The sequence below is a fragment of the Ruegeria sp. YTSA219 genome, assembly GCF_059609985.1.
Map to the genome: position 1 here is coordinate 1 of NZ_JBXWMT010000013.1, position 57092 is coordinate 57092.

A 57092-nucleotide genomic window follows, 5' to 3' on the forward strand; every position below is an offset into this window, starting at 1 on the left:
CAAAGGTATTCCTCTCGGCCATCGCTCTCGCTGCTACAGTCCTATTCTGGCTGTAAATCAATGAGTCTGGAGCCTAGTCGTACGTTCCCAACCAAGTTTTCTTTTGGCTCGACCACATTTACTTGCTTCGGAACTTAGTCGGTGTCATTCCGGTTTGACCTCGGAAAAAGCGAGTGAAATGGGACTTGTCGGAATAGCCGAGCATCAGACCAATCTCCGCAATTGTCATCTGGTCTTCTTTGAGGTGCTCTTTGGCGACATCGACACGCAGCCGTTTGATTTCACGGGGTAGCGTTGTGCCTTGTCGCTGAAGCGCTTTCAGAAACCGTTCCGGTTGTATTCCCAGCATTCCAGCCACCATCTCAGGTCCCAAATCGGTTTCATCTAGTTTGTCGCGTAAGACAGAGCGCAAAGCTGCCACCACGGTTACTTCTTCCTCTTGTTGAGGTGAAGCTATGGGCTTGGCAGAGCCCTCAGAGACATGGTGCAAAAACAACCATCCCACAGGAAAACTAATTTGCATTCCGGGATCAGTCCCAAGGCCAACCTCGATCCCTTTGTAGTCGATAGGCAGCCCATTGATGTATCTGCTTTCCCATCGCACACGCGAAGAATCCCAAGAATCTCCGACGACGGTCTGCAATAGGCGTACATAGATTGCGGCACCAAAACCGGTCACCTGAATGGGTGGGACAGTTGGTTCCTGTTGCCTCTCGATACGATAAGTCGCCTTGTCTGCTTCAATCACAAGGCTGTGCCGCACAGAATTGGACTCCTGCGGTACGAGCCCAACAAAGCGGGTAAAAAACTCGAATAACGTTTTCGTAGATTGCAAGGCTTGAGCGAAGGGCGGCCATCCTTGTAGGTCAAACACCTCACCTACATTCAGTCCTAGGTATCGATCCTCTGATACTTCTGAGAAGGCATTCACCAAACCGTAGACCAGCTCTGAGTGAACGAACACAGATGGGTCAGACAACAGTTCAGCTTTCAAGCCGACCTGATCCAATGCTGGTTGCGGATTGATTTTACGTTCGGTGAGATATTGCAGAAACGGAGCTGCTAAGGAGAGGCGAATAAAGCCCTCGCTATGCTCTTGAGAGGTGGAGTTGAAAGGCAAGCTCGTCACCCTTGTGATGATTAGTAGTTTTGACTGGTGGCCATTTTTACGATCACATTCGAACATGCCAATTCAAAAGTGGCAACCGAGGCAAATTTTTCCGGACTACAGTTGGCAAAACATGAATATGAAGGGAGTACTTATGTCCGGTCTACGAATGTCGCTTTGCTCGACGGTAATTGTCGCTGCAGGACTTGCTTTTTCAGCGTCCGCGCAGGCTCAGGATCAAGAAGAACCCCAAACGTTGTTTACCAACGTGCACATCTTCGATGGAGTGAGTGAACAGCGCATCGAGAATGCCAGCGTATTGGTCGAGGGCAATCTGATTAAGGCCGTATCAACCGACGCAATCGATGCCCCCGACGCTACGGTCATTGACGGAGAGGGGAGGACACTGACCCCCGGCTTCATCGAAAATCACGCACACCTGATGCTGCCAGGACCCACCTTGCCCGCAATGGAAGCCAACAGCACTTGGGAAGACCTCGCGATTCACGGCACTCAAATGGCTGAGATGTACTTAATGCAAGGCTTTACCACCGTAAGAGATGCAGGTGGCGCTAATGGAGGTCTTCGCCGCGCAATCGACACCGGGACCATTGCCGGGCCGCGTTTCTACCCTGCGGCTGCTTTTCTAAGTACGCGTGGTGGCCATGCTGATTTCGCCAACTTTACGGCGCCTGTTGGCCAGTCTTCGAACTTCAGCCGTCTGAATATGGCCCAAGAAGTCGACAGCGTCTCTGACATGTACAAGTTTGCTCGTAACAACTTCCGGATGGGAGCAACACAACTGAAGTACATGCAATCAGGCGGTGTAGTTTCAGTGTTTGACCCGTGGCAGTTATTGGCAGGATCGACGGCAGAGTTAGAAGCGGCCGTGCAGGTTGCCAACGAATACGAAAGCTACGTCATGGCCCATTCCTACCGCAAGGAAACGATCATGGCGGCACTGAATGCTGGTGTGCGATCAATTGAACACGGGTTCATGTTTGATTGTGAAATATCAGCGCTGATGGAAGAGAAAGGAGCCTACATCACGACCAATCTCACCGCATTTGATCCAAATCTCTTCGATATTCCTGCCATTCGAGATGTCCCAGCCAGCTTACGAAAGGCACAGTCAGCTACGCAGGCTTTTGGCGACTACATAAAAAACATGAATGAGTGCCCAGCTAAAAGAGGGTTTCACACGGATTGCGTAGGTTCTGTAGCCGCCTGCAATATTCAAATTGCCTATGAAAAACATCTCAATAATGAGTTCTTTGGCTCTCACGCCTCGTTGGTCGCAATGACATCTACTGGCGGTGAAATCGCCGCTTTGTCCGGACCATTCATGAACCCCTATCCCGAGGGCAATCTGGGTGTGATTGAGGAAGGAGCCTATGCGGACATCCTGCTGATCGATGGTAACCCCCTCGAAGACTTCTCGGTCGTTGGCACGGGTGATCAGTGGTTTGGTGCCGATCCGAGGCCGGAAAGCCCTGAAACGATCCGGCTTATCATGAAGGACGGTGTGATATACAAAAATACACTGAATTGACCCCAAAACTCGACTGGAGAGTATTCATGTTCCTTTGGTTTCGTTCCGTCTTGCTCGCGGGTTTGGTCTGTTACGGTCATTCCGCCATGGCAACGCCAGGAGCAGCGCTGGATTGGGCAGACCTCCCGGACCCATCTGTGCAGGTCTTTGAGGATCCCTATCGGGAGCTCAGCCCCGAACAGTTCGACGACGTCCTATTCGTTGTGCGGATGCGTGGCAGGCTGCAGCAAGACACTGGCAGCGCGGAAGAAAGACTGAATTGGCAGGAGCTTCTGACCGAGACCGAGGATGCCTTGGCGGGAGTTGGCGTTGATGTCGATTGGCTGCTCGATCAAAGAGAGCTTGTGAAAGAACGGCGAAGAAAGGCAGGAACAAACGGAAATCCGCAATTCGACGGTCAAACAATAACAATCGCGGGCTTTGCCATCCCGGGCCCGAGCGATCCAGACGGGCGATCTGTGGCGTATCTAGTGCCAGAACGAGGAATGTGTAGCCACATGCCCCCGCCCCAACCCAATCAAATGATTCGCGTGCGGTTGAATGGCGACTGGACGCCCAGCTATTTCCACGAACCCGTTCGGCTGACGGGCACGCTGACTATCGATCCCACTGTTCAGAATATGATGGTTGTGGACGGCCTCATGCCTATGAGTGCGACATTCCAGTTGGAGACGGAACGTGTCGAAACTCTGGAAACCGAAGCAGACAGGCTGGAATGGAAGCAGCGTGCCGCTGATCGTATCCGAGCGGCGGGCAATCGCAAGACCGGCGGGGCAAAAGCGTCTGAATGATAAGACTTCTCGTTGTCGTACTGAGTATTGTCTTTGCCGGCGCGGCGTCGGCTCAAGGTCTGTCCGGGCCCTCTTCGGTCGAAGCTGATCTTGAGCCCGGAGATGGACTGACCGATCCACAATATCGTTCCGATTTTCCGCGCAATACCGCACCGGGTTGGTTTCAGTGGAAAGACCGACTGGCGGAGAATGGGTTTCGGTTCAACATTGATTACTTGGCATTGGGCCAAACCACGAACGCGGATCTGGGGGAGGGCGAAGCTGCCAGCGGAATTGCGCGGTTCTATGGCAGTTGGCAGGCGACTGAACAGGGGTCTTTGACATTCAAGATCGAAGACCGGCACAACTATACCGATGTTGCCCCACAGTTTCTTGGTCTGGATGGTGGAGCCCTTTCGATCACGGGAACAGCCTTCAACGATAATGGTTTGCTATTGACCAACCTGTTCTGGACCCAAAGGGCCGAGAACGGTTCGTGGACGCTGCAAGTCGGCCAGATTGATGTAACGGACTTTGTGGACATTTATGGGTTGGTAAGCCCATACAGTGGTTTCCAAAACCTGTCTTTCAATACCAACCCGACAATCAACGCACCCAACCAAGGCCTTGGCATTGCGGGCGGGATAAAGCTGAGCAAGAACCTCTACGCTGTCGCGAGCGTCTCAGACGCAAACGCCGACCCGTCTGATCCAAACTTTGATGTGTTTAGCGACGGCAATCTCTTCAAATCACTCGAACTTGGTTACACCTCTGGCTTTGATCGCATTTACTTCGACAATATCCATCTGACCCTCTGGCATGCGGATGCGGCTGACGATGGTAGCCGTCCAGAAGATTACGGTGCCGCGTTCTCAGCAGCATGGTTTATTGACAATAAGTGGATGCCGTTCTTCCGGGCAGGGGCCTCAAAAGGGGCAGCAGCACTCTATGATCGGTCCGTTTCTGCGGGTATTGGCTACTACGGTCGCAATACCGATTTGGCCGGGTTGGGCCTGAACTGGGCCGAGGCAAGAGGCATAGATGGCGATCAGTTCACACTCGAAGCATTCTACCGTTTTTCAATCGCACCCGGACTGCAGATCACGCCATCGGTACAATTCATTTCCGACCCGCTTCTAAATCCCGATCAGGACCGGATTACCCTGTTCGGTCTAAGAACCCGGATCGTTTTCTAATGCGGGGTGAATGCAATAGGTAAGTGGCAGTGCCAAAGGGCGACTAAGTGAGATCAACAGGACTTAGCAAAGCCCGCTTTCTGCGCGTTGCCACCGTTAGCGCGGACTGCAGCACCCGGTAGCTTTGGGCTCTCCTGGCACCTTCGCCGCGAGATCCATGAACGACCGTTTCGCGATGGAGCGCCTTTCGCGGCGCGGCGCACGAACTGGCAAGACGCGGGACAAATCTGCCATTCGGCCTCGCGGTCTGAACGGCAGGTTTTTTCCAAGCAAGTTTGATTAGCTCATAGCGTTATGCATAGTCAGGCGCGTCCAACGTTTCACCGTTCATGTTCCCTTCGACGGCAGCGACGTAGGCCTTTGCAGTGTCTGCCGCCGATAAGCCCGTGCTTGAATCCATGCCCATCATCTCCATCGTTTCCTTGACGAAGACCGGGCTGACGGTGTTCACCCGTAGTTCGCGATCAAGTTCGAGTGCTGCTGCCTTGGCAAAGGATTCCAGCGCCCCATTGGCGATGCTGATCACCACCGAGCCCTGCATCGGTTCTCGTGACAGTATGCCGGCAGTGAGCGTGAACGATCCAGCATCGCTGATATGTCTCTGTCCAACGCGGACAAGGTTGATCTGGCCCATCAGCTTGTGGGGTCGATTCAGGCTGAGTGCAAAATAGGGCGGTAAGGAGATTTCTGAAAAGGTTGGTACGTAGCCGACCCTTCACCGCGCCAAGCCCGAACTGGAAAGACGCGGACAAAACGGACATCCGACGCACAAGGCCGAATGTCCGCTTAATCCAATCAATCTCAGTTGATATCCTGAACATCCATGACCAGGTTTTCCCAGTTCCGCTGGTTTTCCATGTCGTGCTCTAGGCCCTGCTCGTCTGCGATCGTGAAGCGTTTAACGGCTGATGTTTTGCTCGTTGCCTGGTAGAGCCAATAGGCCTCGGCCTTCAGGGCCTCATCGATAGGCTTGTCGATCGACTCGTAGACCATCTGCTTGCAGGCATTGATGGACTCTGCCGGGAACTTGGAAATCCGCTGCGCCAAGGTGTTTACGTAGTCGTCGATCTCATCAGCATCCAACGCTTTATTGATCGTGCCCATTGCCTCGGCTTCATCGGCGTCAAAGTCTCGGGCACTCAGGATGATTTCCAGCGCGCGGCCCAGACCGGTCTGACGGGCCATGCGGGACGCACCGCCGCCGCAGGGCAGGATACCCATGCCGACTTCCATCTGCATGAACTTGAATTTGCCACGCGCCGCAAAGCGCATGTCCAGCGCCAGGGCCAACTCGTGGCCACCACCGCGTGCGAAGCCTTCCAGCTTCGCGATCGTGGCCTGAGGCACCTTGCTGATGCGTTCGCAGACCGCTTGCAAATCGAGCAGCTGGGCTTCATCGCGGGAGACAGCTTCGGTCGACATGTCCTTGAGCAGCTCGGTGTCGTAGTGGCAGACCCAAACCTCGGGGTTCGCGGATTGGAAGATGACCACCTTGGTATCGCGGTCCCGCTCCAGCCGCATGGCAAGGCTGTTGAGGTCGGCCAGCATTTCCTGGCCTTGCACATTCACTGTTCCAAAATCGAATGCCACCGTTGCGATGGCGTCTTGGACCTTCACGTCAAAGGTTTGAAAATTCTCGTATTTCATCAGTCAGTCCTTTCTTGGGTCCGGACAACGCATGTCGCCGGAGGGTTGCAGCTTCAGGTGGTGTAAAAGACGCCCGACGTCAGACGGGCGTCAGTGGGATCAGCTGAGAGATTTCAAAGCATCTTCGATGCCTTGCATCACCTGCGCCGAATGAGTTGCGTCCAGTGCAGCCGCATGTGGCTGCGCGAACTGGCCGCTGTCATTGTCAAAATACTTGCCCGAAACATCCGCGAACGACGACCCGAGCGCCGCTTCACGCAGGATGTTCGCGCCGATGGACAGATCGTTGCCCGCGACGCCGTAGCCTTCCTTGACCATCTTCGAAGCCAACAACGATCCGGGATTGACGGCGACGACGACGGGTCCGTCGGTCAACTCCTTCGCCAATTCGCGGGTCCAGATCGTGATGCCGAGCTTGCTTTGCGCGTAGGCGTCATTGTGGCCAAGCTGTTTTTCCCCGCGCATGGCAGCCAAATCAATCGGCGCTTGCGCGGCAGAGGATAGATTCACGATCCGCCCGTCTTTCGGAATGATCGGCAGAAGCGCGCGGGTCAGCGCATAGGGCGCCAAGGTGTTGACCATGAACCGCACATCATGGCCGGCCTCGGTCTGGGTCTCCGCGACTTTCAGCACGCCCGCGTTATTGATCAGCACATCAAGGCGGTCGTGTTTCTCGCGCACCTCTGCCGCGAAGGTTTGGATATCGGCCATACGCGACAGGTCAGCGGCATAGGTTTCGACGTCGCCGCCGACCTCGTTGACGGCGGCTTCCAGTTTGGCTGCACCGCGTCCATGAAGCAGAATTTTGTGCCCCTCTTTTGCGAGGGTCTGCGCCGTCAAAAGACCGATGCCGTCTGTTGATCCGGTGATAAGAATTGTCTTGGTCATGATTGTCTCTCTCCGTTTGCTCGTGTTTCGTGGGTCCGATGATGGGAACAGGCAAAACGCACTAGGGTGCGGCTCTCAATGCTTTTGCGGATGGTCATGACGTTTGGGTCTTCGACCATGTCCAACGCGGAGTGCCCGATGGAGGGCCGTCCCTGATTGTCGAAGATGTTGAAGTAGGCGACCTCATCCGGGGTCATCTTCGACATGTAGATCCACTGATGATTCGGGTTTGCCGCCAACCCCATGATCTGTCCTTTGCGGTCGGGATAGATCAGATCAAGCAGGATCCAGTCTTCCGGGGCGACGCTCGACGGCAGGATAAACCCGAGCGGGGCTGAGTTGATCGCCGCCTCGATCGGTCGCCAGATGTTAATGAAGGCGTAGTGCCCCGCGCTCCATTTTGCCGCTGTATCAGCACCAAGAATGTCGATCAGTCGCTGTTCTGCGCCGTCAGGGCTGTAGTCGCTGTGGACGTTTCGTGCGGGCTTGCGCGCGGCGTCAGGGTCATCCACCCGGATCGTGTGATCAAAGATGATCACCTCCTGCGCGTCCAGCTTGGTCGTCAGAAGCGACGTCAGCTCTGCGTCGTACTCCGCTTGCCAGGCATCATCGTTTTGCGCGAACGAGACCGCTGTGGGGGCGAAAGAAAACGCGACAGCGTCATCCTCGAATGATGGGTCTGTGGCTGACCTGCGCGCGTCGCGCACTTTCACTTCGGTTGGGGCGAGTTCTGGCGCGATCAGATTGCCAACGATGCCACCGGCATCAAGCTCGAACGCCTGACGCTCCGGTTTGTGGACGTGATAGTTCACTGTCGCTGTCTGAGTCATTCCGCTCTCCGCTCTGTCTTGAGCTTTGACCTATACCGCTGCGCAGATATATAAACGGTAGATAATCGAATTCAGTTTTCTGGAAAAATATACAATATGGATACGCAAAGCCTCCGCCTCTTCGTCCTTGCTACTGAAACGCTGAACATCAGCGCGGCGGGCCGAACGCTAGGGATGGCACCGGCGGTGGCCAGCGCGCGGCTCGCAAAGCTTGAAAAACTGCTGGGCGCCGAATTGTTGCATCGATCCACTCGGAAAGTCTCGGTGTCCCTAGAGGGGCAGGACTTCTTGCCGTACGCCCGAGAGATGATCGAACAGGAAGAAGCGGCCCTCGCCGCATTCGGCAAAGGCAAGGCCGAGGTGAACGGGACATTGCGCTTTGCCGCTCCAAGCACCTTTGCCCAGCTCTATATCGCGCCCCTGTTGCCCGCTTTTATGGATGCCTATCCAGACCTGACGCTCGATTTGCATTTATCAGATACCCAGTTCAACCTGATTGAGGGCAGCTATGATCTGGCCCTCCGCAATTCTATTCTGGAGGACAGCAGTCTGACGGCGCGCAAACTGGCAAACGACACACGTATTCTTTGTGCAGCACCAGACTATCTTGAAACACATGGGGTGCCCGGCACACCGGATGACCTCGCGGCGCATCGTCTGGTCGCCTTCAAGGATCTGGAGCCGCGCGCCTTGGTGCCAGATGACGGAGCCAAAGCAACATTCGACCTCCACAAAGCCTCCCACAGGCTGATCGTGAACGACGGGCTGACACAAGTGCGTGTCACGCTCAAGGGTGCCGGCATTTCGATTAACTCCCTCTGGGCGGTCCACAGCGAGCTGAATGATGGGTCCCTTGTGCAGGTGCTGCCCGGGTACACACTGGCGGACAATCCGGCGCTTTGGCTGATCTACCCCAAAAGCAACGTAGTCTCCGCAAAGGTCCGCGTCTTTATGGACTATCTGATCCAACAGATCGGACGGTCAGCGGCTTGGGCCGGGTCCTAGGCGCCACACCTCTATTATGTAGAGAAAACGAATTCTGTTATCAAAAATATGTCCATTTATACGCAATCTAAGGGTAATATCTAATGTCTCGGAAGCAACAGGCTTGACCATCAGAAAGTTGAGACAGGACATGACACAATCTGCATTAGAGCGCGCACGCGCCGTGGAACGCCCCACACGCGAAGCAATGCTGCAACGCGCCCCGCAAGTCGCGCAATTTTGGAATGACAACCAGGAGCTGTTCAAACACGCATGGAAGGAATGGGAGCAGGCCAATCAAACCGCCTTGGATGCATCTGTTCATGACGACCGTCTCCGCGCAGCGGTCGAGGGGGCTTGGAAAGACCCGGCAACCGAAGGCGAAGTGAAAAAACTATGGGAAGAGGTCTTCCCCGGTGTCTACAAAACCCAGTTCTTTGACCCCGAACGGCTGTTCGTTTTGCGCAGCTATCTGGACAGTGCCGCCGATGCAGGCATTCCGCTGCGCCCGCCCTATGGCATTTCCCTCAACCGGGGCGGTGCAATGCTTGACCCGCGCTCGGAAGGGCATCTTGGGGCCTCAGCCTTCCAGACGTTCTACCGCGACCTGATGAACACCTATATGCGGCCCATCTCACGGCTCTTGTTCCCGGATGTGATGGGATACGACACGCAGACCTTCGGGTTTTCCATCCAGTGGCAAGCAGATAACGACACGTCGCTCCGGCCTCACTCAGACGCATCATCGGTCACGCTGAATATCAATCTAAATCTACCGGACGAGGCCTATTCTGGCTCCGCTGTCAGCTTCATTGATCCCGCGTCGCGACGGGTCGAAAAACTGCACTTTGAGCCCGGCACGGCCTTGATCCACCACGGCAGCGTCCCCCATGCGTCTGAACCGATCACCGAAGGTCAACGCTCCAATTTCGTGCTGTGGCTCTACGGTCAAAACGGCCAGATCCCGCATCCTGGTGCGTTCGCGCCCACAATCGATCCGCGCGCGCGCTGGACGGTCCCGACCGATCCATCGGACAGGTTTGCGCCCTTCTGATCCGCGAACCTCGACAGGTTGGTTGGGTGATAGACGTCGCCCAGCCAACATAGCGGAGGCTCGTTGGCCGCTTTTTCAGATAATCTCGAAGCAGCCATTGGTGCAGGTTGCAGCATTCGTTGTTTTGGGCTCTTTCAAGACCTTGGGTGCAGCGCAGCATTTCGGTTCAAGAACCACTCGCCATCAATTTGAACGGCCCATAGCCGACATCCATCAGCCCTTTGAAATACTGCGTTAGCAGCCCGCATTTCAGACATTCGCTGCGATTGCGAAAGCTAGTCTAGGTGAATTCTCACTCCGCGGTCGACAGTGGAATCGCTACCTCAGACTTGTCTCATTCATTGCTAGATTTCTATGGCTACAACAAACTCCAGCCAGCTATCGATGCCGGGGGTCAAGATCTGGGGCCAGGCACGAAAACAAATCTGAGGGCACATGCGAATTTGATTCTCTAAACCTTTTTACAATTGAATCGCGCCAATCAAACGATGTTCGTAACATCACAACCTTGTCTCGGGTTCGCCAACAAAGAATTTTAGAACCGATAAGTCGCGCCTAGCACAGGCCCCGACTGATCAAATGTAAAATCGTTGCCGTTGATTTCATGATCGAATGAGATATAGCGATAGCCACCGCGGATCAGCCACCTGTCGTTGATTGCGTAATCTGCCGTCAGCAGAATCTGCCAGGTTTCACTGTCGCTGCGGAAGCCTCCGTAGTCGACAAAACCGGAGCCCGACCACTTATCCGAGAACTGTACCCGTGCTCTGGCGCCGATGACAGGGTCGGTCCAGCTATCATCTGCCGTTGTTGTGCGCCCCGGTGCCGCGCCGGGTAGAAGGGTAAATTCCGTTTCAGTGCTGAACCACCGGAAACCCCCGGCGACGTCAACGGTGATAGTTGGCGCTTCATACACTCTGTAGCCAACATAGCCACTTAGGTATTGTGTGGTAAATGATGTCTCCAGACCCGAGCCGACAGGTCCAGGAGCGCTGTTACTGAAAGATAAGTCTGTGTAGTTGTAATCTGCAAGTATCAGCCAACGTCCGTTGGTGGCCGAGAACGCACTCATAAAGGCAAAATCGAGGTTTTCCAACGCATCCGAAAAGCTGAGCGTACCGTCCAGAGTGCCCAAAGGTGTGTCCAATGTAGTCTCTGTTTCCGGCATGAACAGGTAGATTGTGGCCTCATATGACCAATCGGATTGTTGAGCCGAAGCCACTGTGGCCAAAGATGCAAAAAAAGCAACTCCGCAAGCGCAGCTTTTCACCCAAATTGACGAAGTCATTCTGTCCCTCCCGTCAAACAATCAAGTTTGAATAAATGGTCTTTGGTTTGTGGTTGTTTAGCCATGGGCCTCATTCTACAGTTCCTTCGGTTGCCATGGAACCGCTGCCGACACGATTAATATCAGTGTTCGGGAAGAACTCGGACCAGACATGCCAGAATGCGCCTGCGCGCAGGGTTTCGACACGTTTTAGCTGACCCTGATCTGAATGGCCCCAAAAATCGCAATGGCTCACAGGTTGACCAAAGTCGTTGTACCAAACGCCTAGGCTTTCATACTTTGGATCCAAGCTGACCACGACATCTCGTCCGCCGACATTGGAATTCACGATCCACTCGTTCTCGACGATGAAATCATCAGTCCAGCAAACCGCATCCTTACCGATCGTAATTCCCCAAACGTAGGTTTTATTTGGTAACCGATCGTCCGAACGATCCATGTTGTCCATCACGGGCGCGTCTTCCTGATGCTGGCGTCCGATGCCCCAGCCAAACGTGATCTCGGTCATCATATCCAGCAGGCGCAAAAATGGGTTCGGGGATGGCTTGTTCAGAAATACCTCACCGTCAGGATAGGCCTTCTGAAACCCGCGGAACGTCATTCGAAAGGTTGGCCAGGGCTCCATTTGCGCTTCGGGTCGAAGGGGGCAGGCAGGACCGTCGGAGTTAGGGTCGCGGTCCGCCTCGCGGAAACCATAGATGTGCTGGATCGGCTCGCCCATGTCGTTATCGCGCAGGATTAGGTTATTGCCATGCTGGGCCAAAACCTCGAGATTCAACCGTCGTCCTTCTATTCGCGGAATGTAACCCTGACCCAGATTGGCCATAGCGCAATAGGTCATGACCACGTCTTCGCCACCCAAGCCATCTACATTCCCGGCCAGATGAGGGCGCATAATCTGCGCATCCGGGTGCGCGCGGGCTTGGCCGTTGTTTTCGATGACTACGACGGGCGCAGTTGGTCCGACATATTTGCGGGCTTCTTCAATTGGAAAGTACTGTGCGTCATTGAGCTGGTTCCTTAGACCCAAATGCACCCAAACGTAGGGAAACCCATAAAGAAGAAGAGTAAGCACAGCCGCTATGAGCCAAAGCCAGAAAGGGCCAGCGCCCAAAAGGAAATGCGCAAGTGTTGCCGCTGCAAATCCGCCAAGTCCGATACCGATCAGGCGATATTCATTGCGGATAAAGCGCACCATATTCTCGCGCTTTACCTTCAGCAGCATTTGAGAGACGTCGCCAAGGTCTCTGAAATAGACAAAGCCGATCCCAAGGGATGTGATCAAACCCAGTGCAAAGAAAAGTAGTCCAATCATGTGATGATCCTAAAGGCTTTGGTGCGTCGCTGCCGTTATCGGTGTTATTGCTGCGGGGCTTGGCGTTTGATCAGGAACGCCTCAACCGCTTGTCGCGATTCTGGGCGCGTGTTTTCAATCCCTTCATAGGGCACGCCATAGGCCGGCGGACTATCTGGATATTTCTCTTTACGGGCCATGTGTCGGCCCAGAATTCGCACAAACTCCTGTCCACCCCAGGCGCCAACCTCGGTTGAGACTGAAAATTCTTCGCGAGTGTCGCGATATAGGTCAAAGAATTCGGCGGCGATGGGGTTTTTGCCAGGTGGCGGCAAGATGAGTTTGAGTTGATCTTTGACGACGGCTTCGGGTTTTTTGTCTGAATAGATGATCACGTGGTCGCGGCGCGATTTTGCTTCGTCGTCGAAAAGCAATGCAGCAGATTGATCCACGCCGTCAATCAAGCGATCGCGTGGGACAAACTGATCGGCACCGGCGAAGCGAGCCATCGTTGTATAGAGATCGGAGATGTGGATGATGCTGTTGAGAAGGCCATCTGCTGTGATCATGCCGGGCCACCGGATAAATGCATCAACCCGTACACCGCCCTCGGTGGTATCGGCTTTACCGCCACGAAAGATCATCGGAGTGAACCCTGATTGCGGTGAGTACTTGGTGAAATGACCGTTGTCGCCCATTACTATAACGATTGTATTCTCAGCTAAGCCGAGCTCGTCAATTCTGGTGAACAGATCACCAAGCCATTGATCCAGCAACTGCATCTTGTCGACATAAAGTCCGCCGTTAGCGCTTTTAGGACCCGTTCTGCCGGTTCGTGTGTTGTCCAGCGGGATCATGGGCCAGTATTGCAGGAAGAATGGTTCTTCATCGCCAGCCAAACGCTCCAATTCGTCCATGGTCTTGTCCTGGAAGGCTTGGTTCATCTCGTCATACTTTGCGGCGTTCCAGCGCTCGCCAGGTTCCATTCGGATTTCGCGGATCGGGCCGCCAGCTTCGCCTTCAATAACGGTCATCATGGCCGAGGCATCAGGACGGAACCACTGGTCGATGGTGTACTTATCATCGTAGTCCCGAATAGCCACCGAAACCTGTTCCTTGATCGCGTCGTCATGGAAGATCGTTAGTTGCCCCTGTTGGTGGATTGCATGCTGGGCATAATCGAACCCTTGATTCATCGCCCAGCTTTCTGAAATATCCCCCATGTGCCATTTGCCAACGTGGCTGGTAGAGTATCCAGCCTGTTTTAGTACTTCCGCCAGTGTAACCTCTTCTCCTGGAAGGCCTTCCCCGGCGATATCAACCTGCGTGTTGCCCATTCCCATACGGACGGGTAGCCGCCCGGTCATTTGGGCAACGCGGGTCGGGGTGCAGGACGGTTCGGTATACATCCGAACCATACGCATCGCTTCATCAGAGAAATCATTGATGTTGGGCGTCTCATAGCCCCGGACGGCATTCAACTCGGGTATTCCCATATCTCCGAAGCCAAGATCATCGATCAAGACACTGACTATGTTTGGGGGTTGCCCCTTGTTCCTATCTCGAAAAGCCGCCAGAGCCTCATCAACAGCGATGTCATCTTGCACCCATTTATCCGCGTGTTGTGCCTGCAAAACATAAAACTCAGCATCGTGTTGAATTGGGTCTTCCTGCGCCTGCAAAGGTGGTGCCGTAACGCATGCACAAAAAACCAGAAGCCATTGTAGTTTCATTCCGTCTCTCCCAGGTTTGAAGCCGAGCTTCGGTGTTTGATCTTAGATGCGTTAACCACTTGTAACATCGTTATATTCAAATATTTACTTAAATTTGCGACGTCACTGCCAGCTCATGAAAACATCACGGGTCAGTTCAGTTTCCGGACGCAGGTTTTCGATGCCCTCATAGGGGGTGCCTTTGCCGATCTCTGAATGTGGATATTTGGCGATCATCTTCTGGTGGCGCTTTATCATATCCTGAAAAGATGCACCGGCCCAAAGCGAGTAGCCAACCAACGGGTGTTCCTCACGAGGGTCCCGATAGATGTTATAGGTTGGAGCAGCCGCCCCGGGTTGACCAGGGGCAGGAAGGTGCATCTTGAATTCTTGTTTAACGACCGAGCGCAAGACAGGACCTTCGTAGACATAGACATAGTCGCGCCGACCGTTCCCCTCGCCGTTCAACAGTAACGCCGTCTGGTCAATGCCGTCTATCACTCGGTCCCTTGGGATAAAGGCGGTGGCTCCGGCAATTCGCGCCATTGTGGTGAAGATATCTGAAACATGAACGATGTCGCCAGCTGCAGTGTTGGGTTCGATCACACCGGGCCAGCGAATGAACGCATCGGTTCTTACTCCGCCTTCAAGATGCTGAGTTTTGCCTCCGCGATAGATTAGTTGGTTCAGGCCGGATGAGCCTTCATAATGATACATCAGACCATTATCTGCCATCAGAACAACAATTGTGTTGTCCGCCGTGCCGGTTTCTTCAAGCTTGGCCAAGAGATCTCCAATCCATCCATCAAGCAGTTGCAGCTTGTCAGCATGAAACCCGCCATTTCGTGAAATTGCCTGATCCGGGTAGACGAAGTTCAACGGGTACAGCGGCCAGTATTGCAAGAAGAACGGCGCATCCTCGGAGGCTACACGTTCGAGTTGCTCCAGCGCCTGCCGTTGATATCGTTCGTTCATCTCTTCATATTTGGCCTGCGTCCAAACCTCACCGGCTGACATGTCTACTTCCAGGGCGGGCCCACCGGCTTCGGCCTCGACACCGGTGACAAGACCATATGGCTTGAAGCGCTCATCCAGCAGGAACTGATTGTTCTGCCCCTCGGGCACGTAACCGAGCATGGCGTTGGACCTCATTGCCTCGGGGATCATGAGGCTCAGCTGCACTTGCTGGTGTAGTGGAAATGCGGCCCAATCGAATCCTTGATTGTGTGGGTACGATTGCTCAATGTCACCTTGGTGCCATTTGCCGATATGCGCCGTATTGTAGCCGACTTGTTTCAGTATCTCCGGCAGTGTCACTTCGCTGGTCGGAAGACCTTCTCCGACCAAAGCCACTTTGACCTCTTCGACACCGGCGCGTATCGGGTGGCGCCCTGTCAGCATGGCGGTACGTGTGGGAGTACAAGAGGGTTCGGTATACATGCGCATCAGCGACATGCCTTCGGTAGCCAACTGATTGATGCTGGGTGTCTCGATCCCCATGACGTAATTCATCTTGCGGTCACCCATCTGACCAAAGCTTACATCATCGATCAAGATGTAGAGGAAATTAGGAGGCTTGCCGCCATTGGCCGCACGAATTTCGGTCAGCTTTGCGTCGACTTCAACGTCTTGCGCATCCCATGCCTCACCAAACTGCGCGCGAAGGAATTCGAACTCGCCGTCATGAACAATCGGGGTTTCCTGAGCAAGCGCGGAGCCGGCACCAATCAACAACGCAGGCAAAATGTATCTAAGTCTCATGTCAAACCTCCAAATCTTTGTTCCGTACCGATTCCGAATCAAGGCGATGCGCCTGCAGCCGTCCGTCAATACTGCTGCGCAGGTCCGAAAGGCTTTCTGCCAGATCGGCGAGATAGCGCATCTGAAGAACAGACTGCGACCTTGGCGGCACCGCCAGTTCGGCGAAGACCTCTTTGTAGTCGCGGCAAATTCGATCAAACTCTTGGTCTTTTGCCCGCAGGTCCCGCAGCAGGCGACCCGCTTCGGGAAATTGGGATTCAAAGAACTCATCATCCGTCATTGGCAGCGCCCTTCAGGCATTCGTTTGCCAAGCATGCACCCAACAGAAAATGTATTGAACGTATAAAGCCGCATGCTACCGTAGCACCATGGCGACAAACCCTTATTGCGAAAGGATAGTTCTTTGACCGTCAGCATGGACGATCAGGAACAGAATGACATTCAACAGTTCTCGGCCGAGCAGGTGCGCGATGCGTTGGATAGGGTTCAGAAGTCAGATGAATTCAAAGGGTCCGCCCGCATGCGGTCTTTTCTGTCTTATGTTGTGATGGAATCGCTCGAGGGTCGTTCCGAACAGATACGCGCCAAAACCATTGCGATGGATGTTTATGGATACGACGCGGATGAGCTATTGAAACGCGAAGGCGTCGTACGCGTGGATGCGGGACGTGTTCGGCGAAAACTCCAAGCTTATTATGAAAGTAAGGGGATTGCTGACGAATTGGTAATCTCATTGCCTGTCGGGAGTTACGCACCCGAGTTTTTGCCAGGCTCCAATCGACGCAGCCAACCATTACGCGGAAGGCGGCAGGCTTACGCAGCCGTTATCTCGCTTTCACTTCTAGTAGCCGGTATTCTAGTCGGTGTTCTGATCGGCCGCGGTTCGCAATCTGTTGCTCCAATAACTGGCAAAGCTGCGATCTACGACGTGTCGCCAGCCCGCGTCGAAGCAATGAACCTAAGCAACGCAGGCCGGGATCTGATTTTTCCGGTTACAGATTTGGCAGGCCTTCAACCAGCGTTGTTGATATTTCAAACAGCAACTGAACGAGATCCGTTTTATTACGGGGGGTATGCTGGCGCTTCTCAGGTCGAAACCATGTTCGCCATCATGAAATCTGGCGATCCCGGTTCTGATGAGTTTTTGCACGCGGCCGACAAGAATAGTGCTTATGCTTTGGAATTGGCTCCGGATGCAGCATGGCCGCTTTCAGCGCGAGCCTGGTTTGAATTTGGGGTGGGCAATTACGATAGCGCAGTTCGATTATCCCAACGGGCCGTAGGTTTGGCACCCGATGATTCACATGTTGCTGAATTCGATGCCTTGATTTCCCTTTATACATCTGATTTTGAACGAGTTTTGTCTCAATCAGCGCGATATAGAGTCCTGGCCTCACAAGGAGGGGGACTTGTATTTGACAATGCATTGGGTGCGGCTCAGTTCCATACGGGAGACTATGCTGCCGCAATCAGGACGTTTGATGAAACAATATCGCGTGGTGGGCCGTTCGGACCAATTTCCGCAGCTTACTTTATGGCAGCCCACTGGAGGAACGGAGAACAAGCAGAGGCACAGCGGCTTGCAAAAGTATTTTCGGACACTTGGCCAAGCTTCCCTCTCGAAGCACTGAAGGCTCGAGTGTTTGTAGACCCGCAGCCAGTTCAAGAGCTGATCAGTGCAATGAAGGCTGCGGGTTGGTCAGGAACCGTCAGGCCCTGATTCTACGCAGTAGGATGTGTCACAATCAATTTGCTTAGATTGGAATGACATAAAGACCAGCGTAAAAATGCCAGCGCCATGCCGCGAAGTAGAGTTTGTTTGCGCCGCCCTCGGACAGCGCAGGTGTATCGGTAATAGTCATTTAGTGGCCTCCAAGCACAATCGCGCCGCATCCAGCGGGATACGGGCATCTTTGATTTCAATAGAAGGTAATGAAATCAGGCGTGAGGCAGGTCGCGGGTCAAACGCGCGGGATCGAGATCATTGCGCTCGGCAACGCGCTTGGCGATAAATTCGAAAGTTTGCGTTGCTGTGGTCTGTACGAAGCGTGGACAACTGTCTTGAATCAGAACGGACGTGTTGCTGATGCGGCAAGCTTCGCAATCAACGGTCACTGGTGCGCTGTCGCCATCTATATTTCCGCAGATGCCGCTCAACTGCCCGCCTGCCGCAATATAGGCGGTGAGTTCCGGGGTCGTAGACATGGGAGCTGTCCGATGCGCAAAGCTCAGCATTCGTGACTTTGGGCTCAGAGCCGACCTCAGATGCGGCGCGGCATCTGCCAGTTTCGCAGAACTAGCATCGTGGCAGAACGGCCCAAAGCTGCCCTCTATAGCGACAGACGTCGCTGCGATGCAGCTTCCCCAAAGCGGAAGTTGATCGATTGCGCAGCATTTCCAACATTAACGTACACTCATCGGACAAAACGAACTCGTGCAAGCGCAGCTTCAACTATTGCCACGCGACCTTACTTGCTCCGGGTTCGGCGCTTTTGCACCTGTTAATCGCCACCACTTCGGCGCTTCGCAACGTCTGACAGACCCCGGGCCAGCAGGTCGAATACGATCCGGATACGACGGCTGGTCTGTAACTCCCGATGGGTGACCAGCCAGATTGGAAACTCAAGCGAAGGGAAATCCGGCAAGACCTTCTCTATGCCAGATTCAGCCTCGCCCAACGTTTCGGGCTGCATAGAGACGCCGTAGCCCGCTTTCACCAATTCCCATGCGACGACACCGCTCTCGCTCGACATCACGAAGCTCTCTGCGCGAACGGGCACGCCCATGTTGTGCAGTGGGGCCATTAGCCTCTCGGGGTCGGCATTGCCGACGAAATCGAGTGCAGCCACATCGCGCGGTGTCCGTGGGCGGCTTGCACGATCGAGATAGTCGGTCGCGGCATAGAGAGTGGCGCGAAAGTCGCCCAAGTGCCGTGCGATCAGGTCCGGCTGATCTGGGCGGACGTGGCGTATCGCGATGTCTGCCTCGCGCTGCGTCAAATTCTGCATCTCACTCGACGCGAGAATGCGGACGCGGATGCCCGGCGCCATCTGTCTCAACGGCTTGAGCACGCCCGGCAGGATCGCTGCTGACAAGAGGTCCGTTCCCGTGACCGTGACCTCTCCGGTGACATCCTGAGATTTACCGTCGGCCACCATCGAGATGAGAGTCGCAGCCTCGCCCATCGTGCGCATGTGATCAATCAGGTCGCGCCCTGCTTCCGTCAAGGTAAGACCACGGACGCTGCGTTCTACCAACGTGACGCCAAGTGCCTCCTCCAACGCACCGATCTGCCGTCCTATCGTCGGCTGTGTTGTCTTCAGCACGCGCGCCGCGCCGCTGAACGAGCCTTCCTCCGCTGTCGCGAGGAAGGCGCGTACCTGGTTCCAATCGAAGGAAACGGCCTGCCAGTTCATTCATGAGCGTATAGCAGGTGGACGAATTTAAGCAATCGACCTTTTATGAGCGCATGGATGATACCGGCTGCGAAACGAGATCGGCCCGGTCTCTGCAATCGAAAGCGACACAATGCATTCCGCAGTTTCTTACGACTGGCGCATCCGCGCTGCTTCAAACCTGAAGTGCAACGCGCAAAGGAAACCGACATGACTGCCCAAGCCTTCTGGGACCGGCATGCGCCCAAGTACGCCAAGAAGCCTATTGCCGATGTCACCGCCTACGAAGAAAAGCTGGAATGCGTCACTGCGCTTCTTCGATCGACCGATCGCGTTCTTGAAATCGGCTGCGGCACAGGCGGCACGGCCAGGAAGATCGCGCCTGTCGTCGCTCATGTGACCGCAACCGACCTCTCTGCCGAGATGATCCGGATCGCCCGGTCACGATCAGGTGGCGATGCCGCGGGAAAACCAGAATTTCTTCAGGCGGAGGCGGCGCAATACATTCCTGGCCAACCGTTCGAGGTCATTTGCGCGTTCAGCCTGCTTCATCTGGTGGATGACATACCCACCGTGCTGGATTCAGCATTCCACCAAATGAAGCCCGGCGGTCACTTCATATCAAAGACGGTTTGCCTGAAGGACGCGCCGCGCTGGATGCGAGCCATGGTTCGTTTGCTCATGGCCGTGCGGATCGCGCCTAATGTGATCATCTTGAGTCGCGCTGAATTGACCCGGCACCTGATCCGGGCCGGGTTCGAAATCGAGCAGACGCGGTACTTCGGAAAGAACCGACTGAGCCCCTTTATCGTTGCCCGCAAGCCCGCCTGAGGCAGACCGACACCTCATTCTGAGAGACTGAAGCATGTACTTTATCAGCCGTCGCGAATGGGCGTTCCTTGCCCTCGTGTTCCTCTACTCTTTCATTCCGGCAGTCGTCGGGCTGGTCCGGATTCCGGAACTTTTCGGCGCTCCGGCGATCATACCGCCGAACCCGCGTGCGGTGATCGAGCCCCTCCCGATCACATTGCATATCCTCGGCAGTTCAGTTTTCTGCCTTGTGGGGGCTGTGCAATTCCTGCCGAGCCTGAGGCGCTACCGCCCGGCCCTGCACAGGACCCTCGGGCGGATTGTGGCGGCAGCGGGATGCATCAGCGCACTAACCGGGCTCTGGATGACCGTGTCCTACGCATTTTCCGACGCCCTGCAGGGACCAGTACTTTACGGGGCAAGGGTCACGCTCGGCCTCGCGATGGTCACCCTCATCGCATGGGCCATCGTCGCGATCCGGTCGCGAAACGTCGCCGCGCACCGAGCCGCGATGCTGCGCGCCTATGCCATCGGCCAAGGGGCCTCAACGCAGACCGCGCTCTTTCTGGTCGCAATGGCCCTCTTTGACACCGAACTGCAGGGGTTTTCGCGAGACCTCCTGATGGTTGGGGCGTGGGCCATCAACCTTGCGATTGCGGAACTCCTTATCCGCCGCGCCTTTGCGGCGCGCACATCCGGTGCCGTGATCTGAACCCGACCGTGCTCCCGGCCTGACACCGGCAAACTCCAGAAACACAGAAAGAAGGCACCAAAATGAGACGGCTCGATTCCCATATTCTTCTGTCGGCCCTGTGGCTGTTCACACTGCTCAACATCATCTTTCGCGACATTCACCAGTTTGTCCTCGCGTCCCATATCGAGATGCCGCTGACAGGCCATTACAACGGCATCGAGATCGCCGAAGGGCTGATGCTTCTGGGCGGTTTCCTCGTCCAAGTGCCGATTGCGATGGTGCTCTTTTCGCTGCTGCTAACCCGCAGGATTGGTCGCCCTGTCACCTTTCTTGCAGCGATCGTCACAACCGGTACGCTCCTTTCCTCGGCCCCCACCGACATGGATGACACCTTCCACCTCGCCATCGAGATCGTGGCTCTAATCGCAATTCTCTGGACCGTATGGACGTGGCCTGAGCACGAACACACCGCGCCGCAATCCGACGCAAGTTCTTCGTAAAAAACGTGCGCGCACCGCGGACACGATGAATGAATAATAGGACCAAATAGATGTTGGAAGAAACGCCTTTAGACGATGCGGTTGATCTTTATGACAAGCTCGCACCTCGCTACGACATACTTCATCATCGCTGGCTGCGTCATGCAGGCGGCGAGGCGCAGGCCGCCCTGGAAGGTCTGGTGCGTGCACTTGCGACGCCGAATTCGATGTTTTTGGATGCTGGCTGCGGCACCGGCAACCTGGCACGTAGATTGATTGCCGAGGGTATGCCGCCGAATATGATGACCCTTCTCGACCCTTCTGCGGCGATGCTTGCACAATGCGACGACATTCCTGTGCCAAAGATACAAGGACGGTTAGAGTCCCTGCCGTTCGAGGATGGCACCTTCGATCTTGTGACGTGTGCTTGGGCTTTGGAAACCGTCCCCGATCCCCATCTGGCTTTGAGTGAGCTTTGCAGGGTTGTTCGAGCCGGCGGCGCGCTTTGTCTCGCGTTCTGCGCGGATGAGCCTGCCCGTGGTCTTGCCGGCAGCCTCATGCGCCAGGCGCTTTTGTTTCGCGGGACCGGCCGATTTATGTCCCGCTCCCGATTGATGCAGGCAATCGAGCGTTTCGAAAATTTTGAAGTGCGGGCAATTCCGAGCCATGGTCCCGCCTCGACCCTGCTTGCTAGGCGGTCTGGCGCAGCAACCCAGGGGTCTTTGTAGCCGGGCTTAGAGTTGAAAATGACGACCACAGAATTACGGAGATCAAGCATGATCGGATATGTTACCCTCGGAACCAACAACTTCGAGGCCGCGCTGAAATTCTACGACGCCTTGTTTTCGAGCGTGGGCGCAAACCGTCTTTGGAAACACGGCGATATGGCCGCATGGGGCCGCTCAAGGGCCGAGCCTGCGTTATGCCTTGCTTGTCCATTCAATGGGGCACCGGCAAGCGTTGGAAACGGGGTGATGGTCGCTTTGAAAATGACCAACAGAAAAGCCGTCGATACGCTTCACGCCAAGTGCCTCGAACTTGGCGGAACAGATGAGGGACCCCCCGGCACACGCGGAGATCATGGTTTCTACGGAGGGTATTTCCGGGATCTGGATGGCAACAAACTGAATGCGTATGTCCCAGCGTGACAGCAGGCAAAGAGTTGGCTGTTGAAATATCGCGTCCAGCGGACGATGAGAGACGAGCACATCGAAAGACGCCGCAATGAGATCTGAAATAAAATTCGTCCGATTGTCGGAAATCGACCCAACCGAAATCTTAGCGCACATGTCCGACCCTCGTGTCGCCGAGCATATGCCGCTTCTGAGATTTACTTGGAATGCCGAGACAGTGGCGCGGTTTGTCGCCAAAAAGGAAGAGTGTTGGCACCGTGACGGACTTGGACATTGGGCATTCTTGTCCGATGACCGATATGTCGGCTGGGGTGGATTTCAAAAAGAAGGAGCCGAGTGGGATTTCGGACTGGTCTTGCGGCCCGACACGTTTGGCCTCGGGCCGCGCATCTCGCGAAAGGCGATCGACTTTGCAATTTCCGATGAACGCATCCCGTATGTGACCTTCCTTTTACCACCGTCACGCACGAACCTGCGGGCACTCGACAGACTTGGTGCTTGGCGGGTTGGCGAAGTCGACTATGACGGGGCGACCTTCCTCAAATTTCAACTTGCGACAGAGTGACAGCATTGTCCGATTTCTGGTACATCGCCAGCTCCAGAGTGTGTTGTAACTCGCGGCCCAGACCTGCCGTTGACCTACTGGTCAAGTTGCTGCAATCGCAGCCCGCTTAGCAGTCATTCGCTGCAAGCGCGAAATCCGGGCGTCGTCGAACTCACACATCGCGGACAAAGCTGCCCTTGATGTTTCCAGCCCGAACGGCTGCATTGTACTCGTATGCGACAGCCGCGGAACATAGCAAGGACAGGCAACTCAAGTGCTCCGCAACCGGCATCAGGATTCGCTTCGCGTATCGGTGTTCTCCGGCACTGACAGCGCCGTCGGCTATCTGTGTTGTTTGCCCTCAAAAGAGAGACTATCGCAAATCCAGTTTGCAGCGTCGCCGTGAGTTCGCGAACTCAACCGTAATGCATGAATTTGCGACACAACCCGATACGTCTCAGGCGCAATCTCGACAATTTCTCCTCCGTTCTTTTCCCAAATTGCAGCGTAGTGAATGGGGATCAAGCCTACATGCGTCCCCGCGAGGGTCAGATAGGTCGTTGATTCTATGTTGCCTTGAGAGATTTCCGAGTTTTGTTCGAGCAGACGGATATCTAGGCTTTCATCAATCGGATTGCTCAGGAAGCTATGGGCCGAGATCTTGCTTCGCCGAAGCATTTCCTTCAATGCGCCTGGGTTTTTGGTTCCGTTGCAGGGGTGATCCACGTGACAAAAAAGACCGCTGGGCTCGTCGTAGAGATGTCGAGCTTCAATGTCGCCGGGCAGTGTCTCGCCAACTCCAATCCCAACAATCGCAATATCTAGGCGACCAGCACGCAGCTCAGTCAGGCAATCAAGATAGTCGTAAACGCCAACTCTGATATGAAGGTCTTCAAACTCTCGACTTGCAGCACGCAACGTTTCTGCAAGTGGGTTGGCTGGGTCTGTCACAAGGCAATCGACAACCCCGATCCTGACCAGTTGTTCGGTTTTCCGGCCGATCTCATTGAGACGCGAGGCATATGAATCCAGATGCGACAGCAGCTGGTTGGTTTCGTTCAGAACCTCTTCACCATCCGGTGTCAGAGAAAATCCCTGTCGGCCCCGGTTGCAAAGCCGGACATTTAGTCGCTGTTCAAGGTTGGCAATATGTGAACTTATCGCTGGCTGGCTGATTCCCAGTTCGTCCTGCGCTTTGACAAAGCCCCCAGCCTCGGCGACGGCTTTGAAGACGCGCAGCAAACGCAGGTCGATATCGGTCAGTTTCATGTCTTTCCCCGGCGCTGATCTTTCTGAAAGCAAAGCAAAAAACTGGATGCATGTCGATTGGCTTATGCATGTATCACCAGAACAATATGGTTCGGGGGGCGGCGACTGCCTAAGGTTAAAGCAATCAACGATCCGCCGGGGGCGACCCGTGGCGGACAGACCAACAATCGGGAGCCCGAAAGATGAACCTGCGTAAACCAATTGCCCTCGCCGCCAGCGTGATTGCCTTTACTGGCAGCGCCGTGATGGCCGAAGAAATCACCGTCAGCGCGTGGGGCGGGTTCTTTGAAGAAACCCTGCGCGACGTGATCTATCCGGGTTTCACCGAAGAAACCGGCATCACCGTGCGCTCGATTGCGCAGCCCGCCGACCAAGCGTGGCTGACCCAACTGACGAACGCCGCCCGAGCCAAAACCGCCCCCGCCGACCTGTCCCTGGTCGCGGACGAGGTCTTTTTGCGCGGCCAGTCCATCGGGCTGTGGGCCAATCTGAACGCAGACAGCATCCCCAACACCGCCACCCTTCTGGACGGCTTCACGAAGACCAGCGAAGCGGGCGATCTGAACGCCGTGGGGGCCCTGTCGTGGTACACAACTTTCGTCACCAACACCGAAGCCGTGGCTGACGCCCCGACCTCGTGGGCCGATCTGTGGACCCGCGATTGGGACGGCAAGCTGGGCCTGACCTCGAACGCGAATAGCGGGTTGATGGAGGCCACCGCCCTGACCTTCTTCGGTGGCTACGAGATCATGGAGACCCGCGAGGGGCTGGAACAAGTCATCGCCAAAATCGCCGAGCTGAAGCCGCAAGTGCAGCTGTGGTATCGCGACGAAGGTCAGTTCCAGCAAAGCCTTGAAGCAGGCGAGTTGGTGGGCGGTCTGTATTACCATGACGTCACCATGCTGTCGGCTGCCGATGGTCTGCCGGTCGTGTCGACCTTCCCGAAAGAAGGCGGCGTCTTGGGTGACGCCTATTGGATCGTACCGCGCGATTCCAAAAACATCGAGGCAGCCGAGAAATTCATCAACTACATGATCCGCCCCGATGTGCAGGCCGCAATGGCCCGCAACCTTGGCATCGCTCCTGTGGGCAAGCGTGAGGCGATGGACCTGACGGACGAAGAGTTCGCATCCGTCGGCAGCGCAGGCACCCCGATCCGCACCCAGACCCATATCCACCTGCGTGAAGGGGATTGGCTGTCCGACAAATACCTCGAGATGATCTCGCAGTAATCGGTCTCTCCCTGCCGGGTCTGTGCGTCTGCACGGGCCCGGCGCTTATGAAAGTGTTCCGTGATGGCCCAGCTTTTGCTTCAAAACATCCAGAAATCCTTTGGCACTTTCCAGGCGCTGGAAGATGTCAGTCTGGACATTGCCTCGGGCGAGTTCATTTGCCTTCTTGGCGGCTCTGGCTGCGGCAAGACCACGCTTCTGCGCATCATCGCAGGGCTCGAGGAACAAAGCTCGGGTGACATGCTGCTTGACGATGCCGACTTGTCCGCCGTGCAATGCCACAAGCGCAATGTCGGCATGGTGTTTCAAAGCCTCGCGCTGTTTCCCCACCTGAATGTGGGTGAAAACATCGCCTATGGGCTGGAAATTCGCGGCGTCGGCAAGGACAAACGGCTGGAGCGCGCGCGGGATTTGCTTGAGGTTGTCGGGCTTACGGGGCTGTTTGATCGTCCGGTCTCGGCCCTGTCTGGCGGTCAGCGTCAGCGTGTCGCCATCGCGCGCGCCTTGGCCATCGAGCCCGCCCTGTTCCTGATGGACGAACCCTTCAGCGCCCTTGACGCGGGCCTGCGCGAGCACCTTCAGATCGAGGTGAAAAAGCTGCAACGCAAGCTGGGCGTCACAACAATCTTCGTCACCCACGACCAGAACGAGGCGATGTCGATCGCCGACCGGATCGTGATCCTGAACGAAGGCCGGATCGAACAAGCCGGCACCCCGACCGAGGTCTACGCGCGTCCCCAAACCCGTTTCGTGGCCGACTTCATGGGCACCAACAACATCTTCAGCCCCGAGTTTACGGCGGGCGGTCCCGTGATGCTGGATGGCGTCGATCTGGGCGCCGCCGTAGGGGATCTGAGCGGCCTGACCGGCAAGCACACCATCGCCGTGCGCCCCGAGTATGTGCGCTTGCAGACGGCATCCGAAGGCGGGTCCGGCCTGATCGGCACCGTCGATTTCACCCGCCACCTTGGCGCATCCATCGAAACCGAACTTAGCGTCGGGGACCGGACATTCATCCACACGATGGTGTCCGACCGCGCCCCCGAATTCAAAGTCAGAGACCGCGCCGAAATCAAATTCGACCTCGATCACGCATGGGTCATCCCGTCATGAAACACGCGCTTGCTCCATATCTGATCGGGCTTTTTCCGCTGGCGATGATGACGCTGTTCTTCCTCGCCCCGCTCGCCTTCATGGTGGTGGTCAGCTTTTACGAACGTGACCCGCTGGGCTTTTACAAGGTCGCCTTTGTCTGGGACAATTACGCCAAGTTCTTTACGTCCTTTTACTACACAATCTCGATGCGCTCGCTGTGGTCGGCGTCGCTTGGCGCCGTGGTCGTGGTGCTTCTGGCCTTCCCGGCCATGTATATCATCGTCGACATGCACCGCCGCTGGCAGCTCTTTTGGGTGATCCTTTTGCTGTCGCTCATGTGCCTGAGCGAGGTGATCATCGGTTTCGCTTGGCTGATCCTATTTTCCGAAAACTCGGGCATCCCTAAATTCCTCGGCTGGGTCGGGCTGTGGAGCGACCCGCGGTCCCTGTCGCCCAGCTTCGGCGCGATGCTGATCGGGTTCATCACGCTGGGTTTCTCGCTGGTGGCGCTGATGTTTTTCCCGCAGATGGCGCAACGCGACCGCAGCATTGAAGAGGCCGCTCTGACCCTTGGCACCCCGCCCGCCCGCGTGTTTTCCAAGGTGGTTCTGCCCAACTTCCTGCCCGCAATCCTATCATCCGTCGTGACAATGTTTGTCTATTTCCTTGGCGTCTTCGTCATGCCCACCATGCTGGGCCGCCCGCAAGACTGGAACATGACCGTGATCATCACAGACAAGGCCGTGGGCGACGCCAACATGCCCTTGGGGGCCGCCCTGTCGGTCATCATGCTGGTCTTCACTTTGCTGATCATCGGGGGCCTCATGCTGGCCTCGCGCAAGAAAGGGACGCCGTCATGAGCACCCTTCTGAAACGCCTTTTCGTCACCGTCATCGCCATCGGGCTGATCCTGCCGTTCCTCATCGTCGCTGGCGTCTCGATCAGTGCGGAAAGCAACATTTCCTTCCCCCCAAACGAGCTGTCGGCGCGTTGGTATACCGAGCTATTGACCCAGAAAGACTGGCTGATCCCGATCCGCAATTCGCTGGTGATCGCGGCCTTTGCCGGGCTTCTGGCCGTATCCATTGCGCTGGCCGCGAACTATGTGCTGTGGCGGCTGAAATCGGGCTTCGGCAAGCTGGTCTTCGCGCTTGGCGTCGGGCCCTTCATGCTGCCCCCGATCATCATCGCCATGGGCGCCAGCGTCTTTTGGGCCGAAATGGGCTGGTATGGCCGGGCCGAGGCGACCGTGATCTCACATGGCGTGTTCTTCGTCACCCTGCCACTGGTCATCATCGCGCGCGGGTTTGCCGCCCTGTCCGATGACGTGATCGAGGCCTCGCGTACCATGGGCGCGACCCCGTGGCAGACCTTTGCCAAGGTGATTTTCCCGCTGGTCCTGCCCTATGTCATCACCGGCTATGCGCTGGTCGCCATCATCAGCGTCAATGAGTATCTGATCTCGTATATGGTGTCCGGCTTCGCGGTCGAGACCCTGCCCATCCGCATCTTCAACAACGTGCGCTATGGCTATACGCCGGTCGTCGCCTCGGCCGCGATGGGCTTTGCGCTGCTGACCATCGGCGTGTTGCTGGCCCTGTCCATGGTCACCGATCTTCTGAAACTTCTCGGGGCATCGCGCGACTGACGCGCGTCCCATTCAACAGGAATATAGCCATGCAAAAACTGTCCCGACAGGATCTGGAAGACATCCTTTACGGCGCGGCCATCCTTGGCACCGGCGGCGGCGGCGAGCTGTCAGACGGGCTGGCGATGATCGACGACGCGCTGTCGAAGGGCAAAGAGTTCATCATGGTCAGCCTTGATGAGGCTCCACAAGACGCGCTGGTCTGCACGCCCTATATGCTGGGCGCGATCTCGGCCTTGCCAGAGGAAGAAGAGCGCAAATACGCCCGCCTGCCCCGCACCGGCATCCCCTCGATCCTGGCGGCCTATGACCGGTTCCAGACCTATCTGGGACGCGAATTCTATGGCACCATTTCGTGCGAGCTTGGTGGGTCTAACACAGCCACGTCCTTCTATGCCGCCGCCATGGCCGGGGCCTATATCATTGACGCGGACCCCGCAGGGCGCGCGGTGCCCGAGATCACCCATTCGACCTATTATATCAACGGCCTACCCGCCGCGCCCATCGTCATGGCCAACGAATTTGGCGAGGCGATCATCTGCGAAAACGTCATGGATGACGAACGTGCCGAGCATATCGTCCGCGCCCTGTCCAAGGTCAGCCGCAACGACATCGCCGCCATCGACCACGCCCTTGAAATCCACGAGATCCGCGACGCGGTCATCCCCGGTGCAATTTCTTTGGCCATGAATATGGGCCGGGTTTGGAGAGAAACGCGCGCGCAAGCTGGCAATGTAGCTCAGGTTATTGCCGATCACGGGGGGGGCGTCGTTGTCTTCCGCGGCAGCGTGGATGACTGTGATTGGGAAACCAGAGACGGATTCACTTATGGAAACATTTCCATTTTAGGAGACAGTGGGTTCGAAGGAGACACCTACAAGATCTGGCTCAAAAACGAGAACATGGTTGGAAGACTGAATGGTGAAGTTCATACAACCATTCCCGATTTGATCTGCCTAATCGACACCGAATCCGGAGAACCGGTTACCAACCCGAACTACTTCACCGGCCAACAGGTTGCCGTGGTCGTACTACCTGCTCCGAGACCCTTCACAACGCAAAAGGGACTGGAGGCATTTGGACCTGGCTATGTTGGCCTGGATGAACCTTACCGCCCTACGGTCTCCCAACCATAGCAACAAGTTTGGTGAATTTGTTAGAACTTGATTTGCTCGCGAAGTCGTCAAACGGCATATAAGAGACGCGAAAACAGGGTTCTCGGCATCTGCGCTCTGCGCAATATCCCAAAGAGGTTCATTGCTACGAGCAGTCATCCAGCTTGAACAGTGACGGCGGGTGCCTTCCCACTTGCATTGCGAGATTGACGAGAAACCGGTTGCTACACCTTTGCAGCATATAGCCGACGTTTTCCCTTTCGTGAGATGAACGTCTAATCTGGGCCGTCCTCAGGAGTCGCTATGTCCGCCTACAGAGCTTCGCCACCGTTCGTGCAAGCCGCAGCATTCGACACTATGGGCTCACCGCCGACCTCGGAGGCAGCGCAGCATTCACAAGAAAACGTTGTCTGTACACTTCACTAGCGGCCCATAGCCGACTTTGAGCGCTTCGTTGGATTTCGCAGCCGCAGCCCGCATACCGGTCATTCGCTGCATTTGCAAAATTCAGCCCAGCTGGAACTAACAGATCTCGAACAAAGTGAGCTTTCGTTTCTGCTGCGCAAAGATTTGTTCTTGACGCGACCGCAGAACCAGCCCCAACGATGCCGGTTTGTCAGTTTGGCATGGTTATGTTGATCTACTACCGATATGCAGGGGTGGGAGGAACAGTGTGGAGCGCCAACTTGCAGCAATTCTGGCAGCTGACATGGTCGGCTACACGAGTAGGATGGAACAGGACGAAGCTGGCACTCTTTCCGCTTTTTCCGCCTATTTTGATGGCACAATAACTCCGCTAATCGATCGTCACCGTGGGCACATCGTCAAACTCATGGGCGATGGTCTTCTGGCAAGTTTCAGCAGCGCTGCCGATGCGGTGGCCTGTGCAGTCGAGTGGCAACAGACACCGGCAAAAACACCAGATCCGATGCAGTTCCGGATCGGCATCAATCTTGGCGATATTATCATGCAAGATGGGGATGTCTTTGGGTCTGGCGTTAACCTTGCGTCGCGTCTAGAGCAGCTGGCGCCACCCGGAGGTGTGCTCGTGTCCGACGCTGTTTATCGCGTGGTCGGCAACCGTATCCCGGTGATATGGAAAGACGCTGGAACGCACTCTATTAAAAACGTTGTAGAGCCGGTACGCGCGTGGCGCATTGGGGGAGAAAGACAAACTCAACCCGAACCGCCGCAGCGAAAAACAACACGCAAGGCGACTATAGCTGTTCTTCCTCTGCACTGCATGAGCGACGACCCCGAGCAGACGTTTTTTAGCGATGGAATCGCGGAAGACATTATTACTGGATTGTCGCGCTTCCGTACGCTTCAGGTCATTTCCAGAAACGCGTCTTTTCGGTTCCGAGCACAAGACAAGGATCCTGCGGAAATTGCCGAGGCGTTGGGCGCCGACTATCTTGTTGAAGGAAGCGTTCGTAAGGCTGGAAGTCGGGTTAGGATTTCTGTGCAGCTCGCCGAAGCCGCTGGTGGGACGCAGTTGTGGTCGGAACGCTTTGACCGCGAATTGGAAGACATCCTATCCGTTCAGGATGAGGTCACCCGCAGCATCGTAGCGGTCCTCCCAGGCCGTGTGCAGCATGACTTCGTCGACCGCTCAGCGCAGAAACCGGCAGATGAGATGAAGGCCTATGAACTGATGCTGAGAAGCAAGGCGCTCCGCGACGGCCTGAATGCCAGAGATACGGCCAAAGCGCGGGCTTTGCTGGAGCGCGCGGTGACACTGGATCCGTCCATCGCTCGATCGTACATGTACCTCTCTGACACCTATGTTATTGACCTCTGGCTGGGACTGGCTGACCCGGACGCTCCTGACCACGCGCTGCATATTGCGCGCAAGGGCGCGGCGCTGGACAACCGGGACCCCTACATTCAAGACCAGTTGGGGTTTGCCTATCTCTGTGCAAGGCTTTGGGACGAAGCCGACACACAGTTCGAAAAGACAATTTCTCTGATCGAAAACGAAGCTGAATCTATGGCTTGGTGTGGCTACGGGTTTCTATTGCTCGGACGTCATGAAAAGGCACGAGAAGTGGTCTCTGAGGCGATGCGGTTGGACCCATTGCACCCACCTGCCATTGACTGGATTATGGGCCAGGTCGAATTCTTCTGCCGAAACTTCGATGCTGCACTCGGCTTGTTGATTGGAGAGGCGCGGCTTAACTCTTTGGCTGCGGCATTCGTGGCCGCCTCCTATGCGCATCTTGGCAGGCAATCGGAGGCGGCGACAGCCTTGCAGAATTTTATCGCGGAACGTCGAGATGAGTTTGGTAGCCGGGGCATTGAGGTGACCGAAGAGAACATCTCGTGCCTTGCGCGCGGATTCAAAAGCATGTGGCGCCGACCGGAAGATTTCGAAGTCCTGACGACGGGTCTGCGGACAGCTGGTTTGCCCGCCTGACTCATTTTATCAAGGGCCCGTGCAGCGCATTATGCCAGTCGATTGCGGTTTCTGACAGACCGGATTCTCTTCGTTCAACCCTGCTCATTCGCGTAGGATCGTTGCGTTTTGTGCAAAAAGCACTGAGCATACCTTTGATCTTTTCCTGGATGGCGAAGGGTTGTTCCGAGCCGGAAACCCTGGTCTTCTGTTGTGATGTAAACTCGCTTGGTTCTGCGTATATCATGGCTCTCTCCTGTTTTCAGGCGTAAACCTAAAATCGGGATCATTATGCAATTCTGCAAACTCAGTTTCTTGACATCTATTGTTCCAAAAAGTCACAATATATGATGCCAAGACTGTTACCTCCGTTAAATCCCCTGCGCGCTTTCGAGGCTGCCGGACGGTTGGGCAGCTTTACCCGGGCAGCGGAAGAGCTGAACGTCTCGCATTCTGCAATTTCCCGCCACATTCGCGGGTTGGAAAAACGACTGAATGTGCATCTCTTCCGGACGCAAAAATCTGGTGTTACCCTTACCGAACATGGGCAAACTTATTTGGCGCAGATTACGCCTGCCTTAGACCAAATTGCCTTCGCTACCGAAGCATTGACCCGTGCGCCCGAAGGCGTCGTCACCATGACGACAGAAAGTGCTGTCGCGCAAAAATGGCTGGTGCCGCGGCTCCCACGACTGAAAGCGGCGCATCCCGAGATAGACTTGCGTCTTTCGATAACAACAGATGTCATGGACATTGAGGCGCACGATTTCGATCTGGGTCTGAGGTATCTGCGAAATCAAAAAGACAATGGATATGACCTGCTGTTTCCGTGTCGGGTCAGAGCTTTTGCTGCCCCAGGTTTTGCGCCAATCTCTGGCTCAAAAGTCGACCTTGCGTCTCTGGCGTCCGGACCATTGATAGAAGAGGCCACATTCCGCCTTTGGCCGGACTGGTTCTTGAAATCCGGTCTGAAAGAGGTTCCCGCGCTTGAACTTCCTCATCCACTGGGAGCGCTACTGTCAATTCAATCGGCTGTGGCTGGCTTGGGTGCAGTTCTGATGGATGAGCATCTCTGTCAAATTGAGGTTGAAACGGGTGCCTTGGAACGTATCAATGACGTAGAACTTCGTTTTGGCGGATATTACCTCGCCACGAACCAACGCGCAGGACGGGGTCGAGCCGTTCGTTGTGTGAAAGACTGGTTGCAACAGGAGGCGCAACTTGATGAAGAACCCCCCGTTGATTAGCCGTGCTGGGATAGCAGCACCAAACAGAATGTAACACTTTGCGGCTTCTGGCTCACTGCAGAAGACTCTTGTGCCGTGCATGAATTACTACAATTCGGAGTGAAGCCGCCGACAACTCATGGCGTAACGGCCAGAAACTTGTCTGGCCTTTCGCTGCAATTGGTTCTGATGGTTTGAGGACTGAGCACCGTGACCGAACGCGGTCATTCAGTAGCTGCGCAGCATTAAGCATTTTGGGCTCTTCGCGGCCATTGGTGAGCGCGCGGCATTTCAGTGCTATTCTTAAAGGTAAGGTTTGAAGGACGGCCCATACCCGACATCCAACATAGTCCGCCGATGCTGCGGTCGCGCCCGCATTGCCGACATTCGCTGCAAGTGCAAAGTCTGATGCGGGTTGAACTCACATTCTGCGGACGAAGCCGCCGTCCAAGGACTATGTGTGAATGGCCGCAATGAGAGTTTGACCACTTTGCTCTCAAGGCCTTAGCTTGATGTAGCGCAACTGAAGGAATGCTATGATGGCGATGGAAACGTATCTAATCTATCTGGCAGCTGTTGCGGTTTTCTTCGCGACACCGCCGGACACCAGTCAGCTGCTCATCATATCGAACAGCGTCAGACATGGGCTGAAGCGGAGCGCCTACACCATTGCCGGAGACCTGACTGCCAACAGCTTGCAAATGACCGGTGCAGCTTTCGGACTTGCTGCAATCATCGCGACGTCAGCGAGCGCGTTCATTTGGATCAAATGGCTCGGGGTGGCCTATTTGGTGTGGATTGGTGTTCAGCTTATTCTCTCAAAGGACCAAAAAGACGATGTCGCTGCCGCTGAATCTGGCCAATCGTTTCGGTTGTTTCGTCAGGGTTTTGTGACGTCGCTGGCTAACCCTTTTGCTGTCGTTTTCTTCGGAGCGCTCTTTCCCCAGTTCATCGATCCGGCATTGCCTGTGCTGCCCCAGCTTCTGATTTTAGGTGTCACTTACCTGATCGTAGACGGAGCAATTTTGCTGGTCTGGGGATGGCTTGGCGTCCGCGCGGCAACCGCACTAAGGCGTTTTTCCTTTGGCTTGGTGAACAAGATTTGCGGCATACTTATGATCGGTGCAGCGGCGTTGCTGGCAAGCAAAGACTTTCAGCCTCAGCGTTAGTAACTGGATCGCATTTCTGACATTCGTGCAACGCGCAGCATTCGGAAAAATGGGCTCGAACCAGACATCGGAGGCGGCACAGGATCCTGAGTGGGAGATGGTCTTCAGACCACCACTCACGGCCCATACCGGCCTTTGGCCAATGGGTAAATATGCTGCGGTCGCAGCCCGCATTGCCGACCTTCACCGCGAGCGCGAACCCTCGGCTCGCCGAACGCACACATCGCGGACAAAGCTGCCTATCGCGGCAGCGCAGCAAGTGCTCGCTGAGGGAGATCTGCCTGCAAAAAACCTCTGCATTCTGAAAAAAGTTGCATAAGTAGGTGTCATTTCTGTGAAAAGCAATGCGGACGTTTGACCGCCAAAAATCAGCCTGTGGTTACAGCGTTTTCTTGATTAGCGTCCCGTATCTAAGCATGATCCCGTTATGGCGGTTGAAATCGACAAATGGCTGAACGATCTCGAACTGGGTCAATACTCAGACGCTTTTGCACAGCATGATATCGACGCGCGCGTACTGCCACTACTGTCAAACGACGACCTTAAAGAGCTTGGGGTTAGTCTGGGCCATCGAAAAATCATCCTGGCAGCGGTTCAGGAATTGACTGGTCAAAAGCACTCGTCTCAATCGCCGCAGGCCGTAGACGTGGATGCAGACGAAGTCGGCCCGGTCCCCATTTCGGATGAATCGCAAGGCGTGACCTTATCCGCAAGGAAGCCTGCTTCATTAGCGATCGCAGAGAGGCGTCACTTAACAGTTTTGTTTGCTGATCTCGTCGCCTCGACTGAGTTGACTAACCGGTTTGATCCCGAAGACATGCGCGAACTGCTGCAGAGTTACCAGGATGCGGTTGCAGGTGCAGTTAGCAGGTATGGCGGCTACGTCTCGAAGTATTTGGGCGACGGTCTCCTGGTGTTTTTTGGCTGGCCTACAGCCTATGAAGATCATGCAGTTCGCGCTTTAAAGGCTGGTCTTGAGGCCGTTCGGCGGGTCAGAGATCTTAAAGCACCTGACGGTGAGCGTTTGTCGGCCAGGTTAGGTATCGCGAGTGGCGACGTGGTAGTTGGCGATACGATCGGTGAAAACACCTACGAAGAAGGAGCCATGACGGGGCCAATTGTCAATCTGGCAGCGCGGCTTCAGGAACACGCAGCACCGAACTCAGTTGTATTATCTGCTGAGGAGACCGAAGAAACTTTGCATCGGCTATTTGAGTTTAGGTCTCTTGGACAAACCGAGCTGAAAGGTTTCAAAGAACCACGGACCCTTTTGACTGTCGTATCAGAACACAGCGCGGAAAGCCGGTTTCGAGCATCTTATAGGGACGAAAGTGGCAGCGTCATGATTGGTCGCGACTACGAAAAAGGTATCCTTTTACAATCATGGCTGCGTGCGCAGAACAGTCAGGGAGAGGTTGTTCTGCTTGCCGGTGAAGCAGGGATCGGTAAATCGCGATTGGCGGAAGAGTTTCTCGCTAATGCTGTAGCGACTAGCGAAGCTGATATTATCAGGCTGAACTGCTCTCCTTACCTTATCAGTAGCCCGTTCCACCCTGTCGCCCAGAGGATTTCTCAGGATGCTGGTGTGGGGACAGATTTTGATGACGACCAAATTCTCGACCTTGTCAAAAAAATGTTGGAAAGCCGAGAGGGCTTGGAATGGGAAAAGGTTCTGCCCGTCTTTGCCGCGCTGGTTGCGCCTAACAGTGCTCTTGCCCGAAGCGTTCTCGATATGTCACCGCAGGAGCAACGTGACCTCACGATTCAGACGTTAATCCACACGGTTCAGGTGCGCGCAAGCACGCGTCCTGTTATTCTTTGTGTTGAGGACGCGCATTGGATTGATCCTTCCACCCAAGCTCTTTTGGATCGCTTCAAAGCAATTTGCGCAGATCTGCCTTTGATGATTTTGATCACCCACAGGCCCGGCTGGGAACTTGCCCATGATGACGGCGAAGCGCACGTACATACGCTCCAGCTGCGTCGGTTTGATACGACCCATGTCTCGAACCTAGTTCTCAATGTTACCGGAAAAGCACCGGACGATGCGCTAATCGCCACAATCATTGAAAAGACGGACGGCGTGCCATTGTTCGTCGAGGAGTTGGCCCGGGCGATTGTTGAGGCGGGTGAGCACGGGCAGGTCCACATACCTTCGTCTTTGAAAGGCACGCTGATGGCACGTCTTGACGCAGTCTCACCAGAGGCCAAACAAGTAGCGTTAACAGGAGCCGTCATTGGACGGGAGTTCGAGCCTAGCTTGCTGGCTTCCGCAATAGGTCTTGCCAGTGCGGAAATTCAATCTCGTATAGAAGAGCTGTCTCGAACGGGTTTGATCTTTGAAAGCGGGCACAATCGAGGGTATTTCGTTTTCCGTCATGCCCTTATTCGGGATACCGCCTATCAATCCATGTTGGGCTCAACCCGCAGGCAACAACACGCAAACGTGGCCCGTGCTTTGATGCAGTTGCGGTCAGCAGAGATTGAACGCCGGCCCGAGTTGGTTGCCCGCCATCTTTCAGAGGCCGAAGAATGGCGTGCTGCGTTCGACAAATGGCAGACGGCAACCGAAATGGCATTGGCGCGATCCGCCAGCCAAGAGGCGATGGTCAACGCTAGGGAAACACTCAAAGCGGCTGAAAATCTTGGATCTGACAACGGCGTCGAAACGATCAAAGCCAAAATCCTGATTGGTCGCAGCCATGACAGCCTGGGTCAGTTGCCAGAGGGGATAGCGGCTTTGAAAGAGGCCTCGGACGCCGCCCGTGGAATACACGATGTGGCGCTCGCCGCTGATGCTGCGAACCATTTTGCGGACTCGTGTATGATGTCGAGTAAGAGACACGGCGAGGCCATTGAACTTTGTGATAGAGCTCTGAACGACCTCCCCGACGATGACGAAGTACGGCAGTGCAGATTGATGAGCCAACTTGCACGGGCACATATGTTTGTCGGCCAGTTTTCTGAAGGCGCTCGCTATGGTCAGCAATCAATGGAACTGGCCGCGAAACTAGGGGACCATAAATCCCAATTCTCGGTGATGATGATGCATTTTGGGGCGCCATTCGTCGCGCGCAAAGGAAGAGAGGTACGTCATTGGCGTGAAAATCTTGATGCGATGCATCGAGTGGCCGAAAACCTAGGGAGTATTGATCAGGGTCGGGACCGGACACTCAGTCTTTTTGTCGGGGCCGAAATGGCCGACCGCGACTTGATGGATCATTCACTCGAATTGCTGACGGAGATTTCGGAAAAGGACAATCATCTGCAACTCTACTGGGTGCAAAAGCACGCACGCGCCATGGTTGCAATTATGGATGGCGATTTTGAGCAAGCGGAGATGCATGCCAACGAAGCGGTGAAAATCGGTCGTCAGACACATGGAGAACATGTTGAGGGCGTATTCGGTGTTCAGATGTTTACCATCCGCCGCGAACAAAACCGGCTGCACGAAGTTGCACCGGTGATCAAGAAGCTGATGACGGATAGCCCGGAAGACATTTCTTGGAAACCAGGATTTGGCCTTATTGCCGCCGAGTTGGGATACAAGGAACCAGCTGAACGCATACTGAATGAAATGGCAGAGAATGGCTTCGATCTTCCGCTTGATGCTATGTTTTCGACTACTTTGTCTTATCTCGCTGACATTTGTGTCGCAGTCGAGCATCTGGGACATGCTGAGACCCTCTATGACATGCTGACCCCATACGAAGAGCTGACGATCACCGCTGGGGCAACAACAGTTTGCGCCGGGGCGGCAGCAAGACGTCTAGGCAATCTGGCAGCGGTGCTAAAAAACTGGGACGCCGCTGAGAGGATGTTCCATAAGGCCATCGAAATAGACACGCGCATGAAGTGCCCACCGTGGATTGCGCACAGCAAGGCCGCGTATGCATCCGCGCTAAGGCAACGGGGCCGAACGAATGATTTGAAACTAGCGTTTCAACTAGAAGGGGAAGCGTTGGCAATTTCACAGCAATTGAGTATGGTTTTCCTTAGGTCAAAGCTCGAGGGAGTAGCTGTTTAAAGTCATTTACATGCTTGGGGGAGCATTATGCCAAGGTACATAATTGAGAGAAATTTTGCCGAGCAGCTGAACGTTAGCGACGACGACAAAATTCACATCAAAGAGATCAATGACGAAGTCGGGGTCGAGTGGATTTTCTCGTTCCTCAGCGCAGACAAGCGCAAAACATACTGCCTGTATGAGGCCCCTGACGAGGAAAGCCTCAGAAAGGCGGCCGAGCGCCTTAACATCCCAGCCGATGTCATTACACCCGTGGATCAGATAGATCCCGGAATATTCACCTGAGTATTCGCAGTTCTAAAACCTAATCCGAGGCGATTTAACTGCGGGACAACGCATCGGAAGTCACAACTATATGAGGCAGCCGCGCAAGAAGCCTGATCTGAAAACAGGGAGGCCTATGCATGTACGACATAAAAACACTCGACGGAAACAAGGCAACTGTGGATCAAGGCGCTTTGGATACGCTTAATTCCTCGCTTCGCGGCGGCGTCTACTTACAGGGCACTCCGGAATATGAAGGCGCAAGAACAACATGGAACAGCATGTTCGAACGTCACCCTGGGTTCGTGATCCGCGCGATGGGGGCGAGCGACGTACAGAAAGCTGTAAACTTTGTTAGAGACGCCAGCCTCATAATGTCAATCCGATCAGGTGGGCATCAAATTGCAGGTCACGCTGTTGCAGACGAGACGGTATTACTCGATCTGTCCCAGATGCAATCGGTACACGTAGACCCTGTCAACAAGACTGCTAGGGTTGCACCGGGTGCATTGCTTGGCGATGTAGATCGCGAAACTCAGGCTCATGGGCTTGCTGTCCCTGTCGGCATCAATTCGACAACTGGAATCGCTGGCCTGACTCTTGGTGGCGGCTTTGGGTGGACGACGCGGAAATTCGGAATGACGATCGACAATCTTCTGTCGGCAGAAGTTGTGACGGCAGATGGGACGATTGTCACCGCCTCGCCCACAAGCCATCCGGAGCTTTTCTGGGCCATCCGCGGTGGAGGCGGCAATTTCGGCGTCGTGACCTCATTCGAGTTTCAGTTGCATGATCTTGGACCCGATGTTCTGTCCGGCCTGATCGTTCACCCGATCGAAAAGGCGCCAGAGCTGCTTGCAGAATTCGCAGCCATTGCAGATGATTCACCCGATGAGCTGACCGTCTGGAGCGTGATGCGAAAAGCTCCTCCTCTCCCGTTCCTACCAGAAGAGTGGCATGGGAGAGAGGTGCTGATTTTTGCAGCTTGCTACAGTGGTCCTATAGACGATGGTGAAAAAGCCTTGTCGGGTTTGCGCGCGCTAGGAGAACCGATTGCCGATGTCATCTCACCTCACAAGTTTGTAGACTGGCAAGCAGCATTCGACCCTTTGCTTACACCGGGCGCTCGGAATTATTGGAAAAGCCATGATTTCGAAGCGCTTTCCTCGGAAGCAATCACAGGTCTTCTCGAGGCGGTTTCCAGCCTTCCCGACCCTGCTTGCGAAGTATTTATTGCGCATGTAGGTGGCGCAATGGCACGCATTGAACCCCACTCAACAGCTTATCCGCAACGATCAGCACACTTCATAATGAATGTTCACACACGTTGGGAAGACCCGAGCAAGGATGATGAGTGCATTGCGTGGGCGCGGGGACTTTATAATCAGATGCGGCCTCATGCGACCGGTAGCGCGTATGTAAACTTTATGCCCGAAGACGAAGCGGATCATATGGCTGGTGCATACGGCCTAAACAGCGGGAAGCTTTCGAAAATAAAGGGCAGCTATGATCCAAAGAACCTGTTCAGGATTAATCACAACATAGTGCCTGAGTAGGGCCATCCGATTTGGAAAGGCCGATCTATTCGGACGCTTAGAGCTTATGCTTGATATTTGACAACGAGTATTCTGTTACGCGTTAAGACCACCAAATATTTTTCGCGTCAAAAATGTCGACACTGTCTTTTCCACTGTCAGGCGAATTCCGTGTTCCGCTGCGACGGCAGGGATTTGTTGACCAATTAGCCGCTTTGGGCTCGATGCTAACGCCGGAGCTATCGTGGCATCTTTTCGACTGCCTGACCTCGCTCAGGTGTGAGCGGCCCAAAGCGGTCACTCAGACAAATGCTGAAGTGCTGCATTCGCAGCCCGCATTGCTGGCATTCGCTGCAGACGCGAATTAACTGGGGCTGCAAGTATCCGTGTTGTCCCACGAAGTTGCCTATGAAGGTTTCGGTATGAAAGACCGGATTGTGGCAGCGGCGAAAGTCGCGGTTTGCCAAAGAAAAGCGTTCTCTTTCTATCTCCCCATGAACCACTTTCTAGGTGGTCCCATCGATACGGCACATTAGCGAACGGTGGTTTCTTGCGATGGCCATAATTGCGAAATGATAGTTGGGTCGTACTTTAAACGTCACCGATAGTCCGGCGGGACGATAACCGGTTTCACTTCACTACACCGAAACACGCTAGGTGCGCTCGCCTCGTTCCATCGAAAAAGTGTGATGTGCCAAAGGCCCGGGCGCCTTCGTGAGGGGTCAATCAATCCAATATGCCCGTCTGCTCTGATCCGATCAGCCGCGAGCCATGAGGACGGATCCCCACCGGCAGCTACGAGTTTGCGCCAGGGTTGACTGGCGAGTGCATAGATATCTGCGGCTTCGGGGCTGCGCAGATCGAACAACGCACATCGTTCCACCTCGAAAGTCAGCACAACCCGCGGGCGATCATCCTTTCTAACGTCCTGTCCGATGGCGACCCTTGCGCTTTCAACATCAGGGCTCAGATACAAAGCGTCTTGCCCGCGGCGATTAAACCGAGCGGGTGGGCGATCTGGTGCGCCGCGCATGAGGTGAACGTCTGGGTCATCGGCCCAAACAATCTTTACGAATTCCCCGGAAACTTCTGTCAGCATAATAGGTGGCACAGATCGCTTGCGCGTCGCGCAATGGGTGAGACGCAATGCGACGGACATTTTCCTAGTAAAGAGAAGACGCATGATACCTTGATTGAAATCACTTACTCATGTTTCCTCGCACTGTGTTGCATTCCCAAAGGCCTCTCGCATGAAGGTTCCAAAGATCGCCCTCCTTGGCGCAATTCTCGAGTCAAATCGTTTTGCACCCCCGGCTGATTTGTCAGACTTTAAGTCTCTGACATGGCTATCAGGCGATGCTTTGATGTCTGAGGCCAGATTCGCGACACCAAAGCTGGCAATAGAATTTGCAGCCTTTGTCAGGGCGATGGATGCTACGGGCGACTGGACGCCGGTACCCTGTATCTTGGCAGCCAGCCACCCGGCAGGTCCAGTACGAAAAACCGTGATCGAAGAGATCATAGTGACTTCGGAAGACATGCTTCGCTCAGCTGGCCCTGTTGACGCAGTCTACATCTGCAATCACGGCGCGATGGTTGCCGAGCATGACCACGACCCCGACGGTTTGTTGATGTCACACATTCGGAGAGTTGTCGGACCGGACGTACCTGTCGTTGCGACACTCGATCTGCATGCAAATATCTCACAGCAGATGGTCGATGCCTGTGACCTGATCGTCGGCTATCGGACCAATCCTCACGTCGATCAGATAGAACGTGGCGAGGAAGCCGCCTTTTCGCTGCGCCGGGTTTTGGCGTCGGGCGTCCGGCCCCAAACCGCGCATGTCAAACTGCCTCTTGTTCCGGCATCCGTAACCCTTCTAAGTGCCGAGCACCCGTATGGCACGCTGATCGACCACGGTCAGCGACGACAAGCCGAAGGCCGAGGTGAGATTCTAAACGTATCGATCTTCGGCAATTTCCTTTTCTCCGACACGCCCGACAATGGTCTGAGCATCGTTGTTACTGCGCGTGAGGACCAGAAGGCGGCCAGTGCACTGGCGGAAGAACTGGCAGACATGGCTTGGTCGTTGAGGAAGGATTTCGTTCGAAAACTGACATCCGTGACGGAAGCGATCTCGATTTCCGCCGACCAAGCGCGCGCGCCTGTGATTTTCTCCGATGCCGGTGACAATCCTGGTGGCGGCGGCAGTGGCAGGACGACAGAACTGTTAGCCGCTCTTCATGCGGCAAAAGCCGAAGAATGCCTGTTCGGTTCCTTTTGTGATCCGGAACTTGTGAACGAAGCCCATCGCATCGGTGTCGGCGGTAAATTCAGGGCACAATTCAACCGTTCTTCCGATTCCAGTGTTTTCTGGGCGCAGTGGGATGTGCCTTTCGAGGCGGATGCGGAGGTCTTGGGTCTTCACAATGGAGATGTGGTCGGTGAACTGGGAATGACGGCCGGTCGGAGATTGGCCCTGGGGCCATCCGCTGCGCTTCGTATTGGTGGCATCACCGTGGTAGTGATAACCGATCGCACGCAGACCGCCGATCCCGTGTTCTTTCACATGTTCGGACTGGATATTGCGTCGGCCCGGACCGTTGTTGTGAAATCCCGAGGCCACTTTCGGGCCGGGTTTTCCAACTGGTTTGGGCCAAACCAGGTTTTTGAGGTCGACACGGGCGGGCTTACGTCGCCAGTTTACGACCGCTGGCCGTTTGCGAATTTGCCACGACCGAACTTTCCGATGGACATCGACGCCTCGTGGTCGGCTCAGTTGCTGCGCTAAACGGGCTCTGAATACTTGTCATGCGGCGTCGTCAATTTGACAAACTGCATGAACTGGCGGGCAAGCTGAGATGGTGGCCTGCCTGATGGAAGAACAAAGCTGGTGTCATAAAAAATGGCGGCGTCAAATGGCCTGACGACGACACCTTCCATCCCCGACGACAACAACGGGAAGGGATTGATCAGCGTCACACCCAAACCCTCGCGGACAAGCTCCAGAGCGGCCATGTTCGTTGCCGTTTCGGCGACTTGTTTTGGACGAATTCCGGCGCGCGCAAAGATCTTTTCGGTGATCGCTCGCGTCCCCAGCCTTCTCAGAAACTCTATCAGCGCGACACCTTCCAGATCCTGCGGCGTCACCACTCGTTTTTCCGACAGCGGATGGTTGCTCGGCATGGCGCAGACCACCTGACTGCGGCGCCACGGCATGAGGTGAACACCAGTTCGTTGGATCATCGCACTCGTCAAACCAAGATCGTAGCGGAGGTCGAGAATGCCGGCGACCAGCACGTCTGTCGCCTGAATATCCAATTGAAGCTGCTTTCCTTCATTCTTCTTGAGAAAACTGGCGACCCTAGAGATGACAAAGTGATGCGCCAGTGTCGGCGGCACGATCAGACGCAACGGCTCGTTATCCGGAGTAGCCCATTCTGCGCCCTCGATATCGGCAAGCGTCTCGAAGATTGGGTCCAGTTTTTCGTTGAGGCGCAACGCTTCGTCGGTTGGGTCAATGCGTCCCGACCGGCGGAGAAACAGCGACCGTCCAACTCGGGCCTCGAGTTGCGACAAGGACCGGCTTACGGCAGACTGAGAAATCCCGAGACGCCGTGCGGCACCGATTGTCGTCCCAGTTGTGATCACGGCTCTTAGCGACTCGAACTCGCGCAGTCTGTGTCGGTGTTCCGTCATGCTGCATTCCTCCCACGGTATGAGCGATTGAACATCCAAACTCTTGGATTGATCTATGCAGAATTGCATTGCATTGAGTATTGGCAATGATTTTTGCGGTAGCTAGCCTTTTTTAATAGGGCGCGGGATCGGCCGAGGATTCGCCTATTCACAAGCGCCAAACAAACAGGGAGTCTTTTTGATGAGGAAACTCGCATCTGCGACAGCTGTCGCTGTCGGCATTTTGGCTTTCGGCGTCGGTGCTGTTTCGGCCGAAAAACTGACGATCGGCCTCGCTTCGGAGCCGACGTCGCTCGATCCGCATTTTCACAACTTGGGTCCGAACAACGCAATGTCCGTGCACATCTTTGACCGGCTGATCGCGCAGGATGAAAATCAGCGCCTATCACCGGGTCTTGCAGAGTCATGGGAGCCGATTGATGAATTGACTTGGGAGTTCAAGCTGCGTGAAGGCGTAAAGTTTCACGACGGAAGCGACTTTACGGCAGATGATGTAGTCTGCACCATGGCGCGCGCGCCGGACGTACCGAACTCTCCATCGGGATACGGCACCTATCTCAAGGGTAAGGAAGTCGTCAAGATCGATGACTACACGGTGCAATTCAAAACGGCCGCACCTTATCCGTTGATGGGCAATGACATTTCCACGATCCCTGTGATCTCAGAAGTGGGCTGCGAGGCAACGACGGAAGACTTCAACGCGGGTACGGCCGCCATCGGCACAGGGCCATTCAAGTTCCAAAGCTACACGCCGGGTGAAAGCATCGTGCTAGTACGGAACGACGGCTACTGGGGTGATGCGCCGATCTGGTCCGAGGTGGAATTCCGCCCGATCACCTCCGGTCCGAGCCGTGTTGCATCGCTTCTTGCCGGTGACGTCGACATGATATCGGGCGTCCCGACGACCGATATCACTACACTTCAGGGCAACGATGATATCCAGTTGAGCCAGGGCGTGTCCAACCGAGTGATCTATCTTCACATGGACCAATTCCGCGAGGATTCACCCTTTGTGAAGGCCAATGGTGGCGGCGATATCAAGAACCCGCTCATGGACGTCCGCGTCCGGAAGGCGATCAGCATGGCGATCAACCGCGATGCAATCGTTGAGCGTGTCATGGAGGGGGTTGCGTTACCCGCCGGCCAGCTTCTTCCCGAGGGGTTCTTTGGCGTGTCCGACAATTTGGACGTCGTGGCGTATGACCCGGACGGTGCTAAAGCGCTTCTGGCTGAAGCCGGTTATCCCGATGGATTTGAAATGACAATCCATGGGCCGAATGACCGCTACATCAACGACGCCAAAATCGCCGAGGCAATTGCGCAAATGTTGACCCGTGCTGGCGTCAAGACAGCCGTCGAAACCATGCCGCGTTCGGTATACTTTGGACGCGCTTCCAAAGGCAGCCCTGAGGGTCTGCCGGAATTCAGCTTTATCCTCGTCGGATGGGGCGCGGGGTCCGGCGAAGCGTCCTCGCCTCTCAAATCGCTGATCCATACCCATGACAAGGATGCGGGCTTTGGATCATCAAACCGTGGCCGACACTCGGATGCTGAAACCGACGCGCTGATCGAAGAAGCCTTGCGAACAGTCGATGACGCCAAGCGACAGGAACTGCTCGCCGCGGCGACAGAGCGCGCGATCGAGAATGTGGCAATCATTCCGACTCACTTCCAGGTCAACACCTGGGCGGCCAAAAAAGGTCTGAGCTACATCCCTCGGACCGACGAATACACTCTCGCGACAGGCGTCGTGAAAGAGTAACCGCAATGCATCCGGGCCGCCTTCGCAGCGGCCCGAAGCCTTTGCCCAGGGAATGTCCTCATGACCGTTTTTGTCATTCGCCGATTGCTGCAAGCAATGCTTGTTGTCTTTCTGATGTCGGTGATTGTCTTTTTTGGCGTCAACATCGTTGGTGACCCGGTCTACATGCTGGTAAGCCCCGACGCGGATCAGGCTGACATCGAAGCTGCCATTCGACGGCTTGGATTGGATCGGCCTATTTGGGAACAGTACTGGTTGTTCCTCAAAGGTGCAGCACAAGGTGACCTCGGCGATAGCTTCGTCTTCGGTGAGCCCGCGCTCAAACTGATCCTGCACCATATGCCTGCCACGATGGAACTGGCCTTCAGTGCACTCTTTCTTGCTATCGTGATCGGTATTCCATTGGGTCTTTATGCCGGGCTCTATCCCGATAGCCCGCTTTCCAAGGGAATCATGGCTGGCTCGATTCTCGGTTTCTCGCTGCCGACCTTCTGGGTCGGACTAATGCTCATCATGCTGTTTGCAGTCGAACTTAGATGGGTCCCGGCGACAGGGCGTGGCGATATCGGCTCGTTTCTTGGAATTCACAGCAGCCTTTTTACGCTCGATGGGTTGAGCCACATCTTCCTGCCTGCTCTCAACCTGGCACTTCTTAAGATTTCACTGGCAATCCGCCTTACCCGAGCGGGTGTCCGTGAAGCGATGGGGCAGGATTATGTGAAATACGCCCGGGCCAAGGGTCTTTCGACCCGACGCATCATTCTGGTGCATGTGATGAAGAACATCATGATCCCGGTTGTGACCGTCATGGGCCTCGAATTCGGCAGTTTGATCGGGTTCTCGGTGGTGACTGAATCGATCTTTGCATGGCCCGGAATGGGCAAACTGCTGATCGACGCAATACTGCAATTGGATCGGCCCGTCGTCGTCGCCTATCTGATGATCATCGTACTGTTTTTCGTGCTGATCAATCTGATCGTCGACATACTCTACTCGATCCTCGATCCGAGGGTTCGTTTGCAGGATCAGGGCGCATGACCGACACCGTCACAGATCATTCACTGACCCCCACCAAATCCCCGAAAGTCGAGACGCCGTTCCAGCGTTTTCGAGCCGAGTTCTTCGAAAGCAGGATCGCGACAGCGGCGCTCGGCATATTCCTGGTCATCGTTCTGCTGGCCATCCTGGCGCCCTGGATCACGCCGCAGAACCCCTACGATCTTGGTCAGGTCAGCGTCATGGATGGGCGCTTGCCTCCAGGTTCCGAAGCATTCGACGGATACACGATGTGGCTCGGCTCGGACGGGTCTGGACGCGATCTCTACTCGGCAATTCTCTATGGCTTGCGTATTTCTCTGACCGTTGGGCTTGCATCTGGAGTGATTGCCCTTCTGATCGGTATGGTGATTGGTCTGGTCGCGGCCTACGCCGGTGGCCGGACCGAAGCGTTCATCATGCGCATCGTGGACCTTCAACTGTCGTTCCCGGCATCGCTGGTAGCACTGATGATGGTTGCGGCACTTGGTAAGGGTGTCGACAAGATCATCCTTGCCCTCGTAATTGCGCAATGGGCATACTACGCCCGCACGGTCCGCGCGACCGCGCTTGTCGAGCGTGGCAAGGAATATGTTGAAGCCGCACAATGCCTCGGCATTTCGCGTTCGCGGATCGTCTTTCGGCATCTTCTCCCGAATTGCATGGCGCCTCTGATCGTCGTTGGCACGGTACAAACCGCCAGTGCGATCTCTTTGGAAGCGACGCTTTCGTTCCTTGGCGTAGGCCTTCCACAGACTGAGCCGTCGATTGGGGTGCTGATCGCAAATGGATTCGAATACATGCTTTCAGGACGCTACTGGATTTCCGTTTTTCCCGGCGTCGCGCTGTTAATGACGGTCGTGTCCATCAACCTTGTTGGCGACCATTTGCGCGATGTTCTGAATCCGAGGTTGAAGAGATGACGGCAGTACTCGAAGTCAGCGGGCTGAAGACCCACTTCTTCACGCATGCGGGTGTGGTCAAGGCCGTTAATGGTGTGGATTTCACCGTCTCCAAGGGCGAGGTCATGGGGCTAGTAGGTGAGTCCGGGTCGGGCAAGTCGATCACCGGGTTCTCCATCCTAGGGCTGATCGATCCTCCCGGGCGCATCGTCGATGGGTCAATCCGTTTTAATGGTGACGAGATCGCGAACGCACCGGAAGAGCGACTCAAATCCTTGCGTGGCAACCGAATCTCGATGATCTTTCAGGATCCGATGATGACGCTCAACCCGGTCTTGCGCGTCGATACGCAGATGATCGAGGCCATTCTCGCCCATGAAAACGTCAACCGCCAAACCGCCTGGGAAAGAAGCCGCGATGCGCTTGGATTGGTCGGCATCCCATCGCCGGAAGAGCGATTGCAGGCCTATCCGCATCAGCTTTCCGGTGGGATGCGGCAGCGCGTGGCGATTGCGACAGCCTTCCTGAACCAGCCGGACCTGATCATTGCCGACGAGCCGACGACCGCGCTCGACGTGACAATTCAGGCGCAGATCATCCACGAGGCCCAGAAGCTGACGAAACGCACGGGAACCGCGATGATCTGGATCACGCATGACCTGGCCGTTGTGGCGGGGCTCGCGGATCGGATATCAGTTATGTATGCCGGACGGATCGTTGAGCAGGGCGGCATCGACGATGTGATAGACCGTCCGCTGCATCCCTATACGGTTGGGCTTCTTGGATCTGTTCCGACCGCTAACCGGCGTGGGCAGCGCTTGTTCCAGATCGAAGGGATGACGCCGAATATGTTCGCCCTTCCTGAAGGGTGCGCCTTTGGTCCTCGCTGTCAGGCTCGGACGGCAGCTTGTTCCGAACAACCCCAGATTAAGGACGTGGATGGCCGCCGCCTTCGCTGTTTCAACCCGCAGCGTACGGAGGAGACTACGCTATGACAGAGCCGCTCGTTGAAATCCGAGGCGTTTCGAAGCGCTTCACCAAGCGTTTGGACGTAGCGGGGAAAATCGCGCAGCGACTTGGCGCAAACATCCGTGAAGAAACTGTCCATGCAGTCGATAATGTAAACCTGTCGATCCAAAAGGGCGAAGTTCTGGGATTGGTCGGCGAGTCTGGCTGCGGCAAGTCCACGCTGGGACGTGTTGTGGCCGGCATTCACGCCGCTAGTGATGGGCAGATGTTCTATGAAGGCAAAGATGTCGCGACGTTGAGCGGCTCCGATAAACGCGCGGCAACCCTCGCTATTCAGATGATCTTTCAGGACCCTTTTGCCAGCCTCAACCCGCGTATGCGCGTCGAAGATATCATCGGTGAAGCACCGCGTATGCATGGGAGCGTCAGCAAGGCAGAGAGTGCGGATTACGTGGACGACGTTATGCGTAAGGTCGGCCTCGACCCGTCGCTCAAGCGGCGCTACGCACATCAGTTTTCCGGTGGGCAAAGGCAGCGGATCGTGATCGCGCGTGCGCTCGCCGTGAAGCCGAAGTTCCTTGTTTGCGACGAGGCCATCGCTGCGCTGGACGTATCGATCCAAGCGCAGGTTATCAACCTGTTCATGGACCTGCGCGAGGAGCTGGGCCTGACGTATTTGTTTATCAGCCATGACCTGAGCGTCGTCGAACACATCGCCGACCGCGTGGCGATCATGTATCTGGGCCGCATTGTCGAGAGCGCATCGACAGAGGAAATCTTCTCTGACCCACGCCATCCCTACACGAAAGCTCTGCTTGCAGAGGCTCCGCGCCTTGATCAGCGCCGGCGTGAGTTTGCCCCGATTGACGGGGAAATTCCGTCGCCGCTCGATCCACCATCTGGATGTACCTTTCACCCGCGTTGCCCGGTGGCGACCGCTGAGTGCCGCACCACCGTTCCTGAACTGAAAGCCGGGCGCGGCGGGCGCGAAACAGCCTGCCTGCTGGAACACGCCGAAACCGTTTGAACGAGAAGCTGGAGAGCCCCTTGAAAAACGCCGATCCGATCTGGGACCACGTTGACCGCCATCGTGATGATTTTATCGCATTGTCTGACCGCGTCTTTGACACGCCCGAGACGCTTTACGCCGAGTACAAGTCCGTCGCTGAACATGTGCAGATGTTACGCGCTCAAGGTTTCAAGATAACAGAGAATGCAGCTGGCATTCCTACGGCCGTGATTGGCGAGGCAGGAGACGAGGGTCCGGTGATCGCCATCCTCGGCGAGTTCGATGCGCTGCCATATCTGAGCCAAGCGCCAGGTGTGGCTGAACATCAGCCGATTGAAGAGGGCGGCAACGGGCATGGGTGTGGTCACAATCTGCTCGGCGCCGCCGCACTCTTGGCTGCCACGGCGGTGAAAGACTGGTTGGCCGAAAACGGCATCAAGGGCCGTGTGCGGTACTATGGCTGCCCCGCCGAAGAAGGGGGCGCGGCCAAGACGTACATGGTGCGCGAAGGACTGTTCGATGATGTCGACGCGGCCATCTCCTGGCATCCAGCAACCTTCACAGGCGTGAATGAGGCCAAATCGCTCGCGAACACCCGGATCGACTTCACTTTTCATGGAAAAGCCGCCCATGCTGCTGGCGCGCCTGAATTGGGCCGGTCCGCGCTTGATGCGGTTGAACTGATGAACATCGGTGTGAATTATCTGCGCGAGCACATGCCCGACAGCGCCCGGGTGCACTACGCCTATCTCGATGCAGGTGGCGTTGCGCCGAACGTGGTGCAAGCCAAGGCCACGGTGCGCCAGCTCGTCCGCGCCAGTTCGCTACCCGACCTCGCCGATCTGGTTACGCGTGTCAGAAAGATTGCAGACGGTGCGGCGTTGATGACCGGAACGCAGGTCACAAGTCAGGTCTTTTCCGGCGTTTCAAACCTGCTTGGAAACCGTCCTTTGGAAGAAACCATGCAGCATGAGCTAAAGAAACTCGGACCCGTCGCCTTTGACGAGTCAGACCTCAGCTTTGCCCGCGAGATTCAGACTACATTGACCACGGCTGACATCAACACGACCTTCAAGCGGATCGGAGCCAAGCCGAAAAAGGATCTCGCACTCTGCGACTTCATAGCTCCTCTTGATCGCCACAGCGATGGCGGCGAAGGCTCAACAGATGTCGGGGATGTGAGTTGGGCTGTTCCGACAGTTCAGGCGCGGGTCGCGACCTGCGCCATTGGAACGCCATTTCATACCTGGCAAACAGTTGCACAAGGCAAGGCGCCCGCAGCGCACAAAGGCATGATCTATGCCGCAAAGGCAATGGCCGCGACGGCCTGTCGATTGGTTGAGGACCCGTCACGCATTGACGCTGCGCGCGCGACGCATCAGGACCATCTGGGAGAAACGCCGTATACATGTCCGATTCCTGACGACGTACGCCCACCTGTCTGAGGGAAGGTGATCATGACCCGCGCTGCTGCCATAGACAACGCCGCCGAGTATTTTGATAGCGGTCGATTTGCAACCGATCTTAGCGAACTGGTTGCCCATGAGACAGAGAGCCAGACACCAGAGAAAGCCGCGGAACTTCCGCTCTTTCTTGAAGAAGCCCTCGTTCCGCGCCTGCGCGGTCTTGGGTTCTCCTGTGCAATCCACCCGAACCCTGTGCCGGATGCAGGTCCGATCCTTGTCGCTGAACGCATCGAGGACGACTCGAGCCCAACGATCCTGTCCTATGGGCATGGCGACGTGACCCGCGCGCAAACTGATCAGTGGCGAAACGGGCTTCACCCGTTTCGTCTCGTCGATGATGGTAATCGCCTCTTCGGACGCGGTACCGCTGACAACAAGGGACAGCACCTCATCAACTTAGCTGCGTTGAGCTCCGTCATCGACGCTCGTGGATCACTCGGCTTCAACATTCGGATCCTTGTTGAAATGGGTGAGGAGATGGGGTCGCCGGGGCTGTCGAATTTTTGCGCCACGCACAAAGAAAACCTTGCCGCGGATGTCCTGATCGCATCGGACGGACCACGCCTTCAGTCAGACACTCCGACGATGTTCATGGGTTCACGGGGCGGCTATTCGTTCGACCTCATTGTTGACCTTCGAGACGGTGCGCATCATTCCGGCAACTGGGGCGGTTTACTTGCCGACCCCGCGATGATCCTTGCACAAGCCCTCTCGACGATCACCGATGTGAGGGGCCAAATCCAAATACCAGAGTGGCGACCGACCAGCCTAACCGAAGAGATCCGGCATGCCCTGCGCAACTTGCCGGTAGGCGAAGATGGCGGTCCGAAGATTGACGAAGACTGGGGCGAGGAAAGTCTGACACCGGCCGAACGGGTCTTCGGCTGGAACAGTTTTGCGATCCTCGCGATGAAAAGCGGTGTCCCCGAAGCGCCGGTTAACGCGATCTCGGGATATGCCAAGGCCGCCTGCCAGCTCCGCTTCGTTGTTGGCACCGATCAATCCGGTATCCTGCCGGCCCTTCGTCGCCACCTTGATGCAAGAGGATTTGAGATCGTTAATATCAAACCTCATGACCGTGGATTCTTTGATGCGACGCGGACATCGCCGGATCATCCTTGGGTGTCGTTTGTCGCGCGTTCGCTGGAAGATACCTCCGGAAAGCAGCCACATATTCTGCCAAATCTCGCCGGTTCCCTACCCAATGAGGTCTTTTCCGATGTGCTCGGCCTCCCAACGGTTTGGGTGCCTCATTCCTATCGTGGCTGTTCGCAGCACGCGCCCAACGAACACGTGTTGAAGTCGGTGTCGCGTGATGCATTGCGGGCAATGGCCGGGCTTTTCTGGGATATTGGTGACCTTGCCAGGCCACTCTGACCGCGCGCCACAAAGGATTTCATCCATACCTGGATCGGGCGGGTATCGCACTCCCGACTGTAAATGACCGCTTTCACGGATTGCGGGAGTTGTTATCGCATATGGAGCGAACGTCTTCTTCCCGCCCTTCAAGTCGGAAAGCTGGAATAACACCATACGCTCAAAGGTGGGCTATAAGGTGGATAGAAATACAGATACCCGCCTTAAGTGATTGAAAAATATAATAATATTATGGAAATTTGGTGCCCAGGAGAGGACTCGAACCTCCACGTCCATACGGACACTAGCACCTGAAGCTAGCGCGTCTACCAATTCCGCCACCTGGGCAGGTGTCGTGGAGGGGCGTTTAAGCCTACTGGCGGAAGGCGTCAACCGGATTCGGAAAGTTTTTTGAAAGTTTTTTAACCACTGCTTTCAACCGTCTGTGCCGCGTTGCTTTTTCGTGGCTGCGCGGCGTTATTGCGCCTTGTTTGAAAGGGCATTGGGCGGTAGATCGGATCAGGACCCAATAGCAGGAGCCCTCAAATGTCCAAACTGGTCACGATTTATGGCGGATCCGGATTTGTCGGCCGGTATATTGCGCGACGTCTGGCGAATGAAGGCTGGCGCGTTCGGGTTGCGGTGCGCCGTCCGAACGAAGCGATGTTTGTTAGACCCTACGGTGCGGTGGGGCAAGTCGAACCTGTCCTGTGTAACATCCGCGATGACGCTTCGGTTGCTTTGGCGATGCGGGGGGCTGATGCGGTGGTGAACTGTGTTGGTGTGTTGAACGAGATTGGCCGGAATGAATTCGATACCGTTCAAACCGAAGGGGCTGAACGCGTTGCGCGTCTAGCAGCCGCTGAAGGTGTAAACCGTATGGTCCATATCTCGGCCATTGGTGCTAATGCCGAGGCGGGGAGCGAATATTCTCGTACCAAAGCGCGGGGAGAGGCCGGTGTTCTGGCGCATATGCCGGGTGCAATGATCCTGCGCCCTTCGGTGATTTTCGGAACCGAGGATCAGTTCTTCAACCGTTTCGCTGCGATGACCCGAATGGGGCCATTTCTGCCGCTGGTCGGGGCCCAGACGCAATTTCAGCCGGTCTATGTGGATGATGTCGCCAAGGCTGCGGTGCAGGGCGTGCTGGGGCAGGCCAGCGGGGGTGTCTACGAATTGGGCGGACCCGAAGTGAAAACCTTCCGTGCGTTGATGCTGCAGATGCTGGATGTGATCAACCGCCATCGGATTGTCCTTGGGATTCCCTTTTGGGTGGCCCGGATCATGGCGGGAATGCTGGACATAATGAAATTTGCGAGCTTTCAGTTGTTTCCGAACAATATCCTGACGCGTGATCAGCTCAAGAATCTGCGTCACGACAATGTTGTCTCAGATAGCGCGCTTGGCTTTGCCGATCTGGGGATCGAGCCGGCGACGCTGGATTCGGTCCTGCCGGATTATCTGTGGAAGTTCCGCCCCTCGGGTCAGTATGATGACATACAGAACTCGGCCAGCAATATGCGGACCTGATCAGCTGTAGGCGATGACCAGAAGGATTGCGCCCACTACTACGCGGTAGATCACGTATGGCGTAAAGCTGACGCTGCGCAACAGGCGCATCATTAGCGACAAGGCAAGCAGCGCAGACAGAAACGCAAAGAACGCAGCAACAGCACTGTCGAACGCCAGTTGGGCATTTGCCTGGCGGATGACCTCTGTGGACAGCAGCGCTCCGGATGCCAGAATCGTGGGTATGGACATCAACATCGCGATGCGTGCACCGTCTTCGCGGCTGTATCCAAGCTGGCGCGCCCCGGTGATCGTGATCCCGGACCGGGATGTTCCGGGGATCAGCGCCAGAACTTGCCACAGGCCCATGATCATCGCATCGCGCAGGCCCCAGTCAGAGGTTTCTTTGCTTTGCGGCCCTTTCTGGTCCATCCAGTAGAGCAATATGCCGAACCCCAGCATCGTCCAGCCGATGACCGTCATTGAGCGCAGAGACTGGCTGAGCCCGGTTTTGAACAGGATCGCTCCGACAATGACGGTTGGGATCGTGGCCAGAATCAGCCCCAGGGCCAATCGGGCTTGTGGTGTATCGGTGCGCCCCAAAAGAGCCTGCGGCAGTCCGGAAATCGCCATTTTCACATCAGACCAGAAATACAGAATTACGGCGCCCAGAGTGCCCACATGCACAGCGACATCGATGGCCAACCCCTGATCGTCCATACCGGTCAGGCTGGGTAAAAGTATCAGATGACCCGAAGATGAGATCGGCAGAAATTCGGTAATTCCCTGAATGACTGCTGCAAGAATCAACTGAAAAAGACTCATTTACCTGCCCGTGCTGCCGCCACGTGTTCTTTGTGATCCCTGCGTATAAGCGCGGTAAGGAAAAGAAAAGGATGCAAATAGGTCCGAATCGGAACTAATATCCTGTATTTCTCACTGGTCATCGGTGGAATCCAGCAAAGTTTTTGAAAAAAGGTCAGCACACTTGACTTTTAATCCCCCTACGCATCTTTTAAAGAGGCGCGACCAAGCCAATTCATGGAGTCTGACCCGTGGCCAAGCAACCGATGCTGAAATTTGTGCAGATCGACCGAGTAATGCCGGAAAAACGGGCCGCAGATGCCCGTACGGAAGACTTTGACGAAATCTATGCCGAATTCGCTGCTGCCAAAGCTGAAGAACAGGCCAGCCGCTGCAGCCAATGCGGTGTGCCTTATTGTCAGTCGCATTGCCCGCTGCACAACAACATCCCCGACTGGCTGAACTTGACCGCAACGGGCCGTCTGGAAGAGGCCTATCACACCAGTCAGGCCACCAACACCTTCCCCGAGATTTGTGGGCGCATCTGCCCACAGGACCGCCTGTGCGAAGGGAATTGCGTGATCGAACAATCTGGGCACGGCACTGTTACCATTGGCTCGATCGAGAAATATATCACCGACACAGCCTGGGAAAAGGGGTGGGTCAAGCCGGTCGTGCCGGGTGCTGAGCGCCGCGAAAGCGTCGGCATCATCGGCGGCGGCCCTGGTGGGCTGGCAGCGGCGGACATGCTGCGCCGTGCGGGTATTCAGGTCTCCGTGTATGATCGCCATGACCGGGCAGGCGGACTGCTGATGTATGGAATTCCGGGCTTTAAGCTGGAAAAAGACGTTGTTCAGCGCCGCAATGACCTGTTGGCTGATGGCGGGGTTGAGTTCGTTCTGAATTGCGACGTGGACGCCGCCAAATTCGCGGAAATCCGTTCCAAACATGATGCGATTATCATCGCAACCGGCGTTTACAAGTCGCGCGACCTGTCCATGCCTGGCAGCGGTTTGACGGGTATTGAAAAGGCCATCGACTTCCTGACAGCCTCGAACCGCAAAAGCTTTGGCGATGAGGTCGAAGATTTCGACAATGGCCGTTTGAATGCCGAAGGCAAAAAAGTTGTCGTGATCGGTGGCGGTGATACCGCGATGGATTGCGTGCGGACTTCGATCCGTCAGGGTGCGACCTCGGTCAAATGCCTGTATCGACGCGACCGCGCGAACATGCCCGGATCGCAGCGCGAAACGCAGAATGCCGAGGAAGAAGGCGTCGTATTCGAATGGCTAAGCGCACCAAAGGGCTTTACCGGCGATGATCAGGTTTCCGGCGTTATGGTCCAGAAGATGCGTCTGGGTCAGCCCGATGCCACCGGCCGTCAGGCCCCCGAGTTGATCGAAGGCGCGGACTATGTCGAAGACGCTGATCTGGTGATCAAGGCGCTGGGGTTCGAGCCCGAAGACCTGCCCACCCTGTTTGGCCAGCCTGACCTGCCCGTGACTCGCTGGGGCACTGTAAAAGCAGCGTTCGAGACCGGCGAGACCGAGATGGACGGGGTTTATGCCATCGGTGACATCGTGCGCGGTGCCTCGCTGGTGGTCTGGGCGATCCGCGATGGGCGCGACTGCGCCGACGCGATCCTTGACCGTTTCAACAACACGGCTGCGGTTGCAGCCGAATAAGCCCCGCGACAGGAGGGACAGAGATGCCCGAATTGCAAGGCCAATGTATGTGCGGCGCGGTCACAGTGACTGCCACCCCGGCGAAAGATTCGTTGGGCGCGTGCCATTGCGACCAGTGTCGCCGCTGGACCAGCTCGATGCTGATAACGTTTCCCGCGCAAGAGGGGTATGCGGCCCTTGGGCCGGTTAAGACCTTTACGTCCTCGGATTGGGCGGAACGTGCATTTTGCGCCGATTGCGGATCGGCCCTTTGGTACCGGATCACGCTGCCGGGTGAAATGCACGGGCATACCCAAATGGCAGCAGGCCTGTTCGACGACACGGACAATCCGCTGCAACTGGAACTTTATATCGACAAAAAGCCTGACGGGTACGCGTTCGCAGGCGAGCGTCGGCAGATGACCAAAGCTGAGGTCGAAGCCATGTACGGCCTGCCGGAAGAAGGAGACAGCCAATGACCAAATATGATGCCGATTGGGTGCGGGCCGAAGAAGCCAAACGTCAGTTCATGGCCGAAAACGGTCTCTATTCCGAGGAAGAAGAGCATTCGTCCTGCGGTGTGGGTCTTGTGGTCTCAGTCGATGGCAAGCCGTCACGCAAGGTTGTGGATGCTGGCATCGCCGCGCTCAAGGCGATCTGGCACCGCGGCGCGGTAGATGCGGATGGCAAGACCGGCGACGGCGCGGGTATCCATGTGCAAATCCCGGTTCCTTTCTTCTATGACCAGATCCGTCGCACTGGGCACGAGCCCAAATTGGATCAGCTGATCGCGGTTGGTCAG

52 protein-coding genes and 1 tRNA gene (1 of these 53 running past the window's edge) are annotated in these 57092 nt (G+C 55.6%); 35 read left to right on the forward strand and 18 right to left on the reverse strand.

Features of this window, described 5'->3' with window-relative positions; translation table 11 throughout:
• Positions 1 to 118: 118 nt before the first annotated feature.
• Positions 119 to 1186, reverse strand: coding sequence for an AraC family transcriptional regulator (locus tag AC2FFB_RS15950; protein ID WP_496875167.1), 1068 nt, complete (start codon positions 1184 to 1186; stop codon positions 119 to 121).
• Here AC2FFB_RS15950 and AC2FFB_RS15955 point away from each other — a divergent pair.
• The 3 genes from AC2FFB_RS15955 (at position 1185) to AC2FFB_RS15965 (ending at position 4626) form a co-directional block, all read left to right on the forward strand.
• Complete coding sequence (locus AC2FFB_RS15955) at positions 1185 to 2660, forward strand: metal-dependent hydrolase family protein (protein WP_496875168.1); 1476 nt, start codon at positions 1185 to 1187, stop codon at positions 2658 to 2660. The genes AC2FFB_RS15950 and AC2FFB_RS15955 overlap by 2 nt on opposite strands.
• Positions 2661 to 2746: 86 nt before the next feature.
• Positions 2747 to 3451: a DUF3299 domain-containing protein gene (locus AC2FFB_RS15960; RefSeq protein WP_246097354.1), complete on the forward strand. Its 705-nt coding sequence runs from the start codon at positions 2747 to 2749 to the stop codon at positions 3449 to 3451.
• Complete coding sequence (locus AC2FFB_RS15965; RefSeq protein WP_496694638.1) at positions 3448 to 4626, forward strand: carbohydrate porin; 1179 nt, start codon at positions 3448 to 3450, stop codon at positions 4624 to 4626. The genes AC2FFB_RS15960 and AC2FFB_RS15965 overlap by 4 nt, the downstream gene beginning before the upstream one ends.
• A gap of 292 nt (positions 4627 to 4918) precedes the next feature.
• Here the strand turns inward: AC2FFB_RS15965 and AC2FFB_RS15970 are convergent, their stop codons facing one another.
• The 4 genes from AC2FFB_RS15970 to AC2FFB_RS15985 form a co-directional block, all read right to left on the reverse strand.
• A complete protein-coding gene (locus AC2FFB_RS15970; RefSeq protein WP_185956751.1) occupies positions 4919 to 5260 on the reverse strand; it encodes an SDR family oxidoreductase in 342 nt (113 codons plus the stop codon).
• Positions 5261 to 5427: 167 nt separating this feature from the next.
• Positions 5428 to 6273 carry an enoyl-CoA hydratase/isomerase family protein gene (locus AC2FFB_RS15975; RefSeq protein ID WP_142640334.1) on the reverse strand — a complete coding sequence of 282 codons (846 nt, stop codon included), beginning with the start codon at positions 6271 to 6273 and terminating at the stop codon, positions 5428 to 5430.
• Positions 6274 to 6372: 99 nt separating this feature from the next.
• Complete coding sequence (locus AC2FFB_RS15980) at positions 6373 to 7161, reverse strand: SDR family NAD(P)-dependent oxidoreductase (RefSeq protein WP_496875169.1); 789 nt, start codon at positions 7159 to 7161, stop codon at positions 6373 to 6375.
• A complete protein-coding gene (locus AC2FFB_RS15985; protein WP_496875170.1) occupies positions 7158 to 7991 on the reverse strand; it encodes a CmcJ/NvfI family oxidoreductase in 834 nt (277 codons plus the stop codon). The genes AC2FFB_RS15980 and AC2FFB_RS15985 overlap by 4 nt, the downstream gene beginning before the upstream one ends.
• A gap of 96 nt (positions 7992 to 8087) precedes the next feature.
• On the opposite strand from AC2FFB_RS15985, the gene AC2FFB_RS15990 reads away from it, so the two are divergent.
• Positions 8088 to 8996 carry a LysR family transcriptional regulator gene (locus AC2FFB_RS15990; protein ID WP_496875171.1) on the forward strand — a complete coding sequence of 303 codons (909 nt, stop codon included), beginning with the start codon at positions 8088 to 8090 and terminating at the stop codon, positions 8994 to 8996.
• Positions 8997 to 9126: 130 nt separating this feature from the next.
• Positions 9127 to 10029 (forward strand): 2OG-Fe(II) oxygenase family protein, encoded by a 903-nt coding sequence (locus AC2FFB_RS15995; RefSeq protein WP_496875172.1) that lies wholly within the window; start codon positions 9127 to 9129, stop codon positions 10027 to 10029.
• A 535-nt stretch (positions 10030 to 10564) separates the two neighbouring features.
• On the opposite strand, the gene AC2FFB_RS16000 is transcribed toward AC2FFB_RS15995, so the two are convergent.
• The 5 genes from AC2FFB_RS16000 to AC2FFB_RS16020 form a co-directional block, all read right to left on the reverse strand.
• Positions 10565 to 11317, reverse strand: a complete 753-nt coding sequence (locus AC2FFB_RS16000) for an outer membrane protein (RefSeq protein WP_496690405.1) — start codon at positions 11315 to 11317, stop codon at positions 10565 to 10567.
• 70 nt (positions 11318 to 11387) lie between these two features.
• Positions 11388 to 12632: a DUF3179 domain-containing (seleno)protein gene (locus tag AC2FFB_RS16005; RefSeq protein WP_496875173.1), complete on the reverse strand. Its 1245-nt coding sequence runs from the start codon at positions 12630 to 12632 to the stop codon at positions 11388 to 11390.
• A gap of 44 nt (positions 12633 to 12676) precedes the next feature.
• On the reverse strand, positions 12677 to 14344 hold the full coding sequence (locus tag AC2FFB_RS16010; RefSeq protein WP_271952038.1) for a sulfatase-like hydrolase/transferase: 1668 nt from the start codon (positions 14342 to 14344) through the stop codon (positions 12677 to 12679).
• A gap of 102 nt (positions 14345 to 14446) precedes the next feature.
• The gene (locus tag AC2FFB_RS16015) at positions 14447 to 16084 is read right to left on the reverse strand and encodes a sulfatase-like hydrolase/transferase (protein WP_142639693.1); all 1638 of its coding nucleotides are present in this window, start codon (positions 16082 to 16084) and stop codon (positions 14447 to 14449) included.
• A gap of 1 nt (position 16085) precedes the next feature.
• A complete protein-coding gene (locus tag AC2FFB_RS16020) occupies positions 16086 to 16364 on the reverse strand; it encodes a hypothetical protein (protein WP_496875174.1) in 279 nt (92 codons plus the stop codon).
• A 135-nt stretch (positions 16365 to 16499) separates the two neighbouring features.
• On the opposite strand from AC2FFB_RS16020, the gene AC2FFB_RS16025 reads away from it, so the two are divergent.
• Positions 16500 to 17804, forward strand: a complete 1305-nt coding sequence (locus tag AC2FFB_RS16025) for a tetratricopeptide repeat protein (RefSeq protein WP_496875175.1) — start codon at positions 16500 to 16502, stop codon at positions 17802 to 17804.
• Positions 17805 to 18022: 218 nt separating this feature from the next.
• Here the strand turns inward: AC2FFB_RS16025 and AC2FFB_RS16030 are convergent, their stop codons facing one another.
• The gene (locus tag AC2FFB_RS16030) at positions 18023 to 18289 is read right to left on the reverse strand and encodes a hypothetical protein (protein ID WP_142639699.1); all 267 of its coding nucleotides are present in this window, start codon (positions 18287 to 18289) and stop codon (positions 18023 to 18025) included.
• 296 nt (positions 18290 to 18585) lie between these two features.
• Positions 18586 to 19500, reverse strand: a complete 915-nt coding sequence (locus tag AC2FFB_RS16035) for a LysR family transcriptional regulator (RefSeq protein WP_171329874.1) — start codon at positions 19498 to 19500, stop codon at positions 18586 to 18588.
• 189 nt (positions 19501 to 19689) lie between these two features.
• On the opposite strand from AC2FFB_RS16035, the gene AC2FFB_RS16040 reads away from it, so the two are divergent.
• From AC2FFB_RS16040 to AC2FFB_RS16065, 6 genes are all read left to right on the forward strand, one after another.
• The gene (locus AC2FFB_RS16040; RefSeq protein ID WP_496867462.1) at positions 19690 to 20310 is read left to right on the forward strand and encodes a class I SAM-dependent DNA methyltransferase; all 621 of its coding nucleotides are present in this window, start codon (positions 19690 to 19692) and stop codon (positions 20308 to 20310) included.
• A 34-nt stretch (positions 20311 to 20344) separates the two neighbouring features.
• The gene (locus AC2FFB_RS16045) at positions 20345 to 21001 is read left to right on the forward strand and encodes a DUF2306 domain-containing protein (protein WP_496875176.1); all 657 of its coding nucleotides are present in this window, start codon (positions 20345 to 20347) and stop codon (positions 20999 to 21001) included.
• A gap of 62 nt (positions 21002 to 21063) precedes the next feature.
• The gene (locus AC2FFB_RS16050) at positions 21064 to 21483 is read left to right on the forward strand and encodes a DUF6326 family protein (protein WP_496875177.1); all 420 of its coding nucleotides are present in this window, start codon (positions 21064 to 21066) and stop codon (positions 21481 to 21483) included.
• A 50-nt stretch (positions 21484 to 21533) separates the two neighbouring features.
• On the forward strand, positions 21534 to 22190 hold the full coding sequence (locus tag AC2FFB_RS16055; RefSeq protein ID WP_496875178.1) for a methyltransferase domain-containing protein: 657 nt from the start codon (positions 21534 to 21536) through the stop codon (positions 22188 to 22190).
• A gap of 48 nt (positions 22191 to 22238) precedes the next feature.
• Positions 22239 to 22610 (forward strand): VOC family protein, encoded by a 372-nt coding sequence (locus AC2FFB_RS16060; RefSeq protein WP_281973981.1) that lies wholly within the window; start codon positions 22239 to 22241, stop codon positions 22608 to 22610.
• A gap of 76 nt (positions 22611 to 22686) precedes the next feature.
• The gene (locus AC2FFB_RS16065) at positions 22687 to 23160 is read left to right on the forward strand and encodes a GNAT family N-acetyltransferase (protein WP_010443838.1); all 474 of its coding nucleotides are present in this window, start codon (positions 22687 to 22689) and stop codon (positions 23158 to 23160) included.
• Positions 23161 to 23481: 321 nt separating this feature from the next.
• Here AC2FFB_RS16065 and AC2FFB_RS16070 read toward each other — a convergent pair whose 3' ends face one another.
• Complete coding sequence (locus tag AC2FFB_RS16070; protein WP_496875179.1) at positions 23482 to 24408, reverse strand: LysR family transcriptional regulator; 927 nt, start codon at positions 24406 to 24408, stop codon at positions 23482 to 23484.
• Positions 24409 to 24590: 182 nt separating this feature from the next.
• On the opposite strand from AC2FFB_RS16070, the gene AC2FFB_RS16075 reads away from it, so the two are divergent.
• The 6 genes from AC2FFB_RS16075 (at position 24591) to AC2FFB_RS16100 (ending at position 31914) form a co-directional block, all read left to right on the forward strand.
• Positions 24591 to 25640, forward strand: a complete 1050-nt coding sequence (locus AC2FFB_RS16075; RefSeq protein WP_496822347.1) for an ABC transporter substrate-binding protein — start codon at positions 24591 to 24593, stop codon at positions 25638 to 25640.
• A gap of 63 nt (positions 25641 to 25703) precedes the next feature.
• Entirely contained in the window at positions 25704 to 26753 is a 1050-nt protein-coding gene (locus tag AC2FFB_RS16080; protein WP_496822349.1) for an ABC transporter ATP-binding protein, read from the forward strand.
• A complete protein-coding gene (locus AC2FFB_RS16085; RefSeq protein ID WP_496875180.1) occupies positions 26750 to 27595 on the forward strand; it encodes an ABC transporter permease in 846 nt (281 codons plus the stop codon). The genes AC2FFB_RS16080 and AC2FFB_RS16085 overlap by 4 nt, the downstream gene beginning before the upstream one ends.
• Positions 27592 to 28383, forward strand: coding sequence for an ABC transporter permease (locus AC2FFB_RS16090; protein ID WP_496822352.1), 792 nt, complete (start codon positions 27592 to 27594; stop codon positions 28381 to 28383). Before AC2FFB_RS16085 ends, AC2FFB_RS16090 begins: the two co-directional genes overlap by 4 nt.
• Before the next feature lie 29 nt (positions 28384 to 28412).
• Complete coding sequence (locus tag AC2FFB_RS16095) at positions 28413 to 29519, forward strand: S-methyl thiohydantoin desulfurase family protein (protein WP_496822354.1); 1107 nt, start codon at positions 28413 to 28415, stop codon at positions 29517 to 29519.
• A 652-nt stretch (positions 29520 to 30171) separates the two neighbouring features.
• On the forward strand, positions 30172 to 31914 hold the full coding sequence (locus AC2FFB_RS16100; protein ID WP_496875181.1) for an adenylate/guanylate cyclase domain-containing protein: 1743 nt from the start codon (positions 30172 to 30174) through the stop codon (positions 31912 to 31914).
• A 1-nt stretch (position 31915) separates the two neighbouring features.
• Here AC2FFB_RS16100 and AC2FFB_RS16105 read toward each other — a convergent pair whose 3' ends face one another.
• Positions 31916 to 32140: a hypothetical protein gene (locus tag AC2FFB_RS16105; RefSeq protein ID WP_496824370.1), complete on the reverse strand. Its 225-nt coding sequence runs from the start codon at positions 32138 to 32140 to the stop codon at positions 31916 to 31918.
• Between the two features lie 103 nt (positions 32141 to 32243).
• Between AC2FFB_RS16105 and AC2FFB_RS16110 the strand changes: the two genes are divergently transcribed.
• From AC2FFB_RS16110 to AC2FFB_RS16130, 5 genes are all read left to right on the forward strand, one after another.
• On the forward strand, positions 32244 to 33140 hold the full coding sequence (locus AC2FFB_RS16110) for a LysR substrate-binding domain-containing protein (RefSeq protein WP_496875182.1): 897 nt from the start codon (positions 32244 to 32246) through the stop codon (positions 33138 to 33140).
• A 518-nt stretch (positions 33141 to 33658) separates the two neighbouring features.
• A complete protein-coding gene (locus AC2FFB_RS16115; protein WP_496875183.1) occupies positions 33659 to 34288 on the forward strand; it encodes a LysE family translocator in 630 nt (209 codons plus the stop codon).
• Between the two features lie 427 nt (positions 34289 to 34715).
• Positions 34716 to 38315 carry an adenylate/guanylate cyclase domain-containing protein gene (locus AC2FFB_RS16120; RefSeq protein WP_496875184.1) on the forward strand — a complete coding sequence of 1200 codons (3600 nt, stop codon included), beginning with the start codon at positions 34716 to 34718 and terminating at the stop codon, positions 38313 to 38315.
• Between the two features lie 27 nt (positions 38316 to 38342).
• Positions 38343 to 38600 (forward strand): DUF4242 domain-containing protein, encoded by a 258-nt coding sequence (locus tag AC2FFB_RS16125; RefSeq protein WP_142640326.1) that lies wholly within the window; start codon positions 38343 to 38345, stop codon positions 38598 to 38600.
• A gap of 158 nt (positions 38601 to 38758) precedes the next feature.
• Positions 38759 to 40135 (forward strand): FAD-binding oxidoreductase, encoded by a 1377-nt coding sequence (locus tag AC2FFB_RS16130; protein WP_496875185.1) that lies wholly within the window; start codon positions 38759 to 38761, stop codon positions 40133 to 40135.
• 577 nt (positions 40136 to 40712) lie between these two features.
• Here the strand turns inward: AC2FFB_RS16130 and AC2FFB_RS16135 are convergent.
• A complete protein-coding gene (locus AC2FFB_RS16135; protein WP_185956750.1) occupies positions 40713 to 41213 on the reverse strand; it encodes an RES family NAD+ phosphorylase in 501 nt (166 codons plus the stop codon).
• 151 nt (positions 41214 to 41364) lie between these two features.
• On the opposite strand from AC2FFB_RS16135, the gene AC2FFB_RS16140 reads away from it, so the two are divergent.
• Positions 41365 to 42906, forward strand: a complete 1542-nt coding sequence (locus AC2FFB_RS16140) for a M81 family metallopeptidase (protein WP_496875186.1) — start codon at positions 41365 to 41367, stop codon at positions 42904 to 42906.
• Here the strand turns inward: AC2FFB_RS16140 and AC2FFB_RS16145 are convergent.
• The gene (locus AC2FFB_RS16145; RefSeq protein ID WP_334223322.1) at positions 42903 to 43883 is read right to left on the reverse strand and encodes a LysR family transcriptional regulator; all 981 of its coding nucleotides are present in this window, start codon (positions 43881 to 43883) and stop codon (positions 42903 to 42905) included. The genes AC2FFB_RS16140 and AC2FFB_RS16145 overlap by 4 nt on opposite strands.
• A 112-nt stretch (positions 43884 to 43995) precedes the next feature.
• Here AC2FFB_RS16145 and AC2FFB_RS16150 point away from each other — a divergent pair, with 112 nt between their 5' ends.
• The 7 genes from AC2FFB_RS16150 to AC2FFB_RS16180 are packed head-to-tail and all read left to right on the forward strand — an operon-like array spanning position 43996 to position 52334.
• Positions 43996 to 45576, forward strand: coding sequence for an ABC transporter substrate-binding protein (locus AC2FFB_RS16150; RefSeq protein WP_496875187.1), 1581 nt, complete (start codon positions 43996 to 43998; stop codon positions 45574 to 45576).
• 60 nt (positions 45577 to 45636) lie between these two features.
• A complete protein-coding gene (locus AC2FFB_RS16155) occupies positions 45637 to 46614 on the forward strand; it encodes an ABC transporter permease (RefSeq protein ID WP_142640320.1) in 978 nt (325 codons plus the stop codon).
• Positions 46611 to 47534, forward strand: a complete 924-nt coding sequence (locus AC2FFB_RS16160; RefSeq protein WP_142640319.1) for an ABC transporter permease — start codon at positions 46611 to 46613, stop codon at positions 47532 to 47534. The genes AC2FFB_RS16155 and AC2FFB_RS16160 overlap by 4 nt, the downstream gene beginning before the upstream one ends.
• A complete protein-coding gene (locus AC2FFB_RS16165; RefSeq protein WP_142640318.1) occupies positions 47531 to 48508 on the forward strand; it encodes an ABC transporter ATP-binding protein in 978 nt (325 codons plus the stop codon). Before AC2FFB_RS16160 ends, AC2FFB_RS16165 begins: the two co-directional genes overlap by 4 nt.
• A complete protein-coding gene (locus AC2FFB_RS16170; protein ID WP_142640317.1) occupies positions 48505 to 49509 on the forward strand; it encodes an ABC transporter ATP-binding protein in 1005 nt (334 codons plus the stop codon). Before AC2FFB_RS16165 ends, AC2FFB_RS16170 begins: the two co-directional genes overlap by 4 nt.
• A 20-nt stretch (positions 49510 to 49529) precedes the next feature.
• Entirely contained in the window at positions 49530 to 50936 is a 1407-nt protein-coding gene (locus tag AC2FFB_RS16175; protein WP_496875188.1) for an amidohydrolase, read from the forward strand.
• A 12-nt stretch (positions 50937 to 50948) separates the two neighbouring features.
• Positions 50949 to 52334, forward strand: a complete 1386-nt coding sequence (locus tag AC2FFB_RS16180) for a M20 family metallopeptidase (RefSeq protein ID WP_496714188.1) — start codon at positions 50949 to 50951, stop codon at positions 52332 to 52334.
• A 240-nt stretch (positions 52335 to 52574) separates the two neighbouring features.
• Here the strand turns inward: AC2FFB_RS16180 and AC2FFB_RS16185 are convergent.
• Positions 52575 to 52661: transfer RNA gene (locus AC2FFB_RS16185), tRNA-Leu, on the reverse strand.
• Between the two features lie 198 nt (positions 52662 to 52859).
• Between AC2FFB_RS16185 and AC2FFB_RS16190 the strand changes: the two genes are divergently transcribed.
• Positions 52860 to 53843: a complex I NDUFA9 subunit family protein gene (locus AC2FFB_RS16190; RefSeq protein WP_496694629.1), complete on the forward strand. Its 984-nt coding sequence runs from the start codon at positions 52860 to 52862 to the stop codon at positions 53841 to 53843.
• On the opposite strand, the gene AC2FFB_RS16195 is transcribed toward AC2FFB_RS16190, so the two are convergent.
• On the reverse strand, positions 53844 to 54647 hold the full coding sequence (locus tag AC2FFB_RS16195; protein ID WP_142640289.1) for an undecaprenyl-diphosphate phosphatase: 804 nt from the start codon (positions 54645 to 54647) through the stop codon (positions 53844 to 53846).
• Positions 54648 to 54877: 230 nt separating this feature from the next.
• Here AC2FFB_RS16195 and AC2FFB_RS16200 point away from each other — a divergent pair, with 230 nt between their 5' ends.
• The 3 genes in view from AC2FFB_RS16200 to gltB are tightly spaced (at most 23 nt apart) and all read left to right on the forward strand, a layout consistent with a single transcriptional unit that may run on beyond the window.
• Complete coding sequence (locus tag AC2FFB_RS16200) at positions 54878 to 56311, forward strand: NAD(P)-dependent oxidoreductase (RefSeq protein ID WP_271951679.1); 1434 nt, start codon at positions 54878 to 54880, stop codon at positions 56309 to 56311.
• Positions 56312 to 56334: 23 nt separating this feature from the next.
• Positions 56335 to 56769: a GFA family protein gene (locus AC2FFB_RS16205; RefSeq protein WP_281995942.1), complete on the forward strand. Its 435-nt coding sequence runs from the start codon at positions 56335 to 56337 to the stop codon at positions 56767 to 56769.
• On the forward strand, positions 56766 to 57092 hold the start of the coding sequence (gene gltB / locus AC2FFB_RS16210; protein ID WP_496875189.1) for a glutamate synthase large subunit. The gene runs 4206 nt beyond the window's last position; only the first 327 of its 4533 coding nucleotides appear in the window; the start codon lies at positions 56766 to 56768; the stop codon falls past the right edge of the window. The genes AC2FFB_RS16205 and gltB overlap by 4 nt, the downstream gene beginning before the upstream one ends.

Excerpts from the sequence above, each read along its gene's own strand:
- AC2FFB_RS15955 (WP_496875168.1), top strand. The coding sequence starts at position 1,185 with ATGCCAATTCAAAAGTGGCAACCGAGGCAAATTTTTCCGGACTACAGT.
- AC2FFB_RS15950 (WP_496875167.1), bottom strand. The coding sequence starts at position 1,186 with ATGTTCGAATGTGATCGTAAAAATGGCCACCAGTCAAAACTACTAATC.
- AC2FFB_RS15960 (WP_246097354.1), top strand. The coding sequence starts at position 2,747 with ATGGCAACGCCAGGAGCAGCGCTGGATTGGGCAGACCTCCCGGACCCA.
- AC2FFB_RS15965 (WP_496694638.1), top strand. The coding sequence starts at position 3,448 with ATGATAAGACTTCTCGTTGTCGTACTGAGTATTGTCTTTGCCGGCGCG.
- AC2FFB_RS15970 (WP_185956751.1), bottom strand. The coding sequence starts at position 5,260 with ATGGGCCAGATCAACCTTGTCCGCGTTGGACAGAGACATATCAGCGAT.
- AC2FFB_RS15975 (WP_142640334.1), bottom strand. The coding sequence starts at position 6,273 with ATGAAATACGAGAATTTTCAAACCTTTGACGTGAAGGTCCAAGACGCC.
- AC2FFB_RS15980 (WP_496875169.1), bottom strand. The coding sequence starts at position 7,161 with ATGACCAAGACAATTCTTATCACCGGATCAACAGACGGCATCGGTCTT.
- AC2FFB_RS15985 (WP_496875170.1), bottom strand. The coding sequence starts at position 7,991 with ATGACTCAGACAGCGACAGTGAACTATCACGTCCACAAACCGGAGCGT.
- AC2FFB_RS15990 (WP_496875171.1), top strand. The coding sequence starts at position 8,088 with ATGGATACGCAAAGCCTCCGCCTCTTCGTCCTTGCTACTGAAACGCTG.
- AC2FFB_RS15995 (WP_496875172.1), top strand. The coding sequence starts at position 9,127 with ATGACACAATCTGCATTAGAGCGCGCACGCGCCGTGGAACGCCCCACA.
- AC2FFB_RS16000 (WP_496690405.1), bottom strand. The coding sequence starts at position 11,317 with ATGACTTCGTCAATTTGGGTGAAAAGCTGCGCTTGCGGAGTTGCTTTT.
- AC2FFB_RS16005 (WP_496875173.1), bottom strand. The coding sequence starts at position 12,632 with ATGATTGGACTACTTTTCTTTGCACTGGGTTTGATCACATCCCTTGGG.
- AC2FFB_RS16010 (WP_271952038.1), bottom strand. The coding sequence starts at position 14,344 with ATGAAACTACAATGGCTTCTGGTTTTTTGTGCATGCGTTACGGCACCA.
- AC2FFB_RS16015 (WP_142639693.1), bottom strand. The coding sequence starts at position 16,084 with ATGAGACTTAGATACATTTTGCCTGCGTTGTTGATTGGTGCCGGCTCC.
- AC2FFB_RS16020 (WP_496875174.1), bottom strand. The coding sequence starts at position 16,364 with ATGACGGATGATGAGTTCTTTGAATCCCAATTTCCCGAAGCGGGTCGC.
- AC2FFB_RS16025 (WP_496875175.1), top strand. The coding sequence starts at position 16,500 with ATGGACGATCAGGAACAGAATGACATTCAACAGTTCTCGGCCGAGCAG.
- AC2FFB_RS16030 (WP_142639699.1), bottom strand. The coding sequence starts at position 18,289 with ATGTCTACGACCCCGGAACTCACCGCCTATATTGCGGCAGGCGGGCAG.
- AC2FFB_RS16035 (WP_171329874.1), bottom strand. The coding sequence starts at position 19,500 with ATGAACTGGCAGGCCGTTTCCTTCGATTGGAACCAGGTACGCGCCTTC.
- AC2FFB_RS16040 (WP_496867462.1), top strand. The coding sequence starts at position 19,690 with ATGACTGCCCAAGCCTTCTGGGACCGGCATGCGCCCAAGTACGCCAAG.
- AC2FFB_RS16045 (WP_496875176.1), top strand. The coding sequence starts at position 20,345 with ATGTACTTTATCAGCCGTCGCGAATGGGCGTTCCTTGCCCTCGTGTTC.
- AC2FFB_RS16050 (WP_496875177.1), top strand. The coding sequence starts at position 21,064 with ATGAGACGGCTCGATTCCCATATTCTTCTGTCGGCCCTGTGGCTGTTC.
- AC2FFB_RS16055 (WP_496875178.1), top strand. The coding sequence starts at position 21,534 with ATGTTGGAAGAAACGCCTTTAGACGATGCGGTTGATCTTTATGACAAG.
- AC2FFB_RS16060 (WP_281973981.1), top strand. The coding sequence starts at position 22,239 with ATGATCGGATATGTTACCCTCGGAACCAACAACTTCGAGGCCGCGCTG.
- AC2FFB_RS16065 (WP_010443838.1), top strand. The coding sequence starts at position 22,687 with ATGAGATCTGAAATAAAATTCGTCCGATTGTCGGAAATCGACCCAACC.
- AC2FFB_RS16070 (WP_496875179.1), bottom strand. The coding sequence starts at position 24,408 with ATGAAACTGACCGATATCGACCTGCGTTTGCTGCGCGTCTTCAAAGCC.
- AC2FFB_RS16075 (WP_496822347.1), top strand. The coding sequence starts at position 24,591 with ATGAACCTGCGTAAACCAATTGCCCTCGCCGCCAGCGTGATTGCCTTT.
- AC2FFB_RS16080 (WP_496822349.1), top strand. The coding sequence starts at position 25,704 with ATGGCCCAGCTTTTGCTTCAAAACATCCAGAAATCCTTTGGCACTTTC.
- AC2FFB_RS16085 (WP_496875180.1), top strand. The coding sequence starts at position 26,750 with ATGAAACACGCGCTTGCTCCATATCTGATCGGGCTTTTTCCGCTGGCG.
- AC2FFB_RS16090 (WP_496822352.1), top strand. The coding sequence starts at position 27,592 with ATGAGCACCCTTCTGAAACGCCTTTTCGTCACCGTCATCGCCATCGGG.
- AC2FFB_RS16095 (WP_496822354.1), top strand. The coding sequence starts at position 28,413 with ATGCAAAAACTGTCCCGACAGGATCTGGAAGACATCCTTTACGGCGCG.
- AC2FFB_RS16105 (WP_496824370.1), bottom strand. The coding sequence starts at position 32,140 with ATGATATACGCAGAACCAAGCGAGTTTACATCACAACAGAAGACCAGG.
- AC2FFB_RS16110 (WP_496875182.1), top strand. The coding sequence starts at position 32,244 with ATGCCAAGACTGTTACCTCCGTTAAATCCCCTGCGCGCTTTCGAGGCT.
- AC2FFB_RS16115 (WP_496875183.1), top strand. The coding sequence starts at position 33,659 with ATGGCGATGGAAACGTATCTAATCTATCTGGCAGCTGTTGCGGTTTTC.
- AC2FFB_RS16120 (WP_496875184.1), top strand. The coding sequence starts at position 34,716 with ATGGCGGTTGAAATCGACAAATGGCTGAACGATCTCGAACTGGGTCAA.
- AC2FFB_RS16125 (WP_142640326.1), top strand. The coding sequence starts at position 38,343 with ATGCCAAGGTACATAATTGAGAGAAATTTTGCCGAGCAGCTGAACGTT.
- AC2FFB_RS16135 (WP_185956750.1), bottom strand. The coding sequence starts at position 41,213 with ATGCTGACAGAAGTTTCCGGGGAATTCGTAAAGATTGTTTGGGCCGAT.
- AC2FFB_RS16140 (WP_496875186.1), top strand. The coding sequence starts at position 41,365 with ATGAAGGTTCCAAAGATCGCCCTCCTTGGCGCAATTCTCGAGTCAAAT.
- AC2FFB_RS16145 (WP_334223322.1), bottom strand. The coding sequence starts at position 43,883 with ATGCAATTCTGCATAGATCAATCCAAGAGTTTGGATGTTCAATCGCTC.
- AC2FFB_RS16150 (WP_496875187.1), top strand. The coding sequence starts at position 43,996 with ATGAGGAAACTCGCATCTGCGACAGCTGTCGCTGTCGGCATTTTGGCT.
- AC2FFB_RS16155 (WP_142640320.1), top strand. The coding sequence starts at position 45,637 with ATGACCGTTTTTGTCATTCGCCGATTGCTGCAAGCAATGCTTGTTGTC.
- AC2FFB_RS16160 (WP_142640319.1), top strand. The coding sequence starts at position 46,611 with ATGACCGACACCGTCACAGATCATTCACTGACCCCCACCAAATCCCCG.
- AC2FFB_RS16165 (WP_142640318.1), top strand. The coding sequence starts at position 47,531 with ATGACGGCAGTACTCGAAGTCAGCGGGCTGAAGACCCACTTCTTCACG.
- AC2FFB_RS16170 (WP_142640317.1), top strand. The coding sequence starts at position 48,505 with ATGACAGAGCCGCTCGTTGAAATCCGAGGCGTTTCGAAGCGCTTCACC.
- AC2FFB_RS16180 (WP_496714188.1), top strand. The coding sequence starts at position 50,949 with ATGACCCGCGCTGCTGCCATAGACAACGCCGCCGAGTATTTTGATAGC.
- AC2FFB_RS16190 (WP_496694629.1), top strand. The coding sequence starts at position 52,860 with ATGTCCAAACTGGTCACGATTTATGGCGGATCCGGATTTGTCGGCCGG.
- AC2FFB_RS16195 (WP_142640289.1), bottom strand. The coding sequence starts at position 54,647 with ATGAGTCTTTTTCAGTTGATTCTTGCAGCAGTCATTCAGGGAATTACC.
- AC2FFB_RS16205 (WP_281995942.1), top strand. The coding sequence starts at position 56,335 with ATGCCCGAATTGCAAGGCCAATGTATGTGCGGCGCGGTCACAGTGACT.